The following is a 57,671-nucleotide window of genomic DNA, read 5'->3' on the forward strand; positions in this document are numbered from 1 at the left end:
TGTCCTTTTAAACGACTTGTTATGTATTTACTGGCGGAAGTATTCCTTTAACTTCATTTTTGTTATTTTGGGTGGTTGTTCAACGTCGAAAAATTCAATATGCGTTATGATACTATCTCCTGCGCAACCGTCCTCAAATTGCTCATTTAAAATAAGATTGTTATTATGATTTACCTTAATCCAACTAGAGAACCAACCACCGCAATGACCATAAAGGTTATTTGGATTGCCGGATATTATGCCGAACGAAATAATTAACTCATTTTTCCCGATTTTACAACTTCTCTCAATAACATCAGTCGACTCAACCCATGCTTGCCAATAACCTTTTTCATCAGTTTGTTTTATAGTACGCATGTCACGTAATTTCCAAGCTGTAGGTGTAGGTCCCTTTGTTTCCGCTCTTAATTTATTCCATTTTGGCTTAAAGTCGTCTGCCAGCCGATAAAAATTAATACTAATATTTTTATTATCATAATCGCATAGTAATTGCACATAAGGCTCTGTTGATGAAAAACAATTAAAAGATATTAGGAGAATAAATCCTATTAGTGATTTTAGTACTATGTCCATTTTTCACCTGATACATAACGCCCAAATAATGGGCTAAGTAATGTTGGCTAAAATAGTGAGGAACGAACGGTAGCCAACTGTTACGTGTCCCTGTTAATTTGCTTGTTAGTTGCGTTGTTTATTGAACACACAAAACTAACAAAAACTTACCATGTTTAAGAAATGGTAGGAAGAGCTAAAAGCCCCCGCCGCAATACACACCAAAACGTAAACTTTGAGCCTTAAAAACTAAAGCTACTTTGATAACTTAAACGTGTAAGGCGAAAACTGATTGGCAAAAAGGAAGTGAAGATTGAAAGGCACTTCCATTGCCAAACCAAAGAATTGAACCAAGCGCAAAAGCTTATGTTATGCACTAAACGACAAATAATTTTACTCGAATTAGTGCGGGCAACTAACGCCCCACTAAGGGGCTAAAAATTGTTGGCTATAATATTGAGCGGAGCGAAAAAAGCCAACTGTTTTTAGTCCCGCTTGAGTGGCTTGTTAGCAGTACATTACCACTTAACTATTTGCTTTTGCTATTTTTTTGAGACTCTCTTTCACTTGCAATTAAATTATCGTAGTTGATTAAGGCGTAAACAAAGCCACAAAGAATTATAGAAGGAATTACAACTAGTGAAATCTCAGCAAAGCGCCAAAGAATAACACCAATGGGATCTTCTCCGGGCGATAACAAAATTTTGATACCAGCAATAGCAAAGATTAAGAATAAAATACCTTTAGATATGTCTAGTGCCCATAGAAGGGAAAACTTAGTTTTAGATGAACTCGTATCCATGATTTATTCTCGAAACTTTTCAGTACTGCTAACAGCTTATTAGAAGGATGAACTTCATGTTTAAACATGAAGTTCATCCTTCTTTCATAAATTTTTAAAAATCTACGATACGCTAATTACCTCATTTCATCAATAACTTAATGCAAAAGCTTTCAACTGGTTGATGAGTGAAAGGTTGGTTAAATCCTTTTTTCATGCAAAATATATAATTTACGGCTATACTGTTGTTATATACAGCGTACAAAAAAGGAATTTACAATGGGATCTATTTTTTTAACCTATGTAACGGAGCAAATGCGTACAAAGCGATACGCTAAACGAACAATACAAAGTTATGTTTATTGGATTAAAGGGTTTATTAACTTTAATAACAAAAAACACCCTGCTGATTGTCATGATAATGAAGTTGAATATTTTCTGTCTTTTTTAACCAATCAACTAAACGTAGCACCTAAAACACAAGCCCTTGCTTTAAACGCGTTAGTTTTTCTCTATCGAGAAATAATTAAAAAGCCGTTAACACTCAACTTAAACTTTACTAAAAGTAAAGCTCAGCCTCAATTACCCACGGTGCTAACAACGACTGAAATAGCTAAGTTATTAAATAATATCAGTGCAAATCATGCGCTGCCATGCAAACTAATGTACGGTAGTGGTTTACGCTTGATGGAAGCCGTACGGTTGCGTATTCAAGACATTGATTTTGATTATCTTTCGGTAATGATCTGGCATGGTAAAGGCGGTAAGCACCGCCGAGTGACATTAGCTAAAGAACTGGTAGCACCTTTAAAACAACAAATTTCAGCAACCAAATTACTGTATCAACAAGATATCAGAAATGGATATTATTCTGGTGTTTGGATGCCCCATGCATTGAATCGTAAGTACCCTTTTGCGGCTATGGAATTTGGTTGGCATTATTTATTTGGTGCTAATAGGTTGAGTCATGATCCTGAGTCGAATAAGTTACGCAGGCACCATATCGATGAAACAGGCTTACGAAAGCATGTAAAACAAGCCGCTGTAGCGTCTGATATTGACAAACGGGTCACTTGCCATACCTTGCGTCATTCATTTGCTACACATTTATTACAACGTGGGGCTGATATTCGGACGGTGCAAGAGCAATTAGGCCACAGTGATTTACGTACAACCCAAATTTATACCCATGTACTTGAGCATGGGGCAAATGGCGTACGAAGCCCGTTGTCTGATTTAATGTGAGCTAGGTTTTGGTTTGTCTAATCCAAACCTTGGTACTTTTTGGTGTTTTCTTTGTCAGAATGAATTCTAACCTACCTTGTTGAGTTGGTTACTTGTGACAGGATAAATACTGACCTTGGTGTTTTTTGGTGCTTTCTTTGTCAGAATGAATTCTAACCTACCTTGTTGAGTTGGTTACTTGTGACAGGATAAATACTGACCTTGGTGTTTTTTGGTGCTTTCTTTGTCAGAATAAATGCTAACCTACCTTGTTGAGTTGGTTACTTGTGACAGGATAAATACTGACCTTGGTGTTGTTTGATGTTCGCTTTGTCAGAATGAATGCTAACCTACCTTGTTGAGTTGGTTACTTGTGACAGGATAAATACTGACCTTGGTGTTGTTTGATGTTCGCTTTGTCAGAATAAATGCTAACCTACCTTATTGAGTTGGTTACTTGTGACAGGATAAATACTGACCTTGGTGTTGTTTGATGTTCGCTTTGTCAGAATAAATGCTAACCTACCTTGTTGAGTTGGTTACTTGTGTCAGAATAAAGCTGCCATCCTTGGCTTTTATACTTTAAAAATACTCTGGGATTAATGCTTGGTTATAAGGTGCTTTCAAACAGTTCATAAATACGACGATATTCATTTAACCATGAACTAGGTTGTACAAAACCATGAGGTTCAACTGGGTAAATAGCCGTTTCAAAGTCTTGCTTTTCTAACTCAATTAAACGCTGTACTAAGCGAACTGTGTCTTCAAAAAACACATTATCATCAACCATTGGTGCATTAATCAATAACGGTTTAGCTAAACCTTCAGCAAAATATATAGGTGAGCTGCGCTCATAGGCTATAGCATCATCTTCTGGGGTATTTAAGATATTTGAAGTATAACCATGGTTATAATACGCCCAATCTGACACCAAACGGATTGCTGATCCAGATTCAAACAAGTCAGGTTCAGTGAACATTGACATCAAGGTTAAAAAACCGCCATAAGAGCCGCCATAGGTACCAATGCGCTTAGGATCAACATTAGCATTTTCAACAATCCAATTGACGCCATCACGCATATCTTCCACTTCAACCTTACCCATATGACGGTAAATGCTAGTTCGCCAGTCACGGCCATAGCCTGCTGATGCTCGATAATCCATATCAATAACAACATAACCTTGTTGTACTAACATCGAATGGAACATAAACTCGCGGAAGTAACCCGACCAACCAAGATGTGAGTTTTGTAAATAACCTGCACCATGGGTAAACATAACGGCACGATTTTTTTCAGTTGCTTGTCCATAATTTGTTGGTAAGTATACGCGTGAGTAAATTGGCGCTTTTTGGTTACTTGAAGGAATAGCAACAATACTTGGCGCTGCCCATGGCATAGATTTAAACTGCTCGGTCACTGTATGGGTTATCTGTTTAGCTTGCTTATCAGCGCTTAATGGCTGTACATATAATTCCGGCGGCATGGTTAAACTAGAATGCTCAATCAGTAGTTTTGACTCATCAGGGCTGAGGGCGTAATCATTCATCCCCCCTAAATCGGTTAATGCGGTAACTGTCTTAGCTAAATCCACCTGGTAAATCTCATAAATGCCAGGGTGTTTGATATTGGCTTTGAAAATAAATCGTTGCTGATCTTGCGTTAATGTCACATTACTCACTTCAAATTTACCCGAAGTAAGCTGTTGAGCTTTATTGCTGTTCAACGGTTTATGATACAAGTGCGCATAACCACTTTCTTCAGACAAATAATACAGCGCATCATTACCTACCCAGTCAAATTCATTGAATGAGTAGTTAACCCATGCATCATCATGAAGTTGATGTTGAGTGGTCAGAGTGTTTTTAGCAAAATCTACCGTTGTTAACCATCGAGTTTTATTATCCCAAGCCTCTAACATCAGAGCAACTTGGCTGCCATTTTCATTCCACTTCACCGGGAACCACATTTGCATCAAATGAATGTTACGTGCTTGTTTTTTGCTTTGGTAAGTTTTGCCCGCACGCGCATAGTTTTCTTGCTTCACTTTGGCTAATACGTCGGTGTCATAATTTGGCAAGGATTGAAATTTTAATTCAGACTTTTCCCCTTTATTCAAATCAATAATAAAAAGTGTTTCTTGATATTGACGGTTGTTGGCCACACGAGCACGCACTTTTTCAGCCGCTATCACCCCATCGTTAGTCACATAATTTGGCATAATATCACTGTCATCTCGGCTCGACTTGGCCTCAGTAATACTCACTAAAAGTTTGTCGCCCGCTGGTGACAGGCTAGCATGGCTAACACGGTTGCCTTGTCCAAAATAATATTTTGTTTCGGTGATGGTGTGATTTTGTTTTGCTAATTGTAGTTGTTGCTGCTCAGTAAGCTTACTATTACGATGTTGCAAAGCAATATAACTAATCAGCTTGTGCTGCTCTTTAGCTAAATAACTGCTAGGAGCTTTTACCGCTTTTGGCTTGTCTGTCATTTGTAAGTTGGCTAACTCTACCACTTGTCCACTGGTTAAATTGTGAGCGTAAAAAATATCACCGATACGGTATGCAATATTGCCATTGGTTAAAAACATAGCATTACGCTCATGTGCTGAGGTATGGGTGATTTGTGTTACTGATTGACTGACGACGTTTTTGACAAATACATTACCTTCAAAACTGTAAACTTCTAGGCTGCCATTGGCATTTTTTTTCGCATTGTTATCAGCAACAATATGATGTTGAGATAAATTAACTTGTTGAGCTGCTTTATCTGTGGCTAAGTGCTTAACAAATAGATCTCTTAGCGGGTTACCTAACTGCTTTTGTTTATAAAAAACAGTATTGCTATCATCACCCCAGTACCAAGACTCTGGCGCACGACCAAACCAGTCTGGATCAGCCATAATTTGCTCTAAAGTGATGATGTTATTATTGAGCACTAGCGATTCAGTTTGATCTGAAGGGGCTAAAGTTGCACTGGGCGTTAGTGTTTCAACTGAGGTATTGTTAGTATTTTTTGTTGGATTATCAGTGCTAACACATGCAACTAAAGAAACACTCAACACCGCGGCTATTAATGTTAATTTCATATATATAGAGTCTCTAATCTAAGGAGAATAATTAAGTAATGGATTGTATTTATTTATTTAAGTAAGCCTAGTTATACTGATCTACGTTAAAATGTTCAACATAACCAACGCAATAGCTTATGTGAATAACAAGTAAAAGTGTAAGGGAAAACTACCAAATGCCTGTTTCTTGCGATAAGTGTGATAAAATTGTCGGTACAAGTGCTAATTACCCATACAAAAAACCAAACAGCGCTATACGATAAAATAAAATACAGAAAGTAAATTTAACTTATGCTTGTAAATCAACAATGTTTTTGTGGCAGTGGCAAACGCTTTTTGGCTTGCTGCCAACCGTTTATTGCCCAAAGCGCTCAACCAAATACTGCTGAGCAACTAATGCGCTCACGTTTTAGTGCTTACGCCATTGGTAATAGCCAATATATTTATGATACTTACGCTAATAGTAGCCAAGCAGCACAATCGGTATCAGAAATAGAGCAATGGGGCAAAGCCTGCATTTGGCTTGCGCTTGAAATTCATGAAACTCATGGCAACACAAGTGATAATGACATATCAGCTGAGCAATTTGTCGAATTTTCAGCATATTATATTTCTGATAATACCTTGTGCGAGCTAAGAGAAAACTCACGTTTTATCCTAGAGCCAGCAAGGGTTGATGATCATAATCAAGTACAACAGTGGCGTTATATTGATGGTGAAATTAGTCAACATTGTGAACTTTCAACAGTAAAACGCAAAGACCTATGCCCTTGTAACTATTACCCTACTGCTTGGTCTGCTAAAAAAGGTAAAAAGTTTAAACAATGTTGTGGGCAATAGCGTGATAACACAGTTTTCCAAGCTACATTATGCAGCGACAACATCGACCAAAGATGATTTTACTATAGAGGTTTGAACAGCTTTAAGCCAGCTATCAACCTGCATAGTTAGCGGCTTATTAATAACTGAATTGGTTTGTTGCTGAGCATGCTTTTTTTGACAAACTAATGTGGTGTTGGTTAACACATCATTATTCACATGCTTATCATCATCTCTAAAGGCTAATGGTTTGGGATATAAAGCATTACGTAATTTCAGCGTTGCTAATTGCTGATCAGCTACCAGTTGCCCTTGATTAAATGCATTAATTTGTTCAACGCTTTTTAATGCTAGCGGCGCTTCTGCGGGTAATTCAAAATATTTACGCAATACTTGATTGGTTTGTGGAGGGCTATCAGTAGCCGTGCCATCTATGGCTGAGGTATGAGGTAAAACAAATTGACTATGCTCTCTAACATCATCACAAAGCATTGCTAGCATTAATGCAAAATCAGAGCGCCTAGCCTGATGGACACATTCATTTAACCGCTCACCTAATTGTAACTCGTGCAACAAAGGCGCTGAGTTAACCGCTTGCGAATTAGGTGAATTATTAAGTGTTTGGTCTACCACATCAACAGTCAAAAGCTTTCTCTTATTTACCGGTTTACCACATATAAATGTAGCGCTAGTAAAAAGGTTATCGACCATGGATATTAAAACTTAATTACTTTTTGTTAAAAAAATTATTTAATACAAACACCTCTCTTAATATTCTGCTCTGTGTCATATAGTGATATCATCATTTCCAGAAAAGTTGGTCGTCAAATCCACCCGATACCAACACCAATCATACGCCAATAAACATAGCAATAGCACCGGCTTATTTGAACAGGAACAAGCTTACTTATGAAAATTATCTCTTTTAATATCAATGGACTTCGTGCCAGACTTCACCAATTACAAGCGATTACTGATAAACACCAACCTGATATTATTGGCTTACAAGAAATTAAAGTACACGATGAAGTGTTTCCCCTAGAAGCAGTTGAAGCTATGGGCTATCACGTGTATTTTCATGGGCAAAAAGCGCATTACGGTGTCGCGATGCTATGCAAAAAAGCAGCGATTAAAGTACAAAAAGGCTTTCCAACTGATGACGAAGAAGCACAGCGTCGTATGATCATGGTTGAAACGACCAATGCCAAAGGTGAAAAAGTAACCATTTTAAATGGTTACTTTCCGCAAGGTGAAAATATTAACCATGAAACAAAGTATCCTTATAAGCGTAAATTTTATCAAGATTTAATGACTTACTTAACTACGCATCATAACAAAGATGAACAAATCATTGTTATGGGCGATATCAATATCTCCCCTCTTGATCTCGATATCGGTATTGGCGAAGTCAACCGCAAACGTTGGCTAAAAACAGGTAAATGCTCTTTCCAACTAGAAGAGCGCGAGTGGCTTGCCACCCTCATGGATTGGGGCTTTACCGACACATTTAGACAACTTCACCCTGAACGTAGCGAGCGCTATTCTTGGTTTGATTATCGTTCACGTGGATTTGATGATAATCGCGGTTTACGTATCGATGTTATTTTAGCGACTCAAGCTTTGAGTGCGCAATGTGTTGAATCTGATATTGATTATGAAATGCGAGGCATAGAAAAACCTTCTGATCACGCGCCTATTTGGTCAACGTTCGAACCTTAACAACCCAGGATTATTATGACTACCCCAGCGCACTATCTTTGCCCGCTTTGTCAACAAGCACTTCATTTTACCGATAAAAGCTATCGATGTGAAAACAATCATAGCTTCGATCAGGCAAAACAAGGTTATGTTAATTTACTACCGGTGCAATTTAAGCATTCTAAAGCGCCCGGAGATAACAAAGACATGGTTATTGCTAGGCGCGCTTTTCTTGATAAGGGCTTTTATCAGCCTTTAGTTGATAGCATGCTGGCACTTTACCAAGCATATGCTGAGCCAACCGGTGCAGTATTAGACGCTGGCTGTGGGGAAGGTTTTTATACTCATCAACATAAAACACAATTAAATCAGGTCTATGGTGTTGATATTGCGAAAGAAACCATAAAAATAGCCGCTAGACGATATCAACAATGCCATTTTAGTGTAGGCACCTTGTCGAAACTTAGCTTTGCCAACAATTATTTTACCTGGATTACCTCAGTTTACGCACCTATATTAGAAACAGAGTTCTCAAGGTTGTTAACAACTAATGGCTACTTATTAACGGTGACCCCAGCCGAACAACATTTATTTGAATTAAAATCACTCATCTACCGTAAAGCCAACAAACATGACATTAATAAAGCCCCTATTAAACAGCTAACATTAGTTGAAGAGCAGAAACTCACCTATCCGATGCATTTTGATAACAGTGACGATGTGTTAAATTTACTCGCCATGACCCCATTTGCTTTTAAAGCATCAACTGAGTTAATAGCGCAAATAAAAAGCCTAAACAATTTTACTTGTCAGGCCGACTTTATTTTGCGCTTATATCAGAAAAAATAAAACTGAAGCTAGTTTCTAGATGCAAAGGTCAACTGAAGCAACTGGGCTAAATCGATGTATTTAGGTTTAGACAAACTTAATTCATTAAACTTACTGTGATTACCCTGCTCTTTCACTTTCTCTATTCCTGAGCGATACCATGAAGCAAGTGAAGGTGGCAAAAACTTGTCGGCTTTAACACCTAATACCACTAAAGCTTGCACCGGAATAGATAATATAAACAACCCATAAACTAACGCTTGAGGCAAGGCATTGATAGCATTGTTCACACTGCCAGATCCGGTAAAGTACCCTGACGCAAAGTAAAGCTGCATGATAAAAGTAAATAATGCCAATGCAGGGAAATACCGGCAAACAAAACGAGCACTTTGCACAGCGGAATAATCAGCGAAGTATTTGGCTAACTCGGCCTTTTCTGGCCAAAGTTTACAATATCGCTGACCCAGTTTGATAAGGTCTACTACAGATAAGTTCATAAGTTAACTATAGCATTAAACTTTAGTTTGCAAAAGTTAGTGAAAAATAAGTTTGTAATCAATTATTACTCCATTGCTTTATTGATTTTATTGGCATGTATCAACCTTTTATTCTAATCAAAGGTTATAATCGCTCCAGCATTTAACTTATCAATCATTTTCTAATTATGAACAAACCTCTTTTGTCTTCTGAACAATCCGTGGATACTGCCATACTCGTTATTAATTGTGGTAGCTCATCGGTAAAATTTTCATTAATTCAACCAGAAACAGGCCATAGCCTACTGTCAGGGCTTGCTGAGTGTTTAACAACTCCGCAGGCAAGTATTAAAATTAAGCACAAGCTAACGCCAAGTGAAAACGAGCAGAGTGAAACAAGCCCTTTAGCACAGCCATATGATCACCAACAAGCATTAACAACACTTGTGAGCAAACTTCGCTCATTAAATCTGGTTGAAAATATTATTGCTGTCGGCCATCGCGTTGTGCACGGCGGAGAGAGCTATGCTCAACCTGTTTTAATTAATGATGATGTTAAAGCCACCATCAAGCAACTTGCAAAACTTGCCCCGCTGCATAATCCTGCTAATTTAATTGGTATTAATGCGTGCCAACAAGCATTTAAAGACTTACCGCAAATGGCTATTTTTGATACCGCTTTTCATCAAAGTATGCCAGAAAAGGCTTACCTATATGGCGTCCCTTTTTCGCTGTATCGTGAACATGGCATCAGACGTTACGGCTTTCATGGCACCAGTCATTTCTTTGTAGCCAACCAAGCAGCAAAATTAATGGGCAAATCATTAAGCCAATGTAATTTAATCAGCGCACACTTAGGTAATGGCTGCAGCGTAACGGCGATAAAAAATGGAGAAAGTGTTGATACTAGCTTAGGCATGACCCCACTTGAAGGTGTAATGATGGGAACCCGCAGTGGTGATATTGATGCTGGCATCGTTTTTCATCTTGTTGAACAACTAGGGTACAGCATCAATGAAGTAGATACCCTACTTAATAAGAAAAGTGGTCTACTTGGCGTGTCTCAACTCAGTAATGATTGTCGTACGTTAGAAGAGGCCATGCTAGACCCTAACCACCCGCAATCAGCCCAAGCAAAATTAGCACTTACCGTGTTCTGCTATCGTATAGCTAAGAGCATCGCGTCATTTAGTGCCAGCTTAACCACATTAGATGGATTAATTTTTACTGGCGGTATCGGTGAAAATTCTTCATGGGTGAGAACGCAAATTATAAAACAACTCAGTCTGTTAAACTTTAGCGTATGTGAACAGGCTAACCAAACAGCACGTTTTGGCACAAATGGAAATATTAGCACAGCTGATGCCAGACCCTGTTGGGTTATAGCCACCAATGAGGAATGGGTGATTGCTCAACAATCAGCACAACTGCTATCTAAATAAAACAAATAAAACAAATAAAATAGCAGCAACCAAAAAACTAACGTATTTAGAGAAAAAAAGATGTCAGAAATAAATCAAACTTCATCCACCTCCCCTCAGCAAGCTGTGGTGACTCCCGCTAAAAACAAAGGACAAATATCTAAAGGACAGTCTCATCGAATTATGCTCATTCCTGTAGGTTTTGGTGTAGGCTTAACCAGTGTTTCATTAGGCTTATTACATACCTGTGAACAAAAAGGCATTAAAGTGGGCCATTTCAAACCTATTAGCCAACCATCACGCAACTCAATTGCAAAGAAAGATAAAACTATAGATGCCATTAGTTTATCGCAAAACAGTCGTTGTATTTCCCTCAGCTATTTTGAAGAAAAAATGGCAAAAGGCCAAAGCGATGTAGTGTTAGAAGAAATTGTCGCGAATTTCAATGAATTCAATCAAGACCAAGATGTGGTAATTATTGAAGGACTTATTCCAACAACCAGACAGCCCTATGCCGGAAGGATCAACCGCGATGTTGCCCAAGCATTATGTGCTGAAATTGTGTTGGTTGCTGCACCGGGTAATGATTCAACCAAAACCTTTGAAGAGCGTCTTGAAGTCAGTGCAGAAACCTACGGTGGCACCAAAAACAAGCATTTACTTGGCTGCATTATTAATAAATTAAATGCCCCTGATCAAGATGAATTTGGCTTACTGCCCTACGAAGAAGAGATTAACGCCGATTTTGATATGGCACCTTGGAAAAATCTCGCCATTTTCAAAAATAAGGAATTTGACTTACTAGGGGCTATTCAATGGGACATAAATCTGATTGCTCCGCGCATTATGGATATCAGTGACTACCTTGAAGCCAAAATTATTAATAAAGGTGATATGGAACACAGACGCTTTCGCAGTGTTGCCTTTTGTGCACGAAGTGTGAGTAATTTAGTGAGTTATTTAGTGCCTGGTCGCTTAATTGTCACCCCTGGCGATCGTACTGATATCATTATTGCCACTTGCTTATCGGCATTAAACGGCACAAAACTCGGTGCATTAATTTTAACTAATGGTTATGAGCCATCTCCACAAGTATGGGAATTATGTCAACAAGCACTCGATGCAGGTTTACCGGTATTATCGGTACCATGGGATACATGGCAAACCTCACGCCATATAATGAGTTTTAATCCTGAAATTCCAAAAGACGATACTCAACGTCAAGAAAAAGTCAAACAACACATCGCTGATAACTTGTCTAAACCGTGGATTTCTCATCTTTCTGCAAAAGTTGAAGCAAACTATTTGTTGTCTCCACCGGCCTTTAGACACAAACTCACCGAGCTTGCTAGAGCCGCCAATAAACTTATTGTGTTGCCAGAGGGTACCGATGTTCGCACTATTAAAGCCGCGGCCATTTGCTGTGAACGTAATATTGCCCGTTGCCAACTGATTGGCGATAAAGAAGAGATTATCCGTATAGCTGAACAGCAAGGCATTGTTTTACCAAAAAATTTATTAATTACTGATCCTAACGATATACGTGACAATTACATTGGTCCTTTAGTAGATCTGAGAAAGAACAAAGGCTTAACCGACGTTATCGCCAAAGAAAATTTAAAAGACAATGTAGTTTTAGCCACCATGATGTTGCAAATGGGGCAAGTTGATGGTTTAGTTTCTGGCGCTGTTAACACCACTGCCAATACAATTAGACCTGCATTACAATTAATTAAGACCGCGCCGGGTAGCTCGTTAGTATCCTCTGTATTTTTTATGCTTTTGCCAGAGCAAGTGTTGGTTTATGGTGATTGTGCTATTAATCCAGAGCCAAACGCTGAGCAATTAGCTGATATTGCCATTCAGTCTGCTGATTCTGCTGCCGCTTTCGGTATTCCACCAAGAGTTGCGATGATCAGCTACAGCACCGGCAGCTCAGGCCATGGTGCTGATGTAGAAAAGGTAACTGAAGCGACCAAAATCGCTCAAACCAAGCGTCCTGATTTAATCATTGATGGGCCTTTGCAATATGATGCGGCCATTATGGAAAATGTTGCCAAGAAAAAGGCTCCCAATAGCCCTGTAGCAGGTAAAGCAACGGTATTTATCTTCCCGGACCTTAACACAGGTAATACTACCTATAAAGCAGTGCAGCGCTCTGCTGACTTAGTGAGTATTGGCCCAATGTTGCAAGGAATGAACAAACCGGTGAACGATTTATCAAGAGGGGCACTCGTTGATGATATTGTTTTCACTATTGCATTAACGGCTATTCAAGCAACGCAATAAACCTGTGCTTAATGTTTGATAGGGTAAATTTCAAACCAACCATTTTATTCATGTAAACCAATGCATTGCACTGGTATAATGTGATTACACACAATGATATCCACAGCTATTGTGGATATCATTGCATAACGTCTCAGGCGTTCGCTTATTGTATTCCCCCCAATGTAGCTGCAATCAATCCTAACTGTCACAGCAGTTATTCAGTATTAATAGCTTTGCTAGAGTTAAAAGCAAAAAATCGTTATAGTAGCGATTCAAATCAGTGTTATTAAACTGTTCGCAGATAATTCAAGGATAACCATGAAATTAACCCTAAAGCTATTAAATGAATGTTTTACTATTCATAGCTTACCTGAGCAAAGTGTTATTCCAACACAAGTGTTTAGCGCCCCCATATATTTTATTGCTAAAACCTTTGATGAAGTCTCAATTGTTTTACCGCAAAATATTAGTATCGAGAGTGATGATGCTGAACCCGATTGGCAGGCATTAGAAGTTGTTGGGCCATTAGATTTCACCTTAACGGGTATTTTATCGAGCATTTCAACGGTACTCGCCAATAAAAAAATCAGTATTTTTGCCATTTCTACTTTTGATACTGATTATATATTAGTTAAAAAAGAGACATTAGTGGCAGCGGTAGAAGCACTGGAAGCAAACGATTATCAGGTTATTCAATAATCTATCTCTCTAACTTATTATCATTGAAAAGAAATATATATGACTAGCAAAATCACACTCTACGGTATTAATAACTGCGACACCGTTAAGAAGGCCATAAAATGGCTTAATAATCACAACATAAACTATCAATTTTATGACTTTAAAAAACAAGCACTGACTGATGCACTATTAACCCGTTTTGTCGAGCTAAACGATTGGGGCACACTACTGAACAAGCGCAGTACTACGTTTAGAAATTTAGACGAGGACATAAAAAACAATTTAACTGATGAGGTTATGTTTGCACAAGTGATGACACAGCCAACGTTACTCAAACGACCTCTGTTATTAATACAATCAAGTACTGATGAAACAGATGTCCAATTACATTTGGGCTTTAAAGCTGAAATTTATCAAACAATCTTTCAATAAACCGATTAACAAGAATCGATTACAAGAATTAATTTGTTAAGAAAACACTTATTAAATAAGGGTCAATATGGCAACGCCAACTAGTGACGTAATACAATTAGCAATAGACTTACTTGCTCGGCCATCGGTAACTCCCGAAGATGCGGGCTGTCAAAACTTAATGAAAGAGCGGTTAGCTCAACTGGGCTTTGTTAATGAAACCATGGTGTTTGAAGATACCACAAACCTTTGGTCAAGACGAGATGGCAACTTATCAGTTAACGATAACAACGAACCGGTATTTTGTTTTGCTGGGCATACCGATGTTGTACCTGCTGGCAACCTTGAGCTATGGCACACTCCTCCTTTTGAGCCGACAATAATCGATGGTATTCTTTATGGCCGTGGCGCAGCTGATATGAAAGGTAGCCTCGCTGCAATGATTGTGGCAACTGAGCGTTTTGTTAATGATTACCCTAAATACCATGGTGCCATCACTTTTTTAATTACTAGTGATGAAGAAGGTCCATTTATTAATGGCACTACGCGGGTGATTGATACGCTAGAAGCGCGCAACGAGAAAATTACCTATTGTATTGTTGGTGAGCCATCAAGCACTCATCAGGTTGGCGATGTCATTAAAAATGGTCGTCGTGGCTCAATTTCAGCTGAAATAGACATCAAAGGTAAACAAGGTCATGTCGCCTACCCTGAACATGTTATCAACCCAATACATTTAGCCATGCCCGTTTTTGCAGAGCTTAGCCAATATCAATGGGATCATGGCAATGATTATTTCCCTGCTACCAGTTTTCAGTTATCTAATATCAATGCAGGTACTGGCGCTACCAATGTGGTTCCTGGGCATTTAACGGCATTATTAAATTTACGCTACAGTACAGAGTTAACCGATCAGATTATTGTTGAACACATTGAGTCTATATTAAATAAACACCAACTAGACTACGATATTAAATGGACATTCAATGGTAAACCTTTCATCACCGAATTAGGCAATGAACCTGGCGACTTTTTGACCGCAGTCACCCATGCAGTTACTACTGTAACAGGAACGCCGCCTCAGTTATCAACATCTGGTGGCACTTCGGATGGTCGATTCATTGCCCCAACGGGTGCAAAAGTAATCGAATTAGGGCCTTGTAACGCAACTATTCATCAAGTAAATGAATCCGTCGCCTGTGCTGATTTAGATAAACTTTGCGATATATATTATCATTGCTTAACACAGGTTTTATTACCTGATTCGGCTTGTTGTTAATGTCGTGCGGGGTTAAAGTGCGGCTTATTAAACCTTGTCGCGCTGCCCTAGCAGCTAAAAGGTATATATATTGGTATTGCGAATGAAAAAATGGTATTGCGAATGAAAAAAGAATGGCACCCATTGAAAGGGGATCTTGTTTTACAAACCCTTGGTTTAACTGACCAGCATATAGATTATTGTGAATGCGACATAAATCATCAAATTCAAGCTGCTAGCCAGGCAAAAGGGTTTGGCATTCACCAACAAATGCGAGCAGATTTTCAAGCATTAGTTACAAGTGCTGCTCACGATCATATCGAAATCAATGTTGCCAGTGGTTTTCGTTCTTTCGAGCGACAATTACTTATATGGAATAATAAGTTTAATGGAATAACACCTATTAATAACCATCAAGGCGAGCAGGTTAATATTGCCAAGCTATCAGAATTTGAAATTGTTGAAGCTATTATGCTGTACTCTGCCCTTCCCGGTGCAAGTAGACATCACTGGGGCTGTGATATTGATATATATTCCAAAAATTTATTAAATGAACAACCTTTACAATTAGAGCCGTGGGAATATAGTGAAAAAGGGCCGATGGCAGCACTTTCAGCTTGGTTAAATGCTAATGCCTCAAGATTTGGTTTTTATTTTCCGTATGATAGTTATCGAGGCGGTATAGCTGCTGAACCTTGGCATTTATCATACGAGCCAATTGCACAGCAATATCAATCTGCTTTAACTATTGAGCAACTACAACAGCACTTGGTACAAACCGATATTGCCGGTAAACAAGCAATTATTGACAATTTACCATCGCTATTTGAACGTTACATTAATAACGTTAATCCTTATAATCAAGCAGGTTGATAGCAATTTATACGCTACAACTAGACAGGAAAAAATATGGATAATTGGATACCCTATATCATCATAATAATAGCGATAGCCGTTATTATAGGCAATTTAAGTACATTTCAAAAAAACACGCATCAGAAAATGCGCAAAAAAAATTTAAATGATCTAGAAGAAACACTACCTCGCTCTAAACAAACCGAGCATAAAATGAAAACGATAGAAAAACAAAAGTTAAAATAGTCAATGCCGAGTTAATTAATGTACTTTCGTTGGTTTTTGTAATCATATATAAAATTTAGCTGTTGTCCTCATCTGAGCTATTACACCGTAGCTATTACACGGTAACTATTACGCCATAACGATTGCAACGGTGTAATAGTTAAACACTTTTAAGTGTAAGAATTTGTTTATTTCTAGTTATTTTTTTGTTTAAAAAAAGCTAATCAGCTAGTCTATAACCAAACTAACACAGGACAACTCAAAATAACTCAAGATAAGCCAAGATAAACCAAAAAAGCTGGTTTTTAGTTGGTATTAGCAACGAGCGAATTTTGGTCAATTGAGTGTTTATAAACATTTTGCGATGGGGAATTAACCAATGGATAATACAATAATAATTAATGGCAAAAATCACAATATTGATGTTGATGGCGACATGCCGCTACTCTGGTTTCTACGTGATCGTTTAGCATTTACCGGTACAAAGTTTGGTTGCGGTAGTGGTTTATGTGGCGCTTGTACTGTACATGTAAATGGTCAGGCCGTGAGGTCATGCGTTACCCCCATGAACAGCGTAGTATCAAAAAAAATCACCACAATAGAAGGCTTATCCGAAAACGGTGACCACCCTTTACAGCAAGCATGGTTAAACAATAACGTGCCACAATGTGGTTATTGTCAGGCAGGTCAAATTATGAATGCAGCAAGTTTGCTTGCCACAAACCCATCGCCTACCGACCAAGATATTGACACTGCTATGCAAGGTAATATTTGCCGTTGTGGTACTTATCAACGAATAAAAAAAGCAATATCAGAAGCCGCTGACACCTTAGCGAAGGAGGTTTAATATGAGTACTATAGCGATGAGTCGTCGAAATTTTCTTAAAGGCGCAGGGATAGCTACTGGCGGTTTAGTATTCTCTGTTGCACTACCTGCCAATGCACTGGTTGAAAAAGGGATAATGAAAAGCAGTGAAAATGAATTGAATGCTTTCATTCACCTTGCTGAAAATGGTGATACCACAATATATTGTGGCCGTTGTGAAATGGGGCAAGGCATTAGTACGGCACTTCCTTCAGCTGTGGCTGATGAAATGGAAGCAGATTGGCAACGTGTGGTAGTAAAACAAGGTGACGCTGACAAAAAGTATGGTCCTCAAAGTACCGGTGGCTCTGCCAGTATTCGTATCATGTATCAGCCCATGCGCGAAGCTGGTGCTAAAGTAAAAGCAATGTTAATAACTGCTGCCGCTAAAGTTTGGAATACCTCAGAAGGCAACTGCTATGCAAAGTCACACTTTGTATTCAATAAAAGTAATCAACAAAAGCTGAGCTATGGTGAACTTGCCAGCTTAGCAAAAAATAGTCCGATACCTACAAAAGTGACGTTAAAAAAGAAAAGCGACTTTACCTACATCGGCACGAAGTTAGCCCGACATGATCAAGATGAAGTTGTTGTGGGCAAAAGAATTTATGGCGTTGATACCAAGGTACCCGGCTTGCAATACGCTGCTATAGTGCATTGCCCTGTATTAGGTGGCAAACTTAAAAGCCTTGATAAATCTGACGCTATGAAAGTTAAAGGTGTCAGTGATATTGTAGAAATTCCTCGATTTGATGTACCTTTTGGCTCTATTGGCGGCGTTGCGGTAGTCGCTGATAATAGCTGGACGGCACAGCAAGCAGTGAAAAAATTAGTGATAGAATGGGATTTAGGTAAAAATGCCGTTTATAACACCACCGAGTATAAAAAACAGCTAGTCACTAATGTTGAAAAACAGGCAACACTTGCATCTGAGCGCGGCGATATTACGCATGCGTTTAGCACGGCTGAGCATAGTGTAAAGGCAACTTATACTGGGGGACATCTTTCTCACTCTCCCATGGAGCCAAACGCTAGTGTAGTTTGGGTTCAAAAAGACAGTTGTGAAGTTTGGGCTTCAACACAAAGCCCGGTAGATATTCAAAAGGTATTGGGACAATACTTAAAACGCGAGCCTAGCGATATCATTGTTCATGTTGCTATGGCTGGAGGTGCTTTTGGCCGAAAATTCAAATGTGACTATGTACATGAAGCCGCAGTGATTTCTGAAAAAACAGGTACACCAATTCAGCTAATTTGGTCACGTGAGGAGGATATGCGTACTGGTTATTACCATTCCATTAATGCTCAACACATTGAAGCTTCAATGGATAAGCAAGGTAATGTTACAGGCTGGTTGCATCGAGCAGCCTTCCCTTCAATTGCGACTTTATTTGACCCATCATTAGTTAGATCGCCAGCGCAAAGCCTTGATGATATCAGCAATCATTTGTTTGGTATCGATAATATGCGGGTAGAATCAGGTGACGCGATTGCTCATACTCGTATTGGTTGGTATCGCGCGGTATATGCCATATTTTATGGCTTTGCTTTTGCTACTTTTGCAGATGAACTAGCCAATAAAGCCGGAAAAGATCATTTAACGTTTGTAAATCAACTTTTTGACAATAACAAAAATACCAATCAAGCTGAAGATATTAAAAGAGCTAAAGCTGTATTGGCATTAGTCGCAGATAAATCGGCTTGGCATAACCGAAAAAGCTTACCTAAAAATCAAGGGGTTGGTTTAGCCGTGCATTATAGTTTTCAAAGTTTTGTTGCTATGGCAGTACACGTTGAGGTTGATGGTGATGATATTAAAGTACTTAATGTAGATGCCGCCATCGACTGTGGTCAAGTGCTCAATATTGATGGGGCAACAGCTCAGATGGAGGGTGCTGTCGTGATGGGTATGTCATTAAGTCTTAGCACTGAGATTACTTTTAAAGATGGTGCTGTTGTCAATTCAAGTTTTCATGATTACCCGGTAATGCGCATTGGAGATATGCCTAATGTGCGTGTTCATATAGTCGATTCTGATAAAAGCCCAACAGGCCTTGGAGAACCTGGTGTTGCGCCTTTTGCTCCGGCATTAAGTAATGCAGTATTTGCCGCCTCAGGAAAACGTTATCGAGACCTCCCTTTCAAACCGCTTTATACATAGTGGTAATAATGAATACGAATAATCACCTGTCTCATTTATTGGCGAAGTGGTATCCCTTTAAAGATAACTGCGAGTGGGTATTAGCAACAATTTATCGTACACAAGGCCCCTGTTATCGTAAATCAGGGGCGATCATGCTATTTAGTAGCCTAGGTGAACAGCTAGGTATGTTAAGTGGCGGGTGTTTGGAATCAGATATAGCGACTAACGCTCGCAAAGTTATGCAAACAGGTAAGGCACTAACGTTGTGTTACGATGGCTCTGATGAAGATGACTTGTCGTTTCATTTAGGCATTGGTTGTGGCGGGACTGTGCACATCATGCTTCAACAAATTAATGTTGAAAATAATTACTTATCATTGGTGCAAGTGTATCAAGCATTTCAACAGCGTATTTCAGGTTACTATTATCAGTATATAATTACCAATGAAACACCTGAGATAGCCAGTGCTCCGTACTTTCAAGCTGAAGCTATAAACTCTTTGAGTGACACGGCAAGCATAATCGAAAAAAATCATCATGAGAAATGGTTAGTCAACCCAGTTACTCCAACGCCTCATCTACTTATTATTGGCGGTGGCCTTGATGCACAGCCCTTAGTAAGTATGGCTCAACAATTAGGTTGGCAGGTATCTCTTTGGGATCCTCGCCCAGCCAATGCACGTAAAGCATACTTTAGTAATGTAAATCATATTTTAAAAGGCGACGCACAAGTAATAACTGCTTTTGCATTAAATAAGACGGTCAATGCTGCCATACTGATGAGCCACAATATTAAGATTGATGCCCAAGCTTTACAGGCCCTTTCAAAGATAAAGCTTGAATATTTAGGATTACTAGGTCCACAGCATAGACGGGAGCAAGTGCTCAAGGCGGCAAAGTTAAAACCAGCAGAATTAGCCTTTAAATTTGCCGGACCATCAGGTTTGGATATTGGCGGGTCACTTCCAGAGAGTATTGCACTTTCCATTTTAAGTGAATGTCATGCCTGTCTGTTTAAAAAAAATGCCCAATCAATAAGTCAGATACTATGAAGAGTGATACCTATCATTTAAAGGTGATTATTCTAGCGGCAGGTAAAAGTGAACGTTTTAATGGTATTAAGTTATTAGCAAAGCTCAACAGCCAAGAACAGTCGCCTGCTTTGATAACGCATGTGTTACAGCAAGTATCTAAATCGCTGGCAAGCTATAAAATAGAGAATAGCGAAGTACAAATTGCAACCGGTGATTATCATCAACAGCTATCTAAACTTATCAATGAGCAATGCCCGACCCATTTCTGCTCAGATGCTTCATTAGGTTTAGGTCATACCATTGCACAATCTGTTGCCAATATTGTCGCTAAAAATGATCATACTAGTCATATCATGATCACTTTAGCTGATCAGGTAGCATTAGTTGCTGATGACTATGGTAATTTGATCGGTCAGTCAATGTTAATGCCCGACAAGCTTATCTGTGCAAAAGCACAGCTTGAGATAATGCCTCCGGCGATATTTCCCCGTAGTTATTTCAGCCAGTTAATGAAATTAACCGGCGATAAGGGTGCTAAAGCCCTATTACATAAAAATAAAAGTCAACTTCAGCAAGTATCAATACCTAATGCTGTTATCGATATTGATACGAGAGAAGATTTAAACCACTGGCAAAAAAGTCACCTCAATTTATCTCAGTGACCTAGCTCAGCGAACATTTGGTTAAAGCACCAAGCCAGCTTTAATAAATGTTTTTAAATGACAACGCCAATTCCATCACTGAAAATAGTCGTTCTAATGTTTCTTTAGCAAGCGGTTTGCCATCAGCTTGATATATCGTCACGGAAGTTTTTTGATTCTTGTCATCTAACGGTGCCAGTACAAATTGGTATTTGTCATCAGCCAGATCTATTATCGATTGTTCCTCACCCCAAATACTATCCCAAAGGCTTGAATCTGGCTGGATATAATCGACAAAATATTTTTTGTCACTTTCATCAAGATCGGTAATAGTAAAACCTTGTTTCTCAAAGAAAATTGGCATATTATCCCACAGATTATCTAGCGCCATTTCAACAATATAAGCCGCTTCTGCGTTACTATTTTCACCTAAGGTAACCAGTTTTTGATTTGCCCGTAATAGACGGTTTTCTTGCTGGTGTAAACGGTAGTTGTAATCAAGTTGTGCCACTATTTCATTTAACATCGACATTTCAGCGCGCTGTTTATCGATAGGGTTAATAAATTTACTGCCACCGGCATTATCGGTTTTCATATAATCGATCAGTGTTACTTTTAAAGAAACACTTCGACCATGTGGTTTAGTATATAGCTCATAGCGAAATCGCATACTGGTAGATGACTCAATATCAGTAAACAACCAACCGGTTTCAAGCTCATCATGATACCACTGAGACTCAAACACTTGTGTTGTGCCCTTTAGGTTTTCATCAGTAAAGTTAGTAGCATCAACTCTTTCGTAACCTACACCATCGGCGGTAAGTTGGCTAACAAAGGCATTTTCAATCATGGTATCTAGATCTTTATCTTCAAAGACCTTATCAAACCATATAACAGCTTCATCTGAATTAGTGATCACTCGTGACGATGCTGCGATAGGTAATACCAAAGAAGGTGCTCTGATATCCATTTTTTTCCCTATCGGTCCTTGTTTATTTATCGTTGTAGGAATAAGGAACTTTTTATTTTTTTCCGGTTTATCTAGCGCTTCAGGAACAACAAAATCTTTAGCTTCTTGTTTTTGTGCATAATCAAAATTTCCCTGTGCGCGTTTATTATCATGGCTACTACATGCTGACAACGCTAAACCCAGTACAGAAAAATAAAACAATTGACGACTCATTAAAACTCCTGAGAAAAACCCACTTGGGTAAAATAAAATAATATTTGTTTGATGGTGTAAACTTTATTTGGTTCAATTCAATTATCTGAAAAAATAACTAATAGATATGATAGAAACAGCATCATACAGCTAGCGCCCATGGTACTTGCCTGTTTTTGCAAACACAAGCGTATTATTCTAATTTGCTAAGGTTATTTTTGTGTTGTAAATAGGATATAATCCTTTTTTTTATTAACTAGCCAGGCGTTTTAATGTCACAATATTTAGTGCTAACAGCCATGGGCTCCGATAGAACGGGCTCTGTCAGCGAATTAACTAAATTAGCAAGTGAATGCGGTTGCAATATATTAGATAGCAGGATGGCTATTTTCGGATTAGAGTTTACCTTTATTATGCTACTAAAAGGTGATGCAAGAGCGATCAACAAAATTGAAGCTCGTATTCCCATGGTTGCTCACAATTTAGAGTTGATCACTATGATGAAGCGTACTTCTGGTCATAAGTCTTATGATCTTGTAGAACATTACCAAGCTAGATATACCGGTACTGATCAACCGGGTCTGTTAAAAGCAATGACGGCTTTTTTTGCGACTCGAAAAATTGATATCTCTTCGTTGAAATCAGAGATTGACCCTAACACCAATAACATGAGCGCCAGTATCTCCATTGCTTTAACGCAAAGAATTAATATTGAGGATATTGAGCGTGACTTTCTTCAGTTGTGCGAACAATTTGGTGTACAAGGCTGTATTAACGAAACCACTCATAGCCTTAACTAACTTAATCTAAGGATATTTATGAACACATTAACTGTTGGCGATAGTGCGCCATTATTCACCCTTAAAGACGAAAATGAACAGGCGATATCGTTAGCTGACTTTATCGGGAAAAAACAAGTATTGGTTTATTTCTACCCTAAGGCAATGACGCCAGGCTGTACCGTTCAAGCACAAGGACTGCGTGATAGCCAAAGCCAGTTGAATGAATTAAATACTGTGGTTTTTGGAATTTCTCCTGATGAGCCTAAACGTCTAGCCAAATTTTGCCAGCGTGATGAGTTAAATTTCACCTTACTCTCAGATGTTGATCACAAAGTTGCAGACGATTTTGGCGTATGGGGTTTGAAGAAGTTTATGGGAAAAGAATATGATGGCATTCACCGCTTGAGCTTTTTAATTGGCTTAGACGGTAAGATCTCTCATGTGTTTAATAAGTTTAAAACCAAAGAACATCATCAAGTGGTTCTTGATGTGCTAAATGAGATAAACAACTAATTAACCATGTTAAAAAGCATAACGATAAGTAAAGGTACTTGTCGTTATGCAATATTCACCATTATGCCTCGGTACTATAGTCTTCTTGGGTTGTAGACCACGCATTAATAACCGCTTTAACTAAGGTAGCTAGCGGAATAGCAAAAAACACACCCCAAAAGCCCCACAAACCGCCAAACAATATCACAGCAATAATAATGGTAACCGGATGTAAATTTACCGCTTCTGAAAATAACAGCGGAACAATAACATTACCATCAATGGCTTGAATAATGCCATAGGCGAGCATGACATAGCCTAGTTCGTTGCTAAATCCCCACTGAAATAAAGCCACTAAAAATACAGGAATAGTCACAACAGTCGCCCCAACATAAGGGACTAATACCGACAAGCCAACTAACACGCCTAATAAAACCGAATAACGTAAATCTAAAAAGATAAAAGCAATGGTGGTTGAAACACCAACAATCAAAATTTCAATGATCTTACCGCGAATATAGTTCAATATTTGCTGATTCATCTCCTTACCTACTTGATAAGCCATTCGACGTTCTTTCGGTAAAAACTGGGTAAAACCGGACAATAAATCTTTTTTATCCTTTAAGAAAAAGAACACCATTAAAGGCACTAAAATAAGGTATACCATTAAGGCTACTAAGTCCGAAATTGAATTTAACGACGCTTTAAGCGCGACTTCTCCCCATTCAAGTAATTTTTCTTTAATAGTAGAAATAAAGGTTTCTATTTGAGATGCTTGGATAATATCAGGGTACCGCTCTGGTAGGGTTAATAAATACTTTTGACCTTCCGTCACCATATTCGGTACTTCTTGCAATAAATTACTACTTTGTTTCCAAATAATCGGCATCAAACCAAGCATTGCAATTAAAGTGATACTGACAAAAGCCCCAACTACAATGATGGTTGCACCAGTACGTGATACCTTTAAACTCGATAACTTATTGACAGGAAGGTCTAATAAAAATGCAATGCTTAAAGCCACCAAAACCGGCATTAGTAATTGACTAAATAGCGCGATAAACAAAAAAGAACAAATTAATATCACTGCAAGCGTGACCGCATGAGGATCAGAAAACTTGCGCGTATACCAATTTCTAAAAAGCTTAAACATATTTTTCCTTTATCGCGATAAAATACCGACTAGGTCGATATAGTAAATTCAACTATCGTATTGTCAATTATACTTTGGTGAAAACCATAGCCTAGTTTTGTCAGTAATTTAGGTATATCATCTTTTGAGCCTATATCTTGCACTCGCAACACACATTGATCTCCTGCTTGCATTTTTTTTAACAACAAGCGCAAATTAACTAAAGGCAGTGGACACTTCTCCTGGGTTGCATCGTAGTGAAAGATCATTGGATATTTCTTTTAACAAGATTATTTGAGACAATTCTAGCGTTATCTTAGCGTAACTATTATCATTTAAATAGTAAAATTAGCAACTTAGTATATTACTTACATAAAAAATCAACACAACTGAAAATCTCTTTAATTAGGCCACCCATAATAACTTTTGCAACTTCCCCAACATAAACTACACTTTATGTACTTTAATCAAGTATGGACGCTATGATGCCTAAACCCCGCTCACAACAAATTAGTTTACTCGATACCCAGTATTATCATATTTGCAGCCGCACCGTCCGCAAAGCCTTCTTGTGCGGTGTAGATACAACAACCGGCATCAGCTTTGAACATCGACGTAGTTGGATTGAAAAACGCCTGTTTCAACTCACCCAAGTCTTTGCTATTGATATTTGTGCCCATGCTATTATGCATAATCACTTGCATTTGGTGCTACATGTGGATTGTGAGCAAATAAAACGTTGGTCAGTCATGGATGTGCTACAGCGCTGGCATCGCTTATTTAAAGGCACTCACCTCACACGGCAATACCAAAACAACCAACCCCTTGATAAATATCAGCTAGCGACGGTTGAAGCAACCGCCCAAATATACAAACAACGATTAATTGATATCAGCTGGTTTATGCGTAGCTTAAATGAGCCTATTGCCAGACAAGCCAATAAAGAAGATAAATGTACAGGGCATTTTTGGGAAGGCCGTTTTAAATCTCAAGCCCTGCTTGATGAAGGCGCCTTATTATCTTGTATGGCTTATGTTGATTTAAACCCTGTACGAGCAGCTATTGCACCTACACCCGAGCAATCAAGTTTCACCAGTATTCAATTACGTATAAAAGCTGCCATTAACGGTAAACAACCTAAACAATTACGCCCTTTTATCGGTAACGAACACCAAGACAAAACTCAGGGTATTACCTTTAGTTTAAAAGACTATTTAACCCTAGTAGATGAAACAGGAAAAGTGATACGCAGTGATAAACGTGGCGCTATTAGCCCTAAAGCAGGCAATATACTCACAAGGCTACATATTAGTGATGACAGCTGGTTAAAACTCACCACACAATTTGAATCTATTTTCACTGGCGCTGTAGGAACCGCAGCGCACTTAAGTGAATTTAGCGAACATGTTGGTTTAAAGCGCACCCATGGCATAGCAAATGCTCAAGCCTGTTTGAATAGTGCCTAATTCTAGTTAGCGATAAAAAACAAACAACAATAAAGACAATGCATCAAAAAAACAACGTTTCCCCAGCGTGACGGCAGACACGCACCTTGAATTCACCTAAATGTCAGAAAAAACGTAGTTACGGGGAATAAAGCAGCTCACTCAATCATTCGTAGAAAAATAGCACCACTCGTTTAGTTAAACAAACGCCCAGTTAGCGATTTAGTATTGATCAGAATTATCATGGGTGGCTTATTTAATTCTTGAACCTTTGCCACAAATACAAACCACCTACGAATGTACCAAAAGGAAAGCTTAATAAAAGAACGATTGAAACAGGTAAGGCAAATTTATGAACAGCCTGATTCTGTTTTAACAAGTATATACCGCAAAGCAGAGCTAGAAAGTTAATAGCTAACAATATGTTAACTAGCAGTAGAATTGATATTGGCAATGATTCAATACTGGAAAGTTGAGTTGCGCCAAATACATAAACGAATAAGAATGCTAGAACTTCAAAAGCACCATAAGCTGTAAATGCAATACCTGATATTTTAAATTGGTTATCCATAGTTTTTATCTGTCTCCATACTTTAGAAATACCTGACAGCTTTATTAACAGGATACACTTCATGTTTAAACACTAAGTGTATCCTTCTTTCAATAATTTATAAAAACCTACAATACGCTAATTACCTAATTTCATCAATAACTTAATGCTAAACCCTTCGACTGCTTGATGAGTAAAAGATTGGTTAACCCCTTTTCTCAGCAGTTGGTATAATTCTGAACCAAATTGATGTTTATACAGTGCAAAAACCAAATGAAATTATCATGGGTGGCTTATTTAAAATTATCATGGGTGGCTTATTTAATTTTTAATTCATTTTATAAAGCCGATTTACACAATCCATAAATATAATCATCAACATAGTTACCGTTAATAATGACATTTTGCTTTAGACAACCTTCACGAATAAAACCATGCTTTTCTAGTAGCTTAAATGAGCCAGTATTACTAGTTGAACAAGTAGCCACTAACTTATTTAGATCCAATTCCGATAAAGCGAAGTCTTTGAAGAGACTTAATGCTTCACCAGCAAAACCTTTACCTTGAGCACTCGATTTAATCATGAAACCTACCTCAGCAATCTTTGCTTCATGATTTGTAATTTTTAGTCCTATATTTCCAAGTTTCTCGCCTGTTACTATCTCAGAAATTCCGAATGACAACCAACCATCACTTTCCTTAGACCAAGGTTGTGACTTAGCGGTAAACGCTTCATTCGCTTCTTCATATGAATAAGGGTCATACACATGTTCCATCATTTCTGGAGACATAGATATTTCGACAAAGAGATCTAAATCTGATTCATCAAATGGTAATAGTTTTAATCTTTGACCTGCGAGGTGCACGGTAATTCCTAAGGCTTTATAACAGCTTTATTAACAGGATACACTTCATGTTTTCCCACGAAGATTATCCTTCTTTCATAAATTTATAAAAATCTACACTACGCTAATTACCTAACTTCATCAATAACTTAATGCTAAACCCTTCGACTGCTTGATGAGTAAAAGATTGGTTACCCCCTTTTCTCAGCAGTTGGTATAATTCTGAACCAAATTGATGTTTATACAGTACAAAAACCAAATGAAATTATCATGGGTGGCTTATTTAATTACTTATTTAATTATTTTGCGCCCAAAACATTCACTGAGTGAGGATTTTATTTATAAGCGAAATATAGATGACAAAAAAGAGTTACGTGACGATATTGCTCAACTAAACTGAGTAATAGTAGGCAGACTCGGCTTTAAAAAAAACGACAAAAAAACACCGCAAAGAGACAACCCTCCGCAATTTTATTTACTTATAAAGAGTACACATCAACAACGGGCTTGTTCAACAACAGGATTAAGTTGCGGCAAGCGCAACCTATCCTTTATTTATTATGTGTCTCTATCCTGTTTTAACCAAGCATTATATTTTCTTTTGTTTTTGTATTTTACTTCTAACATATCAGCAGAAATCATTGCCTGGGCAAGTGTTACTGCTGCTTGACCACGCCTGTTTATATGCACATATTCATCATCACCTTGATCATGATGCTTGACTAAATTTCTAGTGCTATTTCTAACTTTACGAAATTTACCTCTAGATATTTTCTGGTGTCCTTCCGCTGCTAAATCGTAGTTAATTAACTCATGTATTAAGTTAAAAGGGTTCCTACCAAGCTTTGCATAAGCTAAAGCAGTAAATATTTCCTCAGCCGCACCAGCTAGAGTTAGGCAGGATATATACCTTCCATTTACTAGCATATCTATTGCATCTTCTAATTGCTCTTTAGCTAAATTTATTTTTTTACTATGGTTAGCCAATTAATACCTCATAACCGATAGATTGAATAGACACATAACAGCTTTATTAACAGGATACACTTCATGTTTAAACACTAAGTGTATCCTTCTTTCAAGAATTTATAAAAACCTACAATACGCTAATTACCTAATTTCATCAATAACTTAATGCCAAACCCTTCGACTGCTTGATGAGTAAAAGATTGGTTAACCCCTTTTCTCAGCAGTTGGTATAATTCTGAACCAAATTGATGTTTATACAGTGCAAAAACCAAATGAAATTATCATGGGTGGCTTATTTAATTATTTGTCCCTGTTTATTTGATTATTATGTGCCACCACGCTACCCTGTACAAATAAACGTACATGAACATTTTGGAGAACAACATGGATGCAATAAGCTACACCTCTGCAAGAGCTAATTTAGCAAACACAATGGCAAATGTTTGTAACGACCACGCACCAATTATTATTACCCGTAAAAGTGAAGAGCCTGTTGTGATGATGTCTTTAGAAGACTACAACGCAATGCAAGAAACTACATATTTACTTAGATCACCAGCTAATGCTAGAGATCTTTTAGAATCTATTGCAGAGCTTGAAACTGGCAATGGAACTGAAAGAGAACTTATTGAATGAAGCTAACTTTCTCAACTAAAGCTTGGGAGCAATACTTTTATTGGCAAACCACAGACAAAAAAACACTAAAGCGTATTAATTTACTCATTAAAGATATTCAAAGAACTCCCTACGAAGGTATTGGAAAACCAGAGCCACTAAAACATGGACTATCTGGATATTGGTCTCGTCGTATAAATGATGAGCATCGAATTGTTTATAAACAGAAAGACGACTCAATTCTAATTGCACAACTCCGCTACCATTACGGCACATAATAGCTTTATCTGCAGGATACACTTAATGTTTAAACACGAAGTGTATCCTGCTTTCAATAATTTATAAAAATCTACAAAACGTGAATTACCTCATTTCATCAATAACTTAATGCTAAGGACCTTAACTGATTGACGAGTGAAAGATTGGTTAAATCTTTTTTCAGCAGTTGGTAAAATCCTGAACCAATGTGATTTTTTATACCGTGCAAAAAATAAATAAAATTATCATGGGTGGCTTATTTTATTGTTTGTCAGAATGAATTCTAACCTACATTGTTGGGTTGATAACTTGTAACTGAACGAATTCTATCCTTGGTAGATTTTTGATGTTCTCTTTGTCAGAATAAATTCTAACCTATATTGTTGGGTTGATAACTTGTAACTGAACGAATGCTAACCTACATGGTGAAATATTCACTAGTAACACAATTAGCTCGGTAAAAAATCAATTGCCCAAATAGTTTTTACTACTCCTACATTCTCAGTAGGAAATGTAATTGAACGTATAATAACTAATAGTTGGCGTTCTAATTTGGGGTTATTTAGTTCACTTGACTTTATCGCAATGTTACTTACTTCACCACTTGCTTGTATTTCTATTTCAAATAACACTTTTCCCCGCAGAAATGGATTCTTCCTAAGAGCTCTATTGTAGCGTGCATATAGACGTGCTTTATGTGCTTCAAGGGTTTGTCGCAATGAAACTTCTGAGCGTTGTACGGTATTTGATGATGCTGTGCTTGCTTTAGCTACTGTATTCTCATTTGCTGGTTGGTCGGTATTTGCTAAAACCTCTTGGTCTGTCAAACGTATATTTTGGGTATTCCGTGTACTTAATTTATCACTTTTTATCAAGGTGGTTGCTTTGACTGCTGCTAATTTCTCCTTTTGTTTATTGATTTTAGCCGCTAATAATTTCCGCTTTATTTTCACTTCAGACGATTGCACTTTGGTTAATGTCGATTGATTGTTCGGTTTTATTTCAAAAGCTTCGCGCATGGCAAATAGTTCATCTTTCATTGCAGCTAATCCTGAGGTTTCGGCTTTTTTCTTCGCTAGCTGTTTTCTGGTTTTGAAAGGTAAAACGGCTGGTGCTTTAATTGGCTGCTCGGCACTTAACTTTTCTTGAGGTTTTTTCTTAACTTTTTCCGCTACTTTTTTGGCTAAAGGGATTTGCTTTTCTTTTAACATAATTCGAGCCAACTTTACTGGTACTTGTGTCTTGATCATTCGTGGAACCTCAGCTTGCTCTAACAAAGGTACTACGACAGCGACAACAAAATACAAGGCAAACAAGCCACTTAAAATTTGGTAAAACTTTTTATCTTGCTCACTCGGTTTCAATAATTCATAAAAATTATGAAAGCTGGTATTGTTTACAAAACTCACATGGCAAGGTAACGAGGTGGTGTTCATGCTTTACATTCCCTCTGGTGTACTTTTGGCGATTTGTTGCACCGCTAAAGACATATTTCTATAATCACTCTGTGCACAAGCAGCCATAATTTGTTTTAGCACTTGATATGGCACAGAAGCATCACCAATAATAGTAACCGCTCTCCCCTGCTCTAACTCTGCGTCAGTCAATTCTGGGCGTTTGTTAGCTAAATAGTTTAATTCGTTTTTTAGTGCTTCGATCAATAACTTATTATTGTCATCGGTTGTGGTATTGTCATTTAACGCTTTTTTTTGCTGCCACACAGCTCTTTCTTGCACTAAAACACGGCTGTTAAGCACTGTAATTAGCACGTTTTCACTGGGCAATTCTTCGGCAAGTGAAGCGGGTAAATGTATTTGTTTGGTGGTTTCTAATACACGTACTTCTGATTGATTGACAATGAGAAAAAACACCAAAATAGTGAATATATCCATTAAAGAGACTAAATTTAATTTAGATGTGCTACTAAAGCGTTTGTGGTGCTTGGCAAGTCTTTTGATTTTGAGTGACTGCTTCATAGCTTGTCTCCAACCGGCGCGCTTATATCGGCTTTTTGCTCTGTTGGTCTAGCAAATGACGCTTCAGGCGCATCGCCTAGCGATATTTCAGGGAATAACTCAGCATCAACTAAGTTTGCGGCAACAACCGCTTTAAATGATCTTACTGTGTCCATAGTAGTTACTATGGTTTGATAATCAATATCAGAGGCTAGCAAAAGCACAATGTCTTTTTTTTCAATAGCACTTTGCTGAAAGGTTAATTTTAAATCTTGTAAGTATTTAGATAACAGCAAAAAGTTGTAACCTTGCTCATTTTTTTCAAACCTCTTTAATAAAATACCACTAGGGTAATTTAGTTCAAAACCGGTTTTGCTTACAATTAACTCTAACACTTTAGGCTCAGCTATCGCTTGTTGATCTTGAGCTTGTGCTGCAATGGGCAGTTGTAGATTTAAAATACGCACTTGAGAAAAAACTACGCTTAAAAGTAATACCGGCACCAACACAATCATTAGGTTCATAAATGAAGTAATATCTAATTCTGCTGTTTGGGTATTAATGTTACGCCGACGTCTCATAACTTTAGCCTCGGTTAGCATCTACAGGTGCAAAAGACAAAGCATTGAGTAATTTAATACCCGCCATCTCTAATGAATCAACAATAGTGGCTGTTTTACTCATTAAACTGGTATGAAATAAAATTAATGGTATAGCAGTGATTAAACCAAACGCTGTGGTGTTCATCGCTACAGAAATACTTGATGATAATAAATTGGCCTTTTCAGCAGGGTCGGCATTGGCTACGGCAGAGAAAGCTGCAATTAGCCCCATAATGGTGCCAAGTAAGCCAAGTAAGGTTGCTATGTTGGCCAGCGTCGCTAAATAGGGAGTACGTTTTTCTAGACGCAACATATACTCCATAATGGTTTCTTCCATCGCGTATTCAACATCTTCTCGGCGTTTAACCAAAGATAAACGGGCAACACCAGAGGCTAATACGTCAAGCACAGGTGCAGAATTTGCTTTTGCTTGTTTACTTATTGCCTCAACATCACCTTGTTTTAAAGCTGCTTGTAATGAAACTAAGGCTTTTTGATTAGTGTTTAGTGCGGTACTTAAATATAACCAACGCTCTATGGTTATTGCTAAACCTATGACTAAAACCAAGGCAATTGGGTAAATGAATAAACCGCCGTTTTGTAAAAATGCAATAATGTTGTCGATGAAACTCATGTTTTTTTCCTTTTGTTGTGCGTTATTGAATATGCACTTTGTTAATAGCCCTAAGTGATTACACCTTAGTGTTTACTCAACTTGATTTAATCTATTTTTTCTCAGTAGTATCTGCTGCTTTACGCTGTTGTTCCTTCAATTTAATTAAACTTGCTTGATAAAAGCGTCTAGTTTGTTGTTTGAATGCTTTTGGGTTGATTGGTTTAAAGTGAGGCAAAACAATTTTTTGGTTGTCGCTATCAATGCTAATAGCGGTATCAATGTTTTGCCATGGCAAAATATAAATCACCTTGGGTTGCTCTTGTGAGCCTTTAACTTGGCTTTCTATCACTACAGGGGGCTGGTTTGCTGCGGCCGTTTTAACAAATAAAGCCCCTATAGGTAATGATATGGACAAAAGCGGCAAACATTTAACAATGTTAAGCAAAGATCCTCTGATGGTATATTTCATATTACTGCCCTTGATGCGCTGGCAAGTGTAAACCTGCACGTTTAATTTTAATAGCTAAGCCAGCTTGCCAGCGTTGAACTTGCTGATCATCCCCGTGGCTTGCTAAATAAGCACTGTAGTAAGGATAAGCTTCAAGCAGTTTTCCGCGATATAGCTCCAGTAAAATAGCCATATTTAATTGTGCTTGCGAATAACCAGGCCATATAGCTAATGCATTACTATAATATTGCTCCGCTTGTTGAAATTTTCCCTGCTGTTGAAGAAGCTCACCTTTGTAAAAGTGGGCATAGGGATTAAGTGAGTTTATTTGTATGGCTTTATCTAACCATAATTGTGCTTGTTCAAGTTGTTTAGCGCGCTGGTTATTATGTTGTTTATCCTCCTGTTTTGTCAGCTGATGGCTTTGTGCTATATGGATCAGTGCTTGATTTACATAACTGCCCGATAAATTAGGATGTTTTGAAATAACCTGCTGAAATAATGCAGTTGCTTGTGTCCACTTTTTTTGTGCCATCAATTGCCGCGCCTGTTGGTAAATATTAATCACCTCATTAGAGACCCCTTTCATTAAGTGCGCTTCTTGAGCAAGATAGGCATTTTTAGTCCCCGACAATAGCAATTTAGTGTGGTTAATCGATGGTGTTACTTGCGTGGTACGCTCTTGTTCGAAAAGAGGAAGCCCAACCAAATCGGCCAGCTCTTTGCTGAAACGTTTTAAATCATATTGTTTTTCATCGGTTGAGCTACAGCCTGAAATAAAAAACGTTAACACAAGCAGCAAACTGATAGAGTATTTGCTTAACGAGGGAAGATAACCCGATATAAATTTAATGTAAGGTAACAATTGCATCAACATTGTACTCCTTGTTCACTGTTTTGCTGTGCTGAACATTTCTATCGTATAAAGCCGGCTCTAACGTTGCTAATACAGCCAAACTTTTTTTAACCCAGTCATCATAAACATTTTGCCATGCACGTTGAGCATTGCTGATATGTATTTCAATTGCCTTTTCTTCAAAAGGGTATGCTATTTCTTCTAGTAACAATTGGTACTCTTCTAATGCGAGTTCATTTAAATTTTTCGGTCGCTGAGAAGCCAAAACATCGCTTGCTAATTGTCGATACATTTGTGCTAACTGATACGTTCCTTGCGGCACAAATTCAGCTAATTGAAATGAGAGTAATTGTTTAAAGTAACCAATCGCTAATTTCATCGCGTTTTTTTTACGTGCTAAACTTTTATTCAGTGGCAGTGTTAATTTACTTTGTTTAAAGGTTCGCTGATGTGCTTTGCCTAATGCTAACGCCGCAACAGATGCCAAATAGAGCGCACGAGGATTTGCTGTTGGTGTTGACGAGTTAAACTTTTGTTGATGGTATTTAATTAGCTTTCGATACCAATAATATTCTTTGTTGGGCTCTTGGGTTTGTACATAAAAGCTACTCATTTTGAAACGCACTTCTTGTGCGATATCAAAAGGCTCTGGATAGCTATGCGCGTACGTTCTAAAGGTGCTAATGGCGTTGGTTAAATCGCCTGCTTTCAAAAATAACTCTGCGGCAGTGTACAAAGCTTCTCGCTGTAATTCTGAAGACTTATTTTTAGTTAAAGCAACTATGGCTAAATATTGCTGAGCAGCCAATGTCCATTGCTGCAAGTTTTCATATGATTGTGCAAGTTTTGCCGGAATTGCGGCACTATACTGATGATTAGGATAGTGTTGCTGAAAAGTAATAAATATATCAATAGCTTGCTGCCATTGTTGTTCAGCAAATAATATATTTGCTGCATCAAACAATGCGTTAGCTCGATAATCTGATGCTGGTGTTTTACTCGCTAAACGTAAATAGTGCTCGACTGCCTGTAATGGTTGTGATGATACGACTTGTTGAGCCTGAAAATAAATACTTGCGCCTAATAACTGTCGCATTTCCAACCAAACGTCGCTATTTATCGCCATATAATTCAACGCTAAATCATAACCAGCTTCAGCTTGACGGTATTGGCCTTGTTGATACCAATAATTAGCTTGTAACTGACTGGCTATTTGAACTTCTTTACGTGCTTTTTTATTTAACTGAGCGGCAATAGCATTGTGCTTGATGGTGTTAGCTTTACGGATATTTACCCTGTCAGAATTTGTGTCTGTGATCACACCATGGGCTGATAAAATAAAGTTGCTATATTGTTGCAGCATTGGGTTGTTATTATGAGTAAATCCATATTGCGCTAGCTGTACGGCAAGTGTTAAGGATTTGTCGTCTGTTGGATATTGCGCCACATAGGCTTTATCTAAACGAATTTTAGTGAGTAACAACGCTTGTTCTATACTGTTATCCTCGCTATTAATCTCGCTATTAGCGTCACCGTTAGTGTTGGTCTTAGCCATACTATGTTCATTTTGGTGGTGTTTTGCCAGCATCGCCCGAATAGTTAACGGGGCGGCATAAGCGGCTTCTTTCCGTATTGCTTTTAACTGGTCGATATTTGTCGCCAAGGGTGCTGCTTTAGCCTGATAGGCAATGTATTCATAACTGTTTAAAGCTTGCTGGAAATGCTCTGCTTCAAAACTTGCGTCGGCGTATAATAGTTCATCGGCAAGTACACTTTGGCTTAATTGTAACTTTGTTGCTAGCGCAATGACCTGAGGGTGTTTTGCTAAAGAAAGATATATCCCTAACCAGTGAGCTGTATTTGCAAACGCATTAATTCTCGCTGCACCTTTTGCTAGTGACTGGGCTTGAGCATATAAGTACCTACTGTGCTGATAACTAAAAGTTAATAAATTGGGCAGAACTTCTTTTATTAATAAAGTGCTATTTACCCCTGTGGTGCTACTTGCAGCCATACCTTGTTGCCAAAACGCACTTTGTAAACCGTATTGTTGCACATAGTTAATTTTTAATTGACGGGCAGCTTGATGTTTTCCTTGTTGCTGATACAGGTCAATTAATGTCAGTGTAAACCTAGCAGCCCAAATATTATTCGGATCTAATTTAAAATAGGCTTGATATGTTAGTTCAGCGTCATAAGCTAGGCCATTTTTCAGTAGAAAATTGTATAGGTTGGTAAATAATGTATGGCGATATAAATGTAAAAATGTATCACCTTTATGACGTTTTTGATGGGCTTTAATTAAAGCCACTAAAGACTTCTCTCTATATTGTTGACTCAAAGAGACACTTAACACACGCTGAATATCATCAACTAAACTCGCATAACGACTATCGAGTTCAGAAAAACTAAACTTAGCTTGTTCAGGCGGTTCTTTTTGCTGCGCAACAATATAATCTAATAAGCTTAAAAATGTTTTATCTGCTTGAAAAAGACGGTTCATTTTAAACAGTGACCAACCCGACATGTAAGCACTGTTTACATAATATTTATCACTATCTTTTTCTTGTACCACCGCTTGATAAGCAGCCAACGCTTTAGAATAATATTGTAAGTTATAATAAATATCACCACGTCTAAATTGTAATTCTGCAGCGTAGTTACTGTTTGGATAGTTTGCTAAGAATAATTCTATTTGTGATAGGCTTTCTGCTAACTTTCCTTGTAAGCTTAATGCCTTAGCCAGCTGGTAGTGAATGTCTTCATTCTCTGCTCGATTACCAAAACGCGTTAATAACGCTTGATAAGATAACACCAAGTTCTGTAACGATTGCTGGCTTGCTTGAGTGGGTAATACTGATAAGTCTTGTTGTTCATAATCTTGTGCATCCATCTGAACTAATCGGTAAGCGATTTGGGTTCTTACTTCTTGATCAGGCTCTAAAGTTAAAATATTCTGATACAAGGCTGCGAGTTTTGTTGAACGTTGGGTATGGCTCAGCACATATTTACTCTGCTCACCAAGGACCGCTTGTTTGGACGTGTTGGCTAAATCACGTAAGTTCGGCTGTTTCATTACGCCTTGTTGCTCTAAAGCACTTTGACAAGAAGATACTAACATCAACATAATCCCTAACACAGAAAGCCTTTTAACCAGTGTATTTAGCAAAAACCACTTCATACTAGCTGCTCCTGCTTTTTGTGATAGCTCACCCCTAAGTTGATTGCGTTATCCTGTTCATCAACATTATGTTGCTCTGCCTTTTGCTTATCATTTATCAATATTAGCTCTAATATCGCAGCCATAGCTTTGCGTGTTGCGAGTAAATGTTGGCGCAATAGGTTTTGTTGCGTTTGAATATAATCCGATATTTTCTGGCGAGTTTTTAAGGTTACTTGGGCTTTTAATTGATTTAATTGTTTTGATAATGGCGCGATTTTATTTTCTAGCGTTGCCAATTGCTGACTAAAATCTAATAACGCTAATTCACTTACACCAACTGATAAGCTTTTCACTAAAAAATGAACTTTATTTTGTAATGTTTCAAGGTCTGCTAATGTGCTATTGAGTGCCTCCATTTGCTGTTGATGTTGCCAAGCTCGTTGTGGATATTGTCGATTTAATTGCCAAGCTAAAACCCCAGTGACTCGGGCTAAACGTTGTTGGTATTGCTCTACTTTGTTAAGCTCATTGTCACTATTTTGAGAAGCAATAGCTGTTACAAGTTGATTACTTCGCTTCATTCGTTCAAGTAACAATTGCTCTTCTTGGTTAGCAAAGGCAACGCCACTTTGTTTAGGTTCAGACAGCGCTGTTGTTAATTTATCTGCAATAACACGGCGTTTTTCAATCAGTTGTTGATATACCTCTTGGTTATTGTCGCTAATCTGTGATCGAGCTATACGCTGTTTTCTTTTCGTATTTAGCTGGATTGTTTGAGCAACCCAATGGCTTTTATGTTGAACTGCGTCTATTTTTTGTTGCAGGGTTGTCAGTTCAATAAGCTGCTGGTATAGGCTATTTACCGAAGCATCGGCCATCGCCTGTTGTAGCCAAACTAATTCAGGTTTTGCCAATGCATCATGCTGGCTACGTTCAGCTGTAGCATATGCCAGTAAATCAACGCTAGGTAAATAGGATGCTTCCAACTGTTTAAGGGTATTCATATGTTGTACAAAAAAGTGTTCAAGCGCTTGATACACTTGCAACCCTTGCGACAAACCATGTTGTCCTGTCGTTTGTTTACCCATTAACAGGCCCGCTTGCCAACCTAGGTTTGAAAATGGATATCGCTGATAGAATAAAGTAAGCAGTTTCAGTGCAATTGCATTCTTTTTGGTTTTCTGTGCGCTAAAAGCAAATAAAAATAATGCGGGTTCAGCATAAGGGCTATGTTGGGGAAACGTTTCTAGCTCAACAAAGGCTTTATTATAAGCTTGTTGCTTGACATAAACTTGTGCTAATAATAGCCGTGAATAAGCATTGATCGCTTGCTTTTGTATGCGTTCATCTATGCTTGCTGCTGGGGCTAACTCGTTATCTTGGCTAAAAAGTGTTTGCCAAAAATTTTGCTTGGGTGCTTGCCAATGACTACGCTTAAGCTCGGTTAAAATAGGGATAGCAGCGCTATCATCATTGACCTCAATAAGTCGCAAGGCCTTGTTTAATTGAATATACGGGGATTTATCTGCAACATTATGCACCGGTAAATCAATAACTTGCTTATTGGGCCTGTCATTAACTATAAGTATAGGCTGCACAATGGGCTTATTGGGCCAGTATGCAAACTGACTTAACAGATGATATTGCTGATAATTGCGCACCGTTATGCCAGAAACGGCCGCGTTTGGAATTTTGGCTAAAGTTTGTTGCGCTTGTAGCAATTCATTTTGCGCAAGTAATTGCTCAGTAAGAGCGAATAACGCCAGCACTAATAACTCGTTAGATTTTATTTTGGTTGCTAGATTAACCTTGTCAAAAGATAATAATGTTTGTTTGGCTTGTTCATTTAATCCCAAGTTAACTTGTAGTCCTGCTTCAAATAGTTGCGAGGTTTGCTCAAGCTTGCCTAAACGAGTTTTACCGACCCCAATGATATTCAATGCTGTAGAATAATCACCTTGAAAGTAGTGGTACAAGGCTTGTTGGTAAAACTTAGCATGTAAGTTAGTTTTAGCATGCGCTAGTTCGGCGCTATCATTAGTCAAAGCATAGCTTGTCGATGTCACCAAAATAGACAGGCAACATCCCAAATAAACACCTAACCGCAATACGGCAATAACAAATAACTTAATCACCGTATTATAACACCCATTGTTCAACTTCAAGCTGCGCTCGGTAGTTCAGCGTGTTATCAACTAGCTTTAACTCTATCATCACTGAATCATCTAATTTTTCAAAATTATGGGTTATTGCCCGTTTAATAGCGCGCCCCTCACTATCGGAACCAATAAAAATAGCCGTTAACTGGTGTGTGCCGGTTTTTAGGTTACCTAAATAAAGTTTCTGTATTCCCCCTTGCTCTAGCGCTATCCGCTGCCTATCGGTATACAAAAAACCAGCAACATCTTGTTCATTGATTTTAATTTCAACGCTATCTAGCTTAAAAAATCGGCCAATATCTACCGAGACAAAAATAGCTATTTGGGTACTTGCAGGAAATAATAAGTCTTCTTCGAGAATGAAAAGTTCGCGGTTCAGTTGTAGTACTTGTGATTTTAACTGCTCTATGGCTCTGCCTAACTCACTATTAGAATTATCTGACAAGCGCAACGATTGTTGATCCTCATTGTCGATTAAGGTTGGCTCATTTGACAAATTACTCGGTAAAGATTTACTGGGCTGATTGTTTAGTTGCTGAGAAGGGAAATGTTTAGCAACAGCCTCTTCCACATTTACGGCTTGAGCATAGCTTTGTTGCATCAAAAAAGTATGCGCAATTAGTATGGTAAATATAAACACAACATTGTTTATCCTAGCCAAAGAGTTAACGTTATTCATTTTGATTGCTGTCCATGTTGGTGATACTAAAAATAAACACTGAAAAATGCTCTTATGATGTGGGTAGAAAAACCATACAAAGGCTCTTCACCAACGGCTGCTTGTGCGGTAGGGTCTCTAAAATTTTTATAATTGAAAGTAATATAATCCCATTGAAGGGATGCTTCTGAGCGCCAACCTTTGATTGAAAGATGCTGAGGTATTAAATAAGTGACTCCTAGTCCTAGGGTAATATCGTTAAAGTCGCTCAATTCTTTGTCTCGTGCTAAATAATTTTGAGCATCTTGATAGGGAAATAAATCACTATAAAAACTCGCTTGATTTTGCTGGTAATAACGCAATTTCAAATCCAGCTCAAGTGTTTTACCAAGAGGATGTCTGTAACCCAACTCAATATCATTGGCATCAATTTGCCAACTATCAGTGAAGTAGCGGTAATGAAAAAAAAGTGCCGCACGATAAGGTAAGTAATAACTTGCCGAAAGTTTAGTTGAAAATGAATTACGGGTCTTTGGATAGACTTCTGATTGATAGCCAACCCCAGCTGGTATTGAGTTATCGATAAAACGCACCGTTCGATAGGGGTTATTTAAATAACCTTCATCTGCAATCGACTCAATATTAAATGCGATAGATAGGTTTGTTGTTAAAATCTGGTTAATGCCCGCGCGAACACGATACTGCTGACTTTGCTCTGCAAATACCTCATCACCATTGCGGCTAATATCATTATCACTAAAGCCAACGCCTAAACTTAACTGGGTCAAATCACCAAAAGTGTCATGAGAAAGGCTAAAATTGACAGATTTTGCTAAGTAATCGGCTTCATCACTTTGACCTATATTGAAAAACATCGTTGTTTTATCATATAAATACTCTAGCCCCAGCTGCCCTTCATGCCGCTCCTCTGAATAAGGGCTGGCAGTACTCATCACATCAACAGAGGCAGATGAAATAGTATCAACGTAATAATAAGCGGAAATGGCAACTGACTCGTTCACTTTTTTTCTTAATAAAATAGCAGGGCCATCTATGGTCATCCCACCGCCATCATAGCGATGATAAAGTACGTCGGCTCTATCTTGTTCTAAAACGCCAGCATGGCTAAAAAAAGCACATAGCGAAAAGATACATAAGCATAAAAAAAGGTTAAAACGATTAATTACAACCACAACCACCTCCTCCTGTGCCATCTGCACCTCTGGCTGATTCACGCGCATCAAAAACATGCGCGATGTGTTTGTTCGCAATAGGATGACGGTTGGTGCGCATGATTGGGTCGGCTAAAAATTGTCTCTGGTAGGGTTTAACCCAAGGCTCAATTGGTTGAGCACAACCAGTTAAGCCAAAAGCGCCAAGGATAAAAACAATAGATAAAACTCGACTAAAAGTGACTACTATCATTACTATTCCCTAATTAATGCTTTAATGACTTGCGCATACTTTTTTTCATAACCATCTTTATAGCCTCTAAAAACATGTCTAACGTGGCCACTTCTGCCGACTATCACGGTAGTTGGCATCGCTTGAACTTGGTAACTTGCTGAGACTTTATTATGGGCATCAAAAAATATCGGGAAACTTAAGTTAAGATCGGCCAAAAAATCTTGCCCGGCTTGATTTTCTTGTTCGACATTAATCCCCCAAACTGTAACTCCTAACGCCTTATATTTATTATGAAAAGTTTGTAGTACAGGCATTTCTTTTCGACATGGCGCACACCATGATGCCCAAAAGTTGAGTACCATAATTTGCCCACGCTGCTCTGCTAGACTAAGGTTTTTCCCTTGCGTGTTTTTTAAGGTGAAATCAGGGGCTAATTGACCTAGGTTTAATGCACGAACTTGCGAGCTGATTGCAAACAAAACAATGGCAATTACAAGGGTTAGCTTACGACTACTGTTATACTTACTTGATACTATATTTTTCATGATTTTAGTTAACCTTATGCTTCGAATGGCGTTTTTTTCATTAATCACTAGAAGTAAAATGCAACCCCTGTTGTGAAATTTAGATTATGGGTTGTTTTGCGTTCACCTGTGATACTGGTATCGAAAATGTAATCTGTCATGGCAATATCCCACGTTAGCCAATCTGTTAAAAAGAGCCGGTAATTAGCACTTAGGTTAACCGTAAATTGGCTATCGCCTGCAAAGTCGGTGCTTCCTCCCCCTAATTCAATAGAAAATAAACTATTAAAGGCTAAAGTCTTACTTATAAACACTTCACCTGGCAGCAAGTTATAACCTATGTTCAGTCCATAATATTCAAGCTTACGTTGCTTATTGGTGAGTAATGGCGGCACATTAGATAAGCGTTCAAAACTCGTTTCACCCGCTTTTGCATTACCGTATAAAGCTTTTGCATAAAAATATTCGTTTATATGATAGGTAAGCTGCCCACTGATCCAGAGGTTACTCTCAAAGTCTTCAATAGCTAACACACCTAGCTGTACACCAATTTCAAAGTTTTCACTGTCTAATAAGTCCTCGAGTACTTCGCGACGCTCAATTTTTGTTATTGCACTTTGATCAACTATTGTGTTTTCATCAACTGCTTCGCTGATGCTTTTTGCAATAGCGCTAGGTGTCATTAAAGGCAGTGCAGTTAGCCATAACACAACTAAAAAAATATGCTGAAACCTACTTTCCATAACTGAACCTCTTCATTGTCATCTCTATTGGTTAACACTAGGGAATATTTATATTCACCACGTAAGAAAAAATTACGGGTGATATGATATTTAACCCCTATTGCAGCAGCCATTGTGGCATCTTGTCTTTTTTTGGCATCTGCTAACACACTATGCGGTTGGGTACGTATCACGCCTCCACCAACCCCTATATATGGAATAACGGTTAGTTCAGGAAAAGGTTGTGCGATTAACATCAGTTCAAATAAATCACTGTCTGAAATATTTCCTAACGCTTTACCTGTGGCTACTTCAGCACTAAAAACCGGTGACAAGGTATAAGCTAAATAAATATTATAAAAATCGGCACCTTCAAAATCGCCATACATAACGCCCGCTTCATAAGCACGTTTTTGAAAGTCGTTTACGGTCAACTCACTTTGCGCTATTTTTTTGCCTTGTTGCGTTAAACCAAGCAAGTCGTTTTGATTTAACCAGCCAATATTATTTCGTTGATCTTTTACCTTTAACCAACCGGTTCGTTTGACCAATAGATGAACTGATTCATCTTGCTCAATCACATTGATAATAGGGTAACCAACGCCAGGACCTGAGTGTAATTCAATATAAGGCACTCGTATTTCTAGCGTTAATGGCTTGTCTGCTGCTACAACATCGGTCACAAAACCCAGTAAGCAAATTATTGATAAAGCCAAATGAAAGATTTTAGTGTTACACATCATTCACTGCCTTGATAAAAAGGGGTGTTGTAGTATTGACCACCAATATCTAGCCATTCGCTGATCAGTTTTAGTTCATGTACTGATAACATGCCATCATGGCTCCCACCTCGAAATAATTTAAAAAAATTATTGCTTGCACGCGCTCCTTGGGGCGATAAAACCGCATTGACAGGGACATTCATTAATACAGGAATAGGGTTTTGTTCAGTATCTAACAGCAAGTCCCCCTCAGCATCACGCTGGTAAACGATATTGCCATTTTCATCGAGCTGGATAATTAAACGATCTACAACAATACCTTCAATAACCTCTTGCTCTACATCATTAAAAAGAAGCTCTCGGTAACTGGTTAAATGATTAGGCTCATCGCTAGATACGCTAGCTGTCAGGTCAAGCTGTCCGTGAGGTACTCGCGATATATTATTGTCATCAACTACACTATGGCAGGAGGTACAGGTGTTATCGGCTATTAACTCAAGCGTATTCTCATCAAATTTTTGTCGTGGTAATTGCCATAAGGGTTGAATGTGTTCGATGTAATTAATTTGAATTCGACAGTATGCGCTCCAATTATCAAAGCATTCACTGCCTGTTGGTTTTACAGTGGTAAGCGCTTTATAAGTGTAATTTATACTTGGGTTACTCATTGAGATGGTTGGATTGCTCCAAATGTCATTATAAATAATATCGGCTGATAATTGTGCTAATCCATGATTCATGGCATCCGCTTGTGCCATTGTTTGCCCCTGCTGTGGGATAATATTTGGGTTAGCATTAGGAAATGGTGCGCCACCACTTGCACCATCATTAATGCTAGGTGCTTGAGCAGGTAACCAGCCATGGGGTAATTCGCTGTTTCTTTCATGGCATCCATGACACGCTAATGACTCCCCTGCCTTTAATGTAATCCACTGCTGATGCCTGCCCCCTATCCGTTGTCCATATTTATCTAACACACTCAGCGCAACTGGAATATTTGCCGGTATCTTTACCTTAACAGAGCCATCTGGCTGTATCGGCGTGTACCCAAGAATTTCACGCATCAACTGGCTACTACTTCGGCCAAAGTCTGTATTTGACACACGTCGAACATCATTAGGTGGCATTGGCACACCACGTACAACCCGTAAAAACCTTGCTGATAAGTTATCAGCGGTTGTTAAACTCGGATCGCTTAAACGTGCGAGCCCTGCACTAGTGTCTACACCATCAAAATCATACACACTACGAATATGGATAACGCCTGCTTGCTGCCTTTCAAGTTCAATATCTAAACCAGTAGTAAAGGTTTTATCAGCAATATATTCACTTGGTAATAATGATGGTTGCATAACTACTGCTTCAGAAACCATGTTTCCGGCTGCCACTTTGGCTACTAACTGCTGAGTGCTCTCTTCACTTTTATACAACCACAACTCATACCAAGGAGGCGCGGGAATGACATTGTCCTGTGCTAGCTCTTCATCACTTAATTGACTACAGGCACTAACTTCACCGTCAACTACCACTCGACATAAATCCCAACTTAATAAGAACCGTCCGCTTTTATCAGGTAAAGGATAGAGAAAGTTTAGATTGCCAGAGTTTGATATTAGGTTAGAAAACTTAAAATCATAGACTTCATCGGCAAATAGATCTTGCTGGGCAGAACCTTGAACATTACCTCCATACACCGTTTGTTGATTATCGATGAAGTCATTAATATTGATTATTACAGGCCGTTTTTGATACGTCGTTGGCTGGTTTGAGGTGAGCAAAAGTAAAATATCACCATTTGCCAGTTGCTGTGGTTTAATAAACTCGATACTTTCAGTGTTGTCATCAAACGTCTGTTGGTGTGAATGCCAACCGTAAACTAGGTGATTGTCGGTACCGTCAGGGTTCATAATATATAAATTAATTTTATTATTGCTGCCCATAGCATCCCAACGACTATATAAAATTCGGCCATCGTGTAACACCAGTGGATAAAAATCATGACTTAAATTAAAGGTAATTTGTTTTATATTAGTGCCGTCAGCATTCATAACATGTAAATTTAGCGCCGCATCACCACCGCGTTCATTGCGTGCGGTATATTGAGGTTTACCTTCATCAAGGAGTATTGCACGCGATATTCGTTGTCGAGTGGATGCAAAAATAATACGACCATCGGGTAAAAATGATGCCATTAAGTCATCACCCTGCTCAGCAGTATTATCATTAATGATAATTCGCTGCAGTTGTTTAGTTGCTATTTGATATCGCCAAATGTTCCATGTGGGTTGATCGTTTTCATCAGCTGTTTCAATCGCTGGGGCGCGTATTGAAACGAGTAACTGTTGACCATCGGTAGATACAGCTAAATCACGAATATCTACCGCACTTTCCAGTGATGTAGCGTCTGTTTCTGTGTCATTTTGATTGTGTGGAAAAAGCTCGGCAGTTAGGTTAGTACTAGGCGAATCAGCAAATGCATTTTTTTTCATCATTAGCTGCGCTCCCGGATTAAATCTTGCGGGATTACGGGCAGAGAAACTCGGTGGCAAAACAGTATTTTCATCAGTTGATAGATCAGAAGCTCTTTCGATGAACACAACAGGGTACTCAACTAAAACAGGGTCAGTTTTTTCTGCTGATTTAACCATGTCGGAGCCACAGCTTGAGAGCAACAGCATTAACACGGCTATTGATATTTTTGTTTTCGGGTTAGCTTTAATACTCCCGGTTAGCATCAATTTATTCGACCAAGACACGTCAAAAAAGGTCCTTATAATGCGTACTGCATTTTTAATCTAGGCCCCTTTTTATGTTATTTACAAGGTGAATACAATCATGTCTCAAAATAGCGACGCTTAAGCTTTATCATCGTTAGCGCTTGATATATATCTGTTTTTTCCAACCAATTTTTTTGAAAATTTATTAAATAAAAAAAACTGTTGCCATATGGCGACAATACCAAGCACGCTTTCTTAAAGATTTATAGACAAATCAGTTAGTTAATGTATTGGCACAGTGTGTGCTTATTCACTATTCAATTGCTGGCGATGATCGCCAACGGCTATGTCCTAATCTTATTAGTCATCAGGGTGCTGTTTTGTCGTTAATGTCTTCAAGGAGACCATATGAAGGCGTGTTACCAACTACTCGTTTCTCACTCACACTTTATTCAAACAGAGAGAGCAATAGGTTTAAGTGATTGTTTGTTTTCTTTCCTAAGGATTTGTTTTTTGTCTTTACTGCTATTCCCTGTTGCTGCTTTAGAAGCAAGCACGCTTGACCAAGCGAAAAGACTCCATGATCGCATTGTTGGCACCCCTGCATCAGCAAAAACCCTCAATGATATTGCACAGTTATTAGATAACGGCCAACCGATTGAAGCAGCTTATAAAGCAATGGAATCTGCTCATTTTTATACAACTACCTTGAAACTTTTTTCGACACCATGGACTAATGAGGACCAAGATATTTTTGCGCCACTTAATGATTACAGCGCAACAATAATTGGCATGGTGAGAGACGATATAGATTTTAGACAAATATTACAGGCTGATATGACCTATGTGGGTGAAGACGCACTGGGTTTACCCAACTACAATACCCACAATAACGATCACTACCAAGCATTAGAGGATAACTTTACCAATTTAGCTGATGCATTGGTCAGTAGAGCGCAATCAAGTTTAAATGGTCTACCGAGTAATGCAACAGCAGGAGTGTTGACAAGTAGAGCAGCAGCCAAAGCTTTTTTTAATTTGGGCACTAACCGTTCAATGTTACGATTTACTTTTATTAATCATATGTGCTCTGATCTTGAGCCTTTGAAAGATAATACTTTATCGCCAGATCGTATTAGGCAAGATGTTAGTCGCAGTCCCGGCGGTGATAGCCGATTATTTTCAAATAACTGTGCGGGTTGTCATACTGGGTTAGACCCCCTTGCACAAGCATTTGCCTATTTTGACTATCAATTTGATGAAAATACCGACCCAACTGGGCAAACAGGCGCGATTTCTTACAATGCTACGGGCACGATTGATGCTAAGACCAGTACTCGGGTAAAAGCTAAGTATCATTCTAACGCCGCTCACTTCCCTTTAGGTTACATTACGCGAAATGATCAATGGCAGAACTATTGGCGTGAAGGGGTCAATCAAAAACTAGGTTGGGATCCTACCTTACCCGGTAAAGGGACTGGGATTAAATCTTTTGGTCAAGAGATAGCCAATAGTGAAGCCTTTGCACAATGCCAAGTTAAAAAAGTATTTAAAAATGTCTGTTTACGCAATGCTGAAAGCGCTGCCGACATTACTCAAATACAGTTAACTACTGACTCATTTAAGCAAAACAGCTATCAACTTAAGCGTATTTTTGCTGAAATCGGCATATATTGTATGGGAGATTAATCATGATTTTATCCTCCTTATTATCTCCTAGCACTGTGAAAATGAGCTCACTTCTTATGTTAGTTTGTTCGGGATTGGTTCTGACATCATGTGGTGATTCTGTGGTAGAAACTCAACCACCTGCACCAATCGATAGTAGCGACATAGCATATACCGGCCCTGCCCCCATCACAGAAGATATTCAACAATATAAAACCTCGCTTTGGGATAATATATCAAGGGCAGACAAATGTGGTGCCTGCCATACGCAGGGAAAACAAGCGCCCTATTTTGCCAACCGAGACAATGTGAATGAAGCTTATGCAGCCACCATTGATTTGGTTGATTTAAACAAGCCACAGGATTCACGTTTGGTCGAAAAAGTCAGTGCTGGACATAACTGTTGGTTAGCAAGTAATCAAGCCTGTGAAGAAAACATGCAGCAATGGATAAAAATATGGGCAGCTGATCGCGTGAGTATTGCCAATACCATTGAGTTACAAGCGCCCGTTATTCGAGAAATTGGCAGTAGTAAAAATTTTCCTAGCGATAATACCCTCTTTAGCCGTCATGTCTATCCGGTTGTCACACAGTACTGTTCAAGCTGTCATAGCGAAAGTGCAATCATTGCACAATCACCTTTTTTCGCCTCTCCAAATACAAACAAAGCTTACCAAGCTGCTCAAGGTGTTATCAATTTAGATGATCCGGCCAAGTCTAGGCTTGTGGTGCGACTAGGTAATGAGTTTCATAATTGTTGGAGCGATTGTCAAAACAATAGCGATACCATGCAAGCAGCCATTCAATTATTAAGTAATCAAATAGCTGCTGACGTTATTCCACCTGACTTGGTGGTATCAAAATCGCTGCGTCTGACTGACGGAATTGTAGCTTCAGGGGGGGGGCGCTTTGAATCAGACATTATTGCCCTTTATCAATTTAAAACCGGTGAAGGGAATATTGCTTATGACACGTCAGGCATTTCGCCAGAGGCAAACTTAACGTTGACCGGTGACATAGAGTGGCTTGGCAGCTGGGGCTTGTCGTTTATCAATGGAAAAGCGCAAGCGAGCACCGCAAACAGCAAAAAATTACATAATTTGATCACGGCTACTGGTGAGTTCTCGGTAGAAGCTTGGCTCACACCGCATAATGTTATTCAAGAGGGGCCTGCCAGAATTATTAGCTATTCTGCTGGTGATAATGAGAGAAACTTCACCTTAGGACAAAGTCAGTACAATTATGATTTTATGCTACGCAGTGAGAATAGCACAAGCAATGGCGAGCCGGCATTAAGCACTCCTGATAATGCAGAAGTGTTGCAAGCAAGTTTGCAGCATGTAGTGATGACCTATAAAGCCAGTGAAGGAAGAAAGATATATGTAAACGGCAAACTCATCAACATTACTGATGAAGCTATATCGCCCCTTGCCTCTTGGGATGATAGTTTTGCGTTAATGCTTGGAAGAGAGGCTTCTAACAACCATGTATGGCAAGGCGATATAAGATTACTCGCAATTTATAATCGCGCTTTAACGCCAGCACAATTAGCTCAAAACTACGATGTGGGTGTGGGCGAACGATTCTATTTACTTTTTTCTATCAGCGAATTGGTGGATTTAAGTAACACTTATATTTTATTTGAAGTGAGTCAGTACGATAACTATAGCTATCTATTTAGTCATGCCAGTATCGTGAATTTAGATAACAAAACCTTGGTTCAAGATGTGATTTTACGAAGAATGCGCATTGGCTTAAATGGTAAGGAAAGTCCATTAGGACAAGCTTATGTCAATATGGAGCACACCATTGCCAGTGGACAACCGATTTCATCGCCTGTTACCTTATCACCATTAGGTACCATTATAGGAATAGAAAAAGGGGCAAATCTTGATGAATTTTTCTTAACCTTTGAACAACTTGGACAACACAGTAATGTGGTTATTCCAGGAGCATTTGTACCCGAAGCTGAGTTACCCGCGACCACTGACAGCGCAAAAATTGGCATTAGAAATTTTGCTGAAATTAATGCCAGCATGAGTGTGTTAACGGGTGTAAAGCAGAGTAGTACTAAGGTATTTGACACATTTAAGTTAGTGAAACAACAACTGCCTTCCTTAGAAAATATAGAAACTTTTATTTCAGCCCAACAAATGGGTATTACTCAACTTGCTATCGCTTATTGTGATGCAGCAATTGAAGATAGCACCATACGCAGTGCTTGGTTTCCTGATATAAATTTTAGTCAAGATCCTAGTACTGCATTAAATACAACAGGCAGAGCCAAACTTCTAAACCCGTTACTCAATAAACTTATGCCTTTAAATATCGCAAGCCAACCAAATAAAACGACCGTTTACACAGAATTAGACGCGCTAATAACAAAGCTCTCAGTGTGTGGCTCCCGTTGTGATTCATCCAGAACAAGCACCATCACAAAATCAACTTGTGCAGCCGTGCTTGCTAGCTCAATAATGCTGATTCAATAAACATGTGCAAGGAATAGGATATGAAAAAAAATATTAATAAAGCGAAGCATTTTCATCCTAACAGCCCTTTGCTTTATGGAAATCATAAAAAGCCAATGACTCGTCGTGATTTTATCGCTGCTGGCTTATGCACGGGTGGCCATGTCGTAGCTGGAGCATCAATTTTAACTATGCTGACCAATGCAAAAAAAGCCCAAGCGACTCTATCACCTGACATTGAAGCATTACGCGATAGTTGTGGTTTAACTACTCAAGGTGCGGGGGAAATTCCTTTTATCAGCTTTGATCTTGCCGGCGGTGCTAACATTGTTGGCTCAAATGTATTAGTTGGAGGTAAAGGCGGTCAGCAAGATTTTCTCTCCACATCGGGCTATAACAAGCTTGGTTTACCCGGAGATATGTCGCCCGCCATTGCAAATCCAGACACGCTATTATCAGACTTTGTCAATACTGACTTAGGCTTGGCATTTCATGCTGATTCTGCATTTTTACGCGGAATATTAGAAAAAGTCTCAGCAACGACAGCGGCTAATATTAATGGTGCGGTGATTCCTAATCGTTCTGACAATGATACCGGTAATAACCCACATAACCCTATGTATGCAATTGCAGCAGCGGGAGCTAATGGCTCATTGATGCCGTTAATTGGCTCAAGAAATACTGACTCTGGTGGTAATTCAATGGCATCGACACGGTTCATCGATCTCAGTAAACGCCCAACAAAAATAGATCGCCCCAGTGATGTTACAGGTTTAGTCGATGTTGGCGATTTATTTGATTTACTATCTCAGCGCGATGCTGTAGCGGTAATGGAAAGTATTCAACGACTTAGTGCGCAAAAAATGTCACAAGTTAACAGCAAAGTTACCCGTGATGATGTTATTAAAGACATGATGAATTGTGGCTATGTAAAAAGTGCTGATTTGGCCGACCGATTTGGCAACCCTGCGACTTTAGATCCCTTACTTGACGTTGACATTGTCGGCCCTGGTGGCATTTTCACTCTAGCTGAATTTGACAGCGAACGAGAATTTCAAAAAACAGCGTCCATTATGAAATTAGTGGTTAATGGTTTCTCTGGTGCGGGCACTGTAACTATGGGCGGTTTTGATTATCACACCGGTGACAGAGCAACTGGCGAATTAAGAGATTTACGGGCAGGTCGCTGTATGGGGGCATGTTTAGAATATGCGGCTCGACGAAATCAACCACTGATGATGTATGTTTTTAGTGATGGCTCTGTATCGAGTAATGGCCGTATAGATGACTCGATAAATGGCCGAGGTAAAGGTGAATGGACAAGTGACAATTCATCAACCGGCGCTGCATTTTTTCTTGTTTTCAATCCTAAAGGTAAACCACAGTTGATGGGTGCAAACGCGGAACAAAGTGCTCAACATCAACAAATTGGTTATATGCGACCGGATGCTTCGGTTGAAACAACTTCAGCTCCCTCAGCCAACAATGTTAACTTATTAGTTGAAACTGTGTTGCTAAATTATATGGCACTACATGGCGAACAGCATAGGTTTTCGACACTTGTTCCCGGCCAAGGACTTGGAAATTCAACACTATTAGATTCATTAACTGCCTTTCAACCGATTGTGTAACTAAATCATCAATTGCCACCAACCAACAAGATAATATTACTGCTGTAACCCTTGGGAGTAATGCAAGCGCCGTTGGTTATCAATAATAATGGCTTCAAAATCAGGTAATGCATTTATGAGTTTTAATCCTGGCGTTAAACCTTTCACAAACACCGTAGTTGATAACGCATCAACATAGGTGGGATCTTTTCCAATCACTGACACACTGACTACCTTACGTGCTGAATCGCCAGTTTTAGGATTAATGATATGATGATAGCGAACACCATCTTCAATAAAGTAGCGTTCATAGTCGCCTGATGTCGAAATAGCTTCATTTTCAAGTGGAATATGAACTGCCATTTTATGTTCTGCTCTTGGGTGTTTAATACCGACTAACCAAGGGCGGCCTTTTCTATTACCTAGTAAACCAGTATCGCCTCCAGCGCTTACTAAGGCATGTTTAATCCCTGCCTCTTCGAGTAACGTTAAACACCGTTTAACCGCATATCCTTTAGCGATCCCCCCCAAATCAATTTTCATTCCTTGATGATTAAAATACACAGTGGATCGCTTTTTATCTAAAGAGATAGCGGTGTAATTAATTGCAGGGAGTGTTTGTACTATTGATGATTGGCTAGGTCGGGTTTTTTCTCGATAATTATATTGATAACCTATTGATGCATACGTGATATCAAAAGCGCCATCACTCAATGCTGAAATATGCTGCGCCGTTGACAGTAATTCAAACAGTTCACCAGATATTAATACAGGTTTTTTATCGGCACTACGGTTAACTAAACTAAGCTCACTTTGTTCTTTGTAGGGGCTCATTTGCTGATCAATACGAACCATTTCCAGTTCAACGGCCTTGATCAAAGCTTGAGCTTGTTCGTTTTGGGCGACACCTGCATTAATAATATCATTATCTGTCTTACTTTGTTGATCTAACCAAAATTCAACATGAGACATGGTGCCCATCACTTTAAAGCTGTGTTTATACCACTGTGCATGGGCAATAAAAGGAAAAAAAACAAATAAAAACGTCAGCGTTAAGCGACACAATCTACTCATATATTTATTCCTTTAGTTGTCGTTTAAATTTAATTGTTATCACTCATAACACTAACAATGTTTGCAGTGCAGCCAGAGAATCAACAATAGCTTTAGGCTGATATTGTTCAAGTACTTGCTTATTGTGCACGCCAAAAGTAACACCAACACTATCAACTCCGGCATTTTTTGCCATTTTCAAATCATGACTAGTATCACCAATCATGAGAGCCTCGTGTGGGGCAATATCAAACTCAGATAAAATGCTATATAACATTTGCGGGTCAGGCTTTGACGGCATTTCGCCTGCACAGCGAGTGGTATGAAACAAGTCACTGGTATTACTCACTTGTAGTACTCGATTAAGGCCTTCACGACCTTTTCCTGTAGCAACAGCTAACAACTTATTGTTTTCTCTAAGCAAAGTAAGTAGGTTTTTAGCATTATCAAATAATGGCGTAGGCGTTTTGTCGCCCTCAATATATTGATATTTATATTGTACTAACATCTCATCAATTTGCTTAGCCGTGATACTACTAAACAGTTGCTTTAACGCTACCGGTAGACTTAAGCCAATAATCTGTTTAACGTCATGAGCTAAAGGTATCGGCAAGTCAACAGTTTTAGCTGCTGATTGCATTGAAGAGACGATTCGTGCAACCGAATCCATTAACGTGCCATCCCAATCAAAAATGACTAATTTATAATGCTGCATACTTCTACTCTACTCTTTCACTAATTTAGTGAGTAACTTTTCTAAACTGGGTTCAAGCGGTGCTTCTATGGTCATCCGTTCTTCGGTTTTAGGATGAACAAATTCAATACTGGCCGCATGTAAAAATAAACGTGTTAACCCTTTATTCTTCATATCAGCATCAAAATCTTCATGGCCATATTTAGCGTCCATGGCTATAGAATGGCCACTTACTTGACAATGCACACGAATTTGATGAGTTCTACCGGTTACCGGAAATGCACGAACCAAGGTAGCACCACGATAGCGCTCTAACACCTTATAACGAGTTTCTGACGCTTTGCCATTAATATTATCAACCACTACCACTCGTTCACCAGATTTCAAATCGTTTTTCTTAAGCGCTTCGGTGACACGTGTTAACTTAGTAGGCCAGTGCCCTTTAACCAAGGCATGGTAAAACTTTTGTACTTTTTTAGTCCGTAACTGTTCATGTAAATGACGTAGTGCTGAACGTTTTTTTGCGACAACCAAACACCCCGATGTATCACGATCTAACCGATGTACAAGCTCTAGCATTCTAGCGTCTGGACGTAATGCTCTAAGCGCTTCAATTAAGCCAAAACTTAATCCGCTTCCACCATGAACCGCCATACCTGAAGGTTTGTTAATGACAATCAATCGATCATCTTCAAATAAAATTTGCTTTTCAAGCTTGGCAACAATGTTTAAGCCAGTAGAGACGGTATCTTTTTTTTCTGATATCCGGATCGGAGCAATACGTAAAACGTCGTCAATAGCTAATTTATACTCAGGTTTAATGCGTTTTTTATTAACCCTTATTTCACCTTTTCGGCATAACCGGTACAAATGACTTTTAGGTACCCCTTTTAACGTTTTCAGTAAAAAATTATCAATGCGCTGACCTGAGTCTTCTTCATCGATAGTAATAAAACGAACTTTTGGTCTGTCATTTTCTTGAGATTTTTCAGCCTGAATTTTTTGCGACTCTGACTTTTTTACTAATGGCTTTTGTGACATGGTTTGAGGCTTATTTGCTGTCGGTTTTACTTGTGGTTGGAGTTTAACACACTTTTTTTTGCTAATTTTGACATTTAAACTGTTTTTTTATTGGCTTATCCTAATTTAATAAGGGATAATAGATAGGTTAATACTTAATAAGTATTACTTACTAGACTCTTTGCAAAGCAAAAAACAGTCAAAAAATAGTGAGTAGCCAAGTATTAATCCTAGAAGCTCTAAAGAGAGACGTAAGAGGCAAACTGCGGCCACATTAGTGTGCATTAACTCCTAATAAGTAAATGACGCACCAATAGTACGGCCTATTGCAATAATTAACGCGTGTAACTTGTTAACAAAAAGCATAAACAGTTTTATCATTAAAAAAAATGATATTAGCCCAGCTCCATAAAGCAATTTTATTAAATTAACTTATCTTGCAGTAACATTTTTCATAAAACAATGGATATAGCCACATAAAAATGCGTAAAAAGTCGCCTGGCAAAATATATTGTTAAATAGCTGCACGTTAAGTAAGCACAGCACACTCGCTGAGCACATAAAGAAACAATAACACTGTGATTATTGAATAGTCGATGTCATAGTTAATTAAAAACAATCATATTCTATAACAGCTTAACGTGGTTTAATGACACGTTAAGATTGACACCCGTGAGGCTGACAACACGCTGTTAAACCACTACAGATTGCACTGCTTTGTGTACTAAGCATTAGTGTGTTGTGACGATAAGTGAGTCACACAAACTATGAAACGTATGTTAATAAACGCTACCCAATCGGAAGAGTTGCGCGTAGCTCTAGTTGATGGACAGAAACTTTACGATTTAGATATCGAAAGCCCTGGCCATGAACAGAAAAAATCAAATATCTACAAAGCTAAAATCACCCGTATTGAACCTTCTTTAGAAGCGGCTTTTGTTGACTATGGCGCAGATCGCCATGGTTTTCTGCCAATGAAAGAAATTGCCCGCGAGTATTTTCCTAAGGGTTACACTTTTCAAGGTCGACCTAGCATTAAAGAAGTACTAAAAGAAGGCCAAGAAGTTATTGTACAAATTGATAAAGAAGAACGCGGTCAAAAAGGGGCTGCGTTAACAACTTTTATCAGTTTAGCCGGCAGTTACTTGGTATTAATGCCTAACAACCCACGTGCGGGCGGGATTTCACGTCGCATTGAAGGTGATGAACGTACTGATTTAAAAACCTCATTAAGTAAACTCGATCTTCCTAAAGGTATGGGGTTAATTGTGCGCACCGCTGGTGTTGGCAAAGCTTATGAAGAGTTAGAATGGGATTTGAGTGTTCTTTTGCATCACTGGCAAGCCATTAGCGATGCTGCACAAAGCCGCCCTGCTCCTTTTTTAATTCACCAAGAAACCAACCTTATTCTACGTGCTATTCGTGATTATTTACGTCGCGATATTGGTGAAGTATTAATCGATCGTCCAAAGACGTATGAAAGTGTTAAAAAGCATATTGAAATAGTCCGTCCAGACTTTTTAAATAAAATTAAGCTCTATACCAGTGATGTACCATTATTTACGCACTACCAAATTGAAACTCAAATTGAAACCGCTTTTCAACGTGAAGTACGTTTACCTTCGGGTGGCTCTATAGTTATTGATCCTACCGAAGCCATGACCTCTATTGATATCAACTCTGCCCGAGCCACTAAAGGTAGTGATATTGAAGAAACAGCTTTTAATACTAACTTAGAAGCTGCAGAAGAAATTGCCCGACAATTACGCCTACGTGATTTAGGTGGTTTGGTGGTTATCGACTTTATTGATATGACACCCGTTCGCCATCAACGTGAAGTTGAAAACCGCATGCGTGATTCAGTTCGTCAAGACAGAGCGCGTATTCAATTAGGTCGTATTTCTCGTTTTGGTTTACTTGAGATGTCTCGTCAACGTTTACGTCCCTCTATTGGCGAAACCAGCCAAGGCGTTTGTCCTCGTTGTAGCGGTACTGGGCAAGTACGTGGCGTTGAGTCATTAGCGCTATCAATACTACGTTTAATGGAAGAAGAGGCCATTAAAGAAAATACTCAACATGTACAGGCACAAGTGCCAGTACCAGTTGCAACGTATTTATTAAATGAAAAGCGTCGCTCGGTAATGCACATTGAAAAACACCATGGTGTGCGAGTATTGATCATTCCCAACCCTCATATGGATACCCCACAATATGAAGTCTTGCGGGTCAAGAAAGATGAGTCTACCGCTGAAGCAAGCTACGATATCTCAGTAAAACAGGCTGAGCTTGAAGAAGCTAAAATGCCGAAATTCGATAAAGAAGCAGTAAAACGAGATGCTCCTGTCATTCAAGCGATGGGCCAAGGAATGTCAGCACCAAATGTTGCGCCAGCAGCCGAGCCAACAGCTCCTGCTGTAAATAAGGTAGCTGCTGCACAAGATAAACCAACAGGCTTCTTTGCTTGGTTAAAAGGTTTATTTACACCTGCTGAAGTAGAAGTTCCTCAAGAGAAAGTACCAGAAGCTAAGCCTAAAGAGCAAAGCAATCGCAATCAACAACGTGGCCGTCAGGGTCAACGTCGTAATAATTCACGTAACAACCGTGGTGGTAATCGTAACGATGAGCGCAATTCTGAACGCGCAAAAAGCCGTCCAGAAAAAGCGAATAATAACACCCGTGGTGAAAAAGAAAATGCTATTAAGCAAAACACCAAGGCTAAGCCTCAACAACGTAAACCAGCGCCTGAGAAAAATAAGCAAGCAAAAGAAGAGGTCGTGACAGAACGCCGTAAACGTCGCTCTAATCGTAAAAAAGTACGGGTAAATAAAGCACAACCTGAGCAAGAAGTAACAGCCACATCATCAGCGGTTGATACCGATAAACCTGTAAAAGTTGCTGATAAAGTCGCTGTTGAAACGAGCCAAATAAACCCAGACTCAGTACAAGCGGAATCAAACGCTTCTGTAGAGCCTACACAAGACAGTAATGTTAAAAAAGAAGATCGTCCACGTAATAGACGCTCACCTAGACATTTACGATCTAATGGTCAACGTAGACGCCGTGAAAAGCAACCGGAAGCTAACGTGAAAGATGCTGAAAACAT

General features: G+C 38.7%; 53 protein-coding genes (1 of these 53 running past the window's edge). 24 read left to right on the forward strand and 29 right to left on the reverse strand.

Annotated features, from left to right (window positions below; all coding sequences use genetic code 11):
* Positions 1-27: 27 nt before the first annotated feature.
* Positions 28-573, reverse strand: a complete 546-nt coding sequence (locus ABXG98_RS11815; RefSeq protein ID WP_353538894.1) for a hypothetical protein — start codon at positions 571-573, stop codon at positions 28-30.
* Between the two features lie 508 nt (positions 574-1,081).
* Positions 1,082-1,354, reverse strand: a complete 273-nt coding sequence (locus ABXG98_RS11820) for a hypothetical protein (protein WP_353538895.1) — start codon at positions 1,352-1,354, stop codon at positions 1,082-1,084.
* A gap of 258 nt (positions 1,355-1,612) precedes the next feature.
* Between ABXG98_RS11820 and ABXG98_RS11825 the strand changes: the two genes are divergently transcribed.
* Entirely contained in the window at positions 1,613-2,578 is a 966-nt protein-coding gene (locus ABXG98_RS11825; protein ID WP_353538896.1) for an integron integrase, read from the forward strand.
* A 589-nt stretch (positions 2,579-3,167) separates the two neighbouring features.
* Here the strand turns inward: ABXG98_RS11825 and ABXG98_RS11830 are convergent.
* A complete protein-coding gene (locus tag ABXG98_RS11830) occupies positions 3,168-5,648 on the reverse strand; it encodes a S9 family peptidase (protein WP_353538897.1) in 2,481 nt (826 codons plus the stop codon).
* A gap of 273 nt (positions 5,649-5,921) precedes the next feature.
* Here ABXG98_RS11830 and ABXG98_RS11835 point away from each other — a divergent pair, with 273 nt between their 5' ends.
* Positions 5,922-6,470 carry a YchJ family protein gene (locus ABXG98_RS11835; RefSeq protein WP_353538898.1) on the forward strand — a complete coding sequence of 183 codons (549 nt, stop codon included), beginning with the start codon at positions 5,922-5,924 and terminating at the stop codon, positions 6,468-6,470.
* A 27-nt stretch (positions 6,471-6,497) separates the two neighbouring features.
* On the opposite strand, the gene ABXG98_RS11840 is transcribed toward ABXG98_RS11835, so the two are convergent.
* Positions 6,498-7,094 (reverse strand): VC2046/SO_2500 family protein, encoded by a 597-nt coding sequence (locus tag ABXG98_RS11840; protein WP_353538899.1) that lies wholly within the window; start codon positions 7,092-7,094, stop codon positions 6,498-6,500.
* Between the two features lie 264 nt (positions 7,095-7,358).
* On the opposite strand from ABXG98_RS11840, the gene xthA reads away from it, so the two are divergent.
* Complete coding sequence (gene xthA, locus ABXG98_RS11845) at positions 7,359-8,168, forward strand: exodeoxyribonuclease III (RefSeq protein WP_353538900.1); 810 nt, start codon at positions 7,359-7,361, stop codon at positions 8,166-8,168.
* 15 nt (positions 8,169-8,183) lie between these two features.
* Positions 8,184-8,996 (forward strand): 23S rRNA (guanine(745)-N(1))-methyltransferase, encoded by an 813-nt coding sequence (gene rlmA, locus ABXG98_RS11850; RefSeq protein WP_353538901.1) that lies wholly within the window; start codon positions 8,184-8,186, stop codon positions 8,994-8,996.
* 8 nt (positions 8,997-9,004) lie between these two features.
* On the opposite strand, the gene yfbV is transcribed toward rlmA, so the two are convergent.
* Entirely contained in the window at positions 9,005-9,472 is a 468-nt protein-coding gene (gene yfbV / locus ABXG98_RS11855) for a terminus macrodomain insulation protein YfbV (protein ID WP_353538902.1), read from the reverse strand.
* A gap of 167 nt (positions 9,473-9,639) precedes the next feature.
* Here yfbV and ABXG98_RS11860 point away from each other — a divergent pair, with 167 nt between their 5' ends.
* The 11 genes from ABXG98_RS11860 (at position 9,640) to ABXG98_RS11910 (ending at position 21,277) form a co-directional block, all read left to right on the forward strand.
* Positions 9,640-10,893 (forward strand): acetate/propionate family kinase, encoded by a 1,254-nt coding sequence (locus tag ABXG98_RS11860; RefSeq protein ID WP_353538903.1) that lies wholly within the window; start codon positions 9,640-9,642, stop codon positions 10,891-10,893.
* 162 nt (positions 10,894-11,055) lie between these two features.
* The gene (gene pta / locus ABXG98_RS11865; RefSeq protein ID WP_353539167.1) at positions 11,056-13,161 is read left to right on the forward strand and encodes a phosphate acetyltransferase; all 2,106 of its coding nucleotides are present in this window, start codon (positions 11,056-11,058) and stop codon (positions 13,159-13,161) included.
* Positions 13,162-13,461: 300 nt separating this feature from the next.
* Positions 13,462-13,842: an ACT domain-containing protein gene (locus ABXG98_RS11870; RefSeq protein WP_353538904.1), complete on the forward strand. Its 381-nt coding sequence runs from the start codon at positions 13,462-13,464 to the stop codon at positions 13,840-13,842.
* A 39-nt stretch (positions 13,843-13,881) separates the two neighbouring features.
* Positions 13,882-14,256, forward strand: a complete 375-nt coding sequence (locus tag ABXG98_RS11875) for a Spx/MgsR family RNA polymerase-binding regulatory protein (RefSeq protein ID WP_353538905.1) — start codon at positions 13,882-13,884, stop codon at positions 14,254-14,256.
* Positions 14,257-14,323: 67 nt separating this feature from the next.
* Positions 14,324-15,514 (forward strand): succinyl-diaminopimelate desuccinylase, encoded by a 1,191-nt coding sequence (gene dapE, locus ABXG98_RS11880; protein ID WP_353538906.1) that lies wholly within the window; start codon positions 14,324-14,326, stop codon positions 15,512-15,514.
* A 102-nt stretch (positions 15,515-15,616) separates the two neighbouring features.
* Entirely contained in the window at positions 15,617-16,366 is a 750-nt protein-coding gene (locus ABXG98_RS11885) for a M15 family metallopeptidase (protein ID WP_353538907.1), read from the forward strand.
* A 36-nt stretch (positions 16,367-16,402) separates the two neighbouring features.
* Positions 16,403-16,594: a hypothetical protein gene (locus ABXG98_RS11890; RefSeq protein ID WP_353538908.1), complete on the forward strand. Its 192-nt coding sequence runs from the start codon at positions 16,403-16,405 to the stop codon at positions 16,592-16,594.
* A 358-nt stretch (positions 16,595-16,952) separates the two neighbouring features.
* Positions 16,953-17,420 (forward strand): (2Fe-2S)-binding protein, encoded by a 468-nt coding sequence (locus tag ABXG98_RS11895; protein ID WP_353538909.1) that lies wholly within the window; start codon positions 16,953-16,955, stop codon positions 17,418-17,420.
* A 1-nt stretch (position 17,421) separates the two neighbouring features.
* Positions 17,422-19,599, forward strand: a complete 2,178-nt coding sequence (locus ABXG98_RS11900; protein WP_353538910.1) for a xanthine dehydrogenase family protein molybdopterin-binding subunit — start codon at positions 17,422-17,424, stop codon at positions 19,597-19,599.
* An 8-nt stretch (positions 19,600-19,607) separates the two neighbouring features.
* Positions 19,608-20,633 (forward strand): XdhC family protein, encoded by a 1,026-nt coding sequence (locus tag ABXG98_RS11905; RefSeq protein WP_353538911.1) that lies wholly within the window; start codon positions 19,608-19,610, stop codon positions 20,631-20,633.
* Positions 20,630-21,277 (forward strand): nucleotidyltransferase family protein, encoded by a 648-nt coding sequence (locus tag ABXG98_RS11910; RefSeq protein ID WP_353538912.1) that lies wholly within the window; start codon positions 20,630-20,632, stop codon positions 21,275-21,277. Before ABXG98_RS11905 ends, ABXG98_RS11910 begins: the two co-directional genes overlap by 4 nt.
* Positions 21,278-21,317: 40 nt before the next feature.
* Here ABXG98_RS11910 and bamC read toward each other — a convergent pair whose 3' ends face one another.
* On the reverse strand, positions 21,318-22,439 hold the full coding sequence (gene bamC, locus ABXG98_RS11915; protein WP_353538913.1) for an NlpB/DapX family lipoprotein: 1,122 nt from the start codon (positions 22,437-22,439) through the stop codon (positions 21,318-21,320).
* 251 nt (positions 22,440-22,690) lie between these two features.
* Here bamC and ABXG98_RS11920 point away from each other — a divergent pair, with 251 nt between their 5' ends.
* Positions 22,691-23,218, forward strand: a complete 528-nt coding sequence (locus tag ABXG98_RS11920) for a glycine cleavage system transcriptional repressor (RefSeq protein ID WP_353538914.1) — start codon at positions 22,691-22,693, stop codon at positions 23,216-23,218.
* 18 nt (positions 23,219-23,236) lie between these two features.
* Positions 23,237-23,713 (forward strand): thioredoxin-dependent thiol peroxidase, encoded by a 477-nt coding sequence (gene bcp / locus ABXG98_RS11925; protein ID WP_353538915.1) that lies wholly within the window; start codon positions 23,237-23,239, stop codon positions 23,711-23,713.
* A gap of 61 nt (positions 23,714-23,774) precedes the next feature.
* Here bcp and ABXG98_RS11930 read toward each other — a convergent pair whose 3' ends face one another.
* Positions 23,775-24,845 (reverse strand): AI-2E family transporter, encoded by a 1,071-nt coding sequence (locus tag ABXG98_RS11930; protein ID WP_353538916.1) that lies wholly within the window; start codon positions 24,843-24,845, stop codon positions 23,775-23,777.
* 29 nt (positions 24,846-24,874) lie between these two features.
* Complete coding sequence (locus tag ABXG98_RS11935) at positions 24,875-25,093, reverse strand: sulfurtransferase TusA family protein (protein WP_353538917.1); 219 nt, start codon at positions 25,091-25,093, stop codon at positions 24,875-24,877.
* Between the two features lie 216 nt (positions 25,094-25,309).
* Between ABXG98_RS11935 and ABXG98_RS11940 the strand changes: the two genes are divergently transcribed.
* Entirely contained in the window at positions 25,310-26,290 is a 981-nt protein-coding gene (locus tag ABXG98_RS11940) for a transposase (protein WP_353539168.1), read from the forward strand.
* A gap of 235 nt (positions 26,291-26,525) precedes the next feature.
* Here the strand turns inward: ABXG98_RS11940 and ABXG98_RS11945 are convergent, their stop codons facing one another.
* The 3 genes from ABXG98_RS11945 to ABXG98_RS11955 all read right to left on the reverse strand — a co-directional run bounded on the left by ABXG98_RS11945 (position 26,526) and on the right by ABXG98_RS11955 (position 28,651).
* Complete coding sequence (locus ABXG98_RS11945; protein ID WP_353538918.1) at positions 26,526-26,840, reverse strand: hypothetical protein; 315 nt, start codon at positions 26,838-26,840, stop codon at positions 26,526-26,528.
* A 317-nt stretch (positions 26,841-27,157) separates the two neighbouring features.
* The gene (locus ABXG98_RS11950) at positions 27,158-27,685 is read right to left on the reverse strand and encodes a GNAT family N-acetyltransferase (RefSeq protein ID WP_353538919.1); all 528 of its coding nucleotides are present in this window, start codon (positions 27,683-27,685) and stop codon (positions 27,158-27,160) included.
* A gap of 537 nt (positions 27,686-28,222) precedes the next feature.
* Positions 28,223-28,651 (reverse strand): hypothetical protein, encoded by a 429-nt coding sequence (locus ABXG98_RS11955; protein ID WP_353538920.1) that lies wholly within the window; start codon positions 28,649-28,651, stop codon positions 28,223-28,225.
* Between the two features lie 366 nt (positions 28,652-29,017).
* Between ABXG98_RS11955 and ABXG98_RS11960 the strand changes: the two genes are divergently transcribed.
* On the forward strand, positions 29,018-29,269 hold the full coding sequence (locus ABXG98_RS11960; protein WP_353538921.1) for a type II toxin-antitoxin system Phd/YefM family antitoxin: 252 nt from the start codon (positions 29,018-29,020) through the stop codon (positions 29,267-29,269).
* Entirely contained in the window at positions 29,266-29,526 is a 261-nt protein-coding gene (locus tag ABXG98_RS11965; RefSeq protein WP_353538922.1) for a Txe/YoeB family addiction module toxin, read from the forward strand. The genes ABXG98_RS11960 and ABXG98_RS11965 overlap by 4 nt, the downstream gene beginning before the upstream one ends.
* A gap of 429 nt (positions 29,527-29,955) precedes the next feature.
* Here the strand turns inward: ABXG98_RS11965 and ABXG98_RS11970 are convergent, their stop codons facing one another.
* From ABXG98_RS11970 to ABXG98_RS12040, 15 genes are all read right to left on the reverse strand, one after another.
* Entirely contained in the window at positions 29,956-30,942 is a 987-nt protein-coding gene (locus ABXG98_RS11970; protein WP_353538923.1) for an AgmX/PglI C-terminal domain-containing protein, read from the reverse strand.
* Between the two features lie 3 nt (positions 30,943-30,945).
* Positions 30,946-31,482, reverse strand: coding sequence for an ExbD/TolR family protein (locus ABXG98_RS11975; RefSeq protein ID WP_353538924.1), 537 nt, complete (start codon positions 31,480-31,482; stop codon positions 30,946-30,948).
* Positions 31,479-32,042 (reverse strand): biopolymer transporter ExbD, encoded by a 564-nt coding sequence (locus ABXG98_RS11980; RefSeq protein ID WP_353538925.1) that lies wholly within the window; start codon positions 32,040-32,042, stop codon positions 31,479-31,481. Before ABXG98_RS11980 ends, ABXG98_RS11975 begins: the two co-directional genes overlap by 4 nt.
* Positions 32,043-32,046: 4 nt before the next feature.
* The gene (locus ABXG98_RS11985) at positions 32,047-32,697 is read right to left on the reverse strand and encodes a MotA/TolQ/ExbB proton channel family protein (RefSeq protein ID WP_353538926.1); all 651 of its coding nucleotides are present in this window, start codon (positions 32,695-32,697) and stop codon (positions 32,047-32,049) included.
* A 91-nt stretch (positions 32,698-32,788) separates the two neighbouring features.
* Positions 32,789-33,148, reverse strand: coding sequence for a hypothetical protein (locus ABXG98_RS11990; RefSeq protein ID WP_353538927.1), 360 nt, complete (start codon positions 33,146-33,148; stop codon positions 32,789-32,791).
* Position 33,149: 1 nt separating this feature from the next.
* A complete protein-coding gene (locus ABXG98_RS11995; protein ID WP_353538928.1) occupies positions 33,150-34,004 on the reverse strand; it encodes a tetratricopeptide repeat protein in 855 nt (284 codons plus the stop codon).
* Complete coding sequence (locus ABXG98_RS12000; protein WP_353538929.1) at positions 33,976-37,164, reverse strand: tetratricopeptide repeat protein; 3,189 nt, start codon at positions 37,162-37,164, stop codon at positions 33,976-33,978. Before ABXG98_RS12000 ends, ABXG98_RS11995 begins: the two co-directional genes overlap by 29 nt.
* Positions 37,161-39,281: a tetratricopeptide repeat protein gene (locus tag ABXG98_RS12005; protein WP_353538930.1), complete on the reverse strand. Its 2,121-nt coding sequence runs from the start codon at positions 39,279-39,281 to the stop codon at positions 37,161-37,163. Before ABXG98_RS12005 ends, ABXG98_RS12000 begins: the two co-directional genes overlap by 4 nt.
* 4 nt (positions 39,282-39,285) lie before the next feature.
* Complete coding sequence (locus ABXG98_RS12010; RefSeq protein WP_353538931.1) at positions 39,286-39,984, reverse strand: hypothetical protein; 699 nt, start codon at positions 39,982-39,984, stop codon at positions 39,286-39,288.
* A 26-nt stretch (positions 39,985-40,010) separates the two neighbouring features.
* Entirely contained in the window at positions 40,011-41,156 is a 1,146-nt protein-coding gene (locus tag ABXG98_RS12015; RefSeq protein ID WP_353538932.1) for a DUF3570 domain-containing protein, read from the reverse strand.
* Positions 41,143-41,388: a DUF4266 domain-containing protein gene (locus ABXG98_RS12020; RefSeq protein WP_353538933.1), complete on the reverse strand. Its 246-nt coding sequence runs from the start codon at positions 41,386-41,388 to the stop codon at positions 41,143-41,145. Before ABXG98_RS12020 ends, ABXG98_RS12015 begins: the two co-directional genes overlap by 14 nt.
* Positions 41,389-41,390: 2 nt before the next feature.
* On the reverse strand, positions 41,391-41,915 hold the full coding sequence (locus tag ABXG98_RS12025; protein ID WP_353538934.1) for a peroxiredoxin family protein: 525 nt from the start codon (positions 41,913-41,915) through the stop codon (positions 41,391-41,393).
* A gap of 47 nt (positions 41,916-41,962) precedes the next feature.
* Positions 41,963-42,637, reverse strand: coding sequence for an outer membrane beta-barrel domain-containing protein (locus tag ABXG98_RS12030; protein ID WP_353538935.1), 675 nt, complete (start codon positions 42,635-42,637; stop codon positions 41,963-41,965).
* Positions 42,607-43,359 carry a hypothetical protein gene (locus ABXG98_RS12035; RefSeq protein WP_353538936.1) on the reverse strand — a complete coding sequence of 251 codons (753 nt, stop codon included), beginning with the start codon at positions 43,357-43,359 and terminating at the stop codon, positions 42,607-42,609. The genes ABXG98_RS12030 and ABXG98_RS12035 overlap by 31 nt, the downstream gene beginning before the upstream one ends.
* Positions 43,356-46,094 carry an HzsA-related protein gene (locus ABXG98_RS12040; protein WP_353538937.1) on the reverse strand — a complete coding sequence of 913 codons (2,739 nt, stop codon included), beginning with the start codon at positions 46,092-46,094 and terminating at the stop codon, positions 43,356-43,358. The genes ABXG98_RS12035 and ABXG98_RS12040 overlap by 4 nt, the downstream gene beginning before the upstream one ends.
* Positions 46,095-46,568: 474 nt before the next feature.
* Between ABXG98_RS12040 and ABXG98_RS12045 the strand changes: the two genes are divergently transcribed.
* Genes ABXG98_RS12045 through ABXG98_RS12055 form a run of 3 tightly spaced genes read left to right on the forward strand, consistent with a single transcriptional unit; the run spans position 46,569 to position 51,822 of the window.
* Positions 46,569-47,744 carry a hypothetical protein gene (locus tag ABXG98_RS12045; RefSeq protein WP_353538938.1) on the forward strand — a complete coding sequence of 392 codons (1,176 nt, stop codon included), beginning with the start codon at positions 46,569-46,571 and terminating at the stop codon, positions 47,742-47,744.
* A 2-nt stretch (positions 47,745-47,746) separates the two neighbouring features.
* Entirely contained in the window at positions 47,747-50,212 is a 2,466-nt protein-coding gene (locus ABXG98_RS12050) for a LamG domain-containing protein (RefSeq protein ID WP_353538939.1), read from the forward strand.
* Positions 50,213-50,232: 20 nt separating this feature from the next.
* The gene (locus ABXG98_RS12055; protein ID WP_353538940.1) at positions 50,233-51,822 is read left to right on the forward strand and encodes a hypothetical protein; all 1,590 of its coding nucleotides are present in this window, start codon (positions 50,233-50,235) and stop codon (positions 51,820-51,822) included.
* A gap of 36 nt (positions 51,823-51,858) precedes the next feature.
* Here ABXG98_RS12055 and ABXG98_RS12060 read toward each other — a convergent pair whose 3' ends face one another.
* The 3 genes from ABXG98_RS12060 to rluC are packed head-to-tail and all read right to left on the reverse strand — an operon-like array spanning position 51,859 to position 54,589.
* Positions 51,859-52,875 (reverse strand): FAD:protein FMN transferase, encoded by a 1,017-nt coding sequence (locus ABXG98_RS12060; protein ID WP_353538941.1) that lies wholly within the window; start codon positions 52,873-52,875, stop codon positions 51,859-51,861.
* A gap of 43 nt (positions 52,876-52,918) precedes the next feature.
* Positions 52,919-53,569, reverse strand: coding sequence for an HAD-IA family hydrolase (locus ABXG98_RS12065; protein WP_353538942.1), 651 nt, complete (start codon positions 53,567-53,569; stop codon positions 52,919-52,921).
* Between the two features lie 9 nt (positions 53,570-53,578).
* Positions 53,579-54,589 carry a 23S rRNA pseudouridine(955/2504/2580) synthase RluC gene (rluC, locus tag ABXG98_RS12070; protein WP_353538943.1) on the reverse strand — a complete coding sequence of 337 codons (1,011 nt, stop codon included), beginning with the start codon at positions 54,587-54,589 and terminating at the stop codon, positions 53,579-53,581.
* Positions 54,590-55,335: 746 nt separating this feature from the next.
* Between rluC and rne the strand changes: the two genes are divergently transcribed.
* On the forward strand, positions 55,336-57,671 hold the 5' portion of the coding sequence (rne, locus tag ABXG98_RS12075; protein WP_353538944.1) for a ribonuclease E. The gene runs 913 nt beyond the window's last position; 2,336 of the gene's 3,249 nt are visible here — the first part of the coding sequence; its start codon is at positions 55,336-55,338; its stop codon lies beyond the right edge, outside the window.

This window comes from Colwellia sp. KU-HH00111 (assembly GCF_040362745.1).
Taxonomy (GTDB): domain Bacteria; phylum Pseudomonadota; class Gammaproteobacteria; order Enterobacterales; family Alteromonadaceae; genus Colwellia.

What these genes read in the sequence shown, in the direction of transcription:
- ABXG98_RS12000 (WP_353538929.1), bottom strand. Translation starts at nt 37,164, where the DNA reads ATGAAGTGGTTTTTGCTAAATACACTGGTTAAAAGGCTTTCTGTGTTA.
- ABXG98_RS11980 (WP_353538925.1), bottom strand. Translation starts at nt 32,042, where the DNA reads ATGAGACGTCGGCGTAACATTAATACCCAAACAGCAGAATTAGATATT.
- ABXG98_RS11930 (WP_353538916.1), bottom strand. Translation starts at nt 24,845, where the DNA reads ATGTTTAAGCTTTTTAGAAATTGGTATACGCGCAAGTTTTCTGATCCT.
- ABXG98_RS11940 (WP_353539168.1), top strand. Translation starts at nt 25,310, where the DNA reads ATGCCTAAACCCCGCTCACAACAAATTAGTTTACTCGATACCCAGTAT.
- ABXG98_RS11945 (WP_353538918.1), bottom strand. Translation starts at nt 26,840, where the DNA reads ATGGATAACCAATTTAAAATATCAGGTATTGCATTTACAGCTTATGGT.
- ABXG98_RS12035 (WP_353538936.1), bottom strand. Translation starts at nt 43,359, where the DNA reads ATGATGTGTAACACTAAAATCTTTCATTTGGCTTTATCAATAATTTGC.
- bcp (WP_353538915.1), top strand. Translation starts at nt 23,237, where the DNA reads ATGAACACATTAACTGTTGGCGATAGTGCGCCATTATTCACCCTTAAA.
- yfbV (WP_353538902.1), bottom strand. Translation starts at nt 9,472, where the DNA reads ATGAACTTATCTGTAGTAGACCTTATCAAACTGGGTCAGCGATATTGT.
- ABXG98_RS11870 (WP_353538904.1), top strand. Translation starts at nt 13,462, where the DNA reads ATGAAATTAACCCTAAAGCTATTAAATGAATGTTTTACTATTCATAGC.
- ABXG98_RS12050 (WP_353538939.1), top strand. Translation starts at nt 47,747, where the DNA reads ATGATTTTATCCTCCTTATTATCTCCTAGCACTGTGAAAATGAGCTCA.
- ABXG98_RS12055 (WP_353538940.1), top strand. Translation starts at nt 50,233, where the DNA reads ATGAAAAAAAATATTAATAAAGCGAAGCATTTTCATCCTAACAGCCCT.
- pta (WP_353539167.1), top strand. Translation starts at nt 11,056, where the DNA reads ATGCTCATTCCTGTAGGTTTTGGTGTAGGCTTAACCAGTGTTTCATTA.
- ABXG98_RS11820 (WP_353538895.1), bottom strand. Translation starts at nt 1,354, where the DNA reads ATGGATACGAGTTCATCTAAAACTAAGTTTTCCCTTCTATGGGCACTA.
- bamC (WP_353538913.1), bottom strand. Translation starts at nt 22,439, where the DNA reads ATGAGTCGTCAATTGTTTTATTTTTCTGTACTGGGTTTAGCGTTGTCA.
- ABXG98_RS11895 (WP_353538909.1), top strand. Translation starts at nt 16,953, where the DNA reads ATGGATAATACAATAATAATTAATGGCAAAAATCACAATATTGATGTT.
- ABXG98_RS12065 (WP_353538942.1), bottom strand. Translation starts at nt 53,569, where the DNA reads ATGCAGCATTATAAATTAGTCATTTTTGATTGGGATGGCACGTTAATG.
- ABXG98_RS11885 (WP_353538907.1), top strand. Translation starts at nt 15,617, where the DNA reads ATGAAAAAAGAATGGCACCCATTGAAAGGGGATCTTGTTTTACAAACC.
- ABXG98_RS11905 (WP_353538911.1), top strand. Translation starts at nt 19,608, where the DNA reads ATGAATACGAATAATCACCTGTCTCATTTATTGGCGAAGTGGTATCCC.
- rluC (WP_353538943.1), bottom strand. Translation starts at nt 54,589, where the DNA reads ATGTCACAAAAGCCATTAGTAAAAAAGTCAGAGTCGCAAAAAATTCAG.
- ABXG98_RS11960 (WP_353538921.1), top strand. Translation starts at nt 29,018, where the DNA reads ATGGATGCAATAAGCTACACCTCTGCAAGAGCTAATTTAGCAAACACA.
- ABXG98_RS11835 (WP_353538898.1), top strand. Translation starts at nt 5,922, where the DNA reads ATGCTTGTAAATCAACAATGTTTTTGTGGCAGTGGCAAACGCTTTTTG.
- ABXG98_RS12030 (WP_353538935.1), bottom strand. Translation starts at nt 42,637, where the DNA reads ATGGAAAGTAGGTTTCAGCATATTTTTTTAGTTGTGTTATGGCTAACT.
- rlmA (WP_353538901.1), top strand. Translation starts at nt 8,184, where the DNA reads ATGACTACCCCAGCGCACTATCTTTGCCCGCTTTGTCAACAAGCACTT.
- ABXG98_RS11985 (WP_353538926.1), bottom strand. Translation starts at nt 32,697, where the DNA reads ATGAGTTTCATCGACAACATTATTGCATTTTTACAAAACGGCGGTTTA.
- xthA (WP_353538900.1), top strand. Translation starts at nt 7,359, where the DNA reads ATGAAAATTATCTCTTTTAATATCAATGGACTTCGTGCCAGACTTCAC.
- ABXG98_RS12020 (WP_353538933.1), bottom strand. Translation starts at nt 41,388, where the DNA reads ATGATAGTAGTCACTTTTAGTCGAGTTTTATCTATTGTTTTTATCCTT.
- ABXG98_RS11965 (WP_353538922.1), top strand. Translation starts at nt 29,266, where the DNA reads ATGAAGCTAACTTTCTCAACTAAAGCTTGGGAGCAATACTTTTATTGG.
- ABXG98_RS11815 (WP_353538894.1), bottom strand. Translation starts at nt 573, where the DNA reads ATGGACATAGTACTAAAATCACTAATAGGATTTATTCTCCTAATATCT.
- ABXG98_RS12010 (WP_353538931.1), bottom strand. Translation starts at nt 39,984, where the DNA reads ATGAATAACGTTAACTCTTTGGCTAGGATAAACAATGTTGTGTTTATA.
- ABXG98_RS11990 (WP_353538927.1), bottom strand. Translation starts at nt 33,148, where the DNA reads ATGAAATATACCATCAGAGGATCTTTGCTTAACATTGTTAAATGTTTG.
- ABXG98_RS11970 (WP_353538923.1), bottom strand. Translation starts at nt 30,942, where the DNA reads ATGAACACCACCTCGTTACCTTGCCATGTGAGTTTTGTAAACAATACC.
- ABXG98_RS12025 (WP_353538934.1), bottom strand. Translation starts at nt 41,915, where the DNA reads ATGAAAAATATAGTATCAAGTAAGTATAACAGTAGTCGTAAGCTAACC.
- ABXG98_RS11910 (WP_353538912.1), top strand. Translation starts at nt 20,630, where the DNA reads ATGAAGAGTGATACCTATCATTTAAAGGTGATTATTCTAGCGGCAGGT.
- ABXG98_RS11920 (WP_353538914.1), top strand. Translation starts at nt 22,691, where the DNA reads ATGTCACAATATTTAGTGCTAACAGCCATGGGCTCCGATAGAACGGGC.
- ABXG98_RS11890 (WP_353538908.1), top strand. Translation starts at nt 16,403, where the DNA reads ATGGATAATTGGATACCCTATATCATCATAATAATAGCGATAGCCGTT.
- ABXG98_RS12060 (WP_353538941.1), bottom strand. Translation starts at nt 52,875, where the DNA reads ATGAGTAGATTGTGTCGCTTAACGCTGACGTTTTTATTTGTTTTTTTT.
- ABXG98_RS11830 (WP_353538897.1), bottom strand. Translation starts at nt 5,648, where the DNA reads ATGAAATTAACATTAATAGCCGCGGTGTTGAGTGTTTCTTTAGTTGCA.
- dapE (WP_353538906.1), top strand. Translation starts at nt 14,324, where the DNA reads ATGGCAACGCCAACTAGTGACGTAATACAATTAGCAATAGACTTACTT.
- ABXG98_RS11825 (WP_353538896.1), top strand. Translation starts at nt 1,613, where the DNA reads ATGGGATCTATTTTTTTAACCTATGTAACGGAGCAAATGCGTACAAAG.
- ABXG98_RS11935 (WP_353538917.1), bottom strand. Translation starts at nt 25,093, where the DNA reads ATGATCTTTCACTACGATGCAACCCAGGAGAAGTGTCCACTGCCTTTA.
- ABXG98_RS11975 (WP_353538924.1), bottom strand. Translation starts at nt 31,482, where the DNA reads ATGAAGCAGTCACTCAAAATCAAAAGACTTGCCAAGCACCACAAACGC.
- ABXG98_RS11900 (WP_353538910.1), top strand. Translation starts at nt 17,422, where the DNA reads ATGAGTACTATAGCGATGAGTCGTCGAAATTTTCTTAAAGGCGCAGGG.
- ABXG98_RS11860 (WP_353538903.1), top strand. Translation starts at nt 9,640, where the DNA reads ATGAACAAACCTCTTTTGTCTTCTGAACAATCCGTGGATACTGCCATA.
- ABXG98_RS11875 (WP_353538905.1), top strand. Translation starts at nt 13,882, where the DNA reads ATGACTAGCAAAATCACACTCTACGGTATTAATAACTGCGACACCGTT.
- ABXG98_RS11995 (WP_353538928.1), bottom strand. Translation starts at nt 34,004, where the DNA reads ATGTTGATGCAATTGTTACCTTACATTAAATTTATATCGGGTTATCTT.